The organism is Staphylococcus sp. GDX7P312P (assembly GCF_008385775.1).
GTDB classification, from domain to species: Bacteria; Bacillota; Bacilli; order Staphylococcales; family Staphylococcaceae; genus Staphylococcus; species Staphylococcus haemolyticus.
Genome location: NZ_VUKI01000007.1, coordinates 57,672 through 115,342, shown reverse-complemented (window position 1 = coordinate 115,342; position 57,671 = coordinate 57,672). Strand labels below are relative to the sequence as shown.

At 32.3% G+C, this 57,671-nt stretch carries 65 protein-coding genes, 1 pseudogene, 1 CRISPR repeat array and 1 riboswitch (2 of these 68 cut by a window edge); of the genes and pseudogenes, 47 read left to right on the top strand and 19 right to left on the bottom strand.

Features of this window, described 5'->3' with window-relative positions; all coding sequences use genetic code 11:
• A protein-coding gene (locus tag F1592_RS04090) for a sterile alpha motif-like domain-containing protein (RefSeq protein ID WP_033079647.1) crosses the window boundary here: on the top strand, nucleotides 1–117 show its 3' portion. Its footprint begins 87 nt before the window's first position; only the last 117 of its 204 coding nucleotides appear in the window; its start codon lies off the left edge, out of view; it ends in the stop codon at nucleotides 115–117.
• Here the strand turns inward: F1592_RS04090 and F1592_RS04085 are convergent.
• Nucleotides 109–351 (bottom strand): hypothetical protein, encoded by a 243-nt coding sequence (locus F1592_RS04085; protein ID WP_053017927.1) that lies wholly within the window; start codon nucleotides 349–351, stop codon nucleotides 109–111. The two genes, F1592_RS04090 and F1592_RS04085, sit on opposite strands and share 9 nt — an antisense overlap.
• A 227-nt stretch (nucleotides 352–578) precedes the next feature.
• On the opposite strand from F1592_RS04085, the gene F1592_RS04080 reads away from it, so the two are divergent.
• Nucleotides 579–1,187, top strand: a complete 609-nt coding sequence (locus F1592_RS04080) for a histidine phosphatase family protein (protein ID WP_053017928.1) — start codon at nucleotides 579–581, stop codon at nucleotides 1,185–1,187.
• Nucleotides 1,188–1,374: 187 nt separating this feature from the next.
• Here F1592_RS04080 and F1592_RS04075 read toward each other — a convergent pair whose 3' ends face one another.
• The 3 genes from F1592_RS04075 to F1592_RS04065 form a co-directional block, all read right to left on the bottom strand.
• Nucleotides 1,375–1,992: a LysE/ArgO family amino acid transporter gene (locus F1592_RS04075; RefSeq protein ID WP_053017929.1), complete on the bottom strand. Its 618-nt coding sequence runs from the start codon at nucleotides 1,990–1,992 to the stop codon at nucleotides 1,375–1,377.
• 129 nt (nucleotides 1,993–2,121) lie between these two features.
• Nucleotides 2,122–2,613 carry a GNAT family N-acetyltransferase gene (locus F1592_RS04070; protein ID WP_053017930.1) on the bottom strand — a complete coding sequence of 164 codons (492 nt, stop codon included), beginning with the start codon at nucleotides 2,611–2,613 and terminating at the stop codon, nucleotides 2,122–2,124.
• Between the two features lie 283 nt (nucleotides 2,614–2,896).
• Complete coding sequence (locus F1592_RS04065; RefSeq protein ID WP_053017931.1) at nucleotides 2,897–3,319, bottom strand: organic hydroperoxide resistance protein; 423 nt, start codon at nucleotides 3,317–3,319, stop codon at nucleotides 2,897–2,899.
• A 162-nt stretch (nucleotides 3,320–3,481) separates the two neighbouring features.
• Between F1592_RS04065 and aroD the strand changes: the two genes are divergently transcribed.
• Complete coding sequence (gene aroD / locus F1592_RS04060) at nucleotides 3,482–4,207, top strand: type I 3-dehydroquinate dehydratase (protein WP_053017932.1); 726 nt, start codon at nucleotides 3,482–3,484, stop codon at nucleotides 4,205–4,207.
• Between the two features lie 70 nt (nucleotides 4,208–4,277).
• A complete protein-coding gene (locus tag F1592_RS04055) occupies nucleotides 4,278–4,817 on the top strand; it encodes a nitroreductase family protein (RefSeq protein WP_011276318.1) in 540 nt (179 codons plus the stop codon).
• 169 nt (nucleotides 4,818–4,986) lie between these two features.
• Here the strand turns inward: F1592_RS04055 and F1592_RS04050 are convergent, their stop codons facing one another.
• Nucleotides 4,987–5,310 (bottom strand): thioredoxin family protein, encoded by a 324-nt coding sequence (locus F1592_RS04050; RefSeq protein ID WP_037537245.1) that lies wholly within the window; start codon nucleotides 5,308–5,310, stop codon nucleotides 4,987–4,989.
• Between the two features lie 141 nt (nucleotides 5,311–5,451).
• Here F1592_RS04050 and F1592_RS04045 point away from each other — a divergent pair, with 141 nt between their 5' ends.
• The 7 genes from F1592_RS04045 (at nucleotide 5,452) to F1592_RS04015 (ending at nucleotide 9,964) form a co-directional block, all read left to right on the top strand.
• Entirely contained in the window at nucleotides 5,452–5,805 is a 354-nt protein-coding gene (locus tag F1592_RS04045; protein ID WP_037537244.1) for an arsenate reductase family protein, read from the top strand.
• 115 nt (nucleotides 5,806–5,920) lie between these two features.
• Nucleotides 5,921–6,301, top strand: coding sequence for a glycine cleavage system protein GcvH (gene gcvH / locus F1592_RS04040; protein WP_037537243.1), 381 nt, complete (start codon nucleotides 5,921–5,923; stop codon nucleotides 6,299–6,301).
• 190 nt (nucleotides 6,302–6,491) lie between these two features.
• Nucleotides 6,492–6,878, top strand: a complete 387-nt coding sequence (locus F1592_RS04035; protein ID WP_037537242.1) for a toprim domain-containing protein — start codon at nucleotides 6,492–6,494, stop codon at nucleotides 6,876–6,878.
• Nucleotides 6,871–7,167, top strand: a complete 297-nt coding sequence (locus F1592_RS04030) for a thioredoxin family protein (protein WP_011276313.1) — start codon at nucleotides 6,871–6,873, stop codon at nucleotides 7,165–7,167. Before F1592_RS04035 ends, F1592_RS04030 begins: the two co-directional genes overlap by 8 nt.
• A gap of 57 nt (nucleotides 7,168–7,224) precedes the next feature.
• Nucleotides 7,225–7,330, top strand: a riboswitch (SAM riboswitch).
• Between the two features lie 84 nt (nucleotides 7,331–7,414).
• Nucleotides 7,415–8,440 (top strand): methionine ABC transporter ATP-binding protein, encoded by a 1,026-nt coding sequence (locus tag F1592_RS04025; protein ID WP_037537241.1) that lies wholly within the window; start codon nucleotides 7,415–7,417, stop codon nucleotides 8,438–8,440.
• Nucleotides 8,433–9,128 (top strand): methionine ABC transporter permease, encoded by a 696-nt coding sequence (locus tag F1592_RS04020; RefSeq protein ID WP_011276310.1) that lies wholly within the window; start codon nucleotides 8,433–8,435, stop codon nucleotides 9,126–9,128. Before F1592_RS04025 ends, F1592_RS04020 begins: the two co-directional genes overlap by 8 nt.
• 20 nt (nucleotides 9,129–9,148) lie before the next feature.
• A complete protein-coding gene (locus F1592_RS04015) occupies nucleotides 9,149–9,964 on the top strand; it encodes a MetQ/NlpA family ABC transporter substrate-binding protein (protein WP_053017933.1) in 816 nt (271 codons plus the stop codon).
• A 47-nt stretch (nucleotides 9,965–10,011) separates the two neighbouring features.
• Here the strand turns inward: F1592_RS04015 and F1592_RS13595 are convergent, their stop codons facing one another.
• Nucleotides 10,012–10,176: a hypothetical protein gene (locus F1592_RS13595; protein WP_016931019.1), complete on the bottom strand. Its 165-nt coding sequence runs from the start codon at nucleotides 10,174–10,176 to the stop codon at nucleotides 10,012–10,014.
• A 169-nt stretch (nucleotides 10,177–10,345) separates the two neighbouring features.
• Between F1592_RS13595 and F1592_RS04010 the strand changes: the two genes are divergently transcribed.
• From F1592_RS04010 to F1592_RS03990, 5 genes and pseudogenes are all read left to right on the top strand, one after another.
• The gene (locus F1592_RS04010; RefSeq protein ID WP_037537239.1) at nucleotides 10,346–10,540 is read left to right on the top strand and encodes a CsbD family protein; all 195 of its coding nucleotides are present in this window, start codon (nucleotides 10,346–10,348) and stop codon (nucleotides 10,538–10,540) included.
• Nucleotides 10,541–10,720: 180 nt separating this feature from the next.
• A pseudogene (cas9, locus tag F1592_RS04005) lies at nucleotides 10,721–13,888 on the top strand (type II CRISPR RNA-guided endonuclease Cas9).
• Between the two features lie 3 nt (nucleotides 13,889–13,891).
• Entirely contained in the window at nucleotides 13,892–14,794 is a 903-nt protein-coding gene (gene cas1, locus F1592_RS04000; protein ID WP_053017935.1) for a type II CRISPR-associated endonuclease Cas1, read from the top strand.
• Between the two features lie 20 nt (nucleotides 14,795–14,814).
• Complete coding sequence (gene cas2, locus F1592_RS03995) at nucleotides 14,815–15,108, top strand: CRISPR-associated endonuclease Cas2 (protein WP_233643635.1); 294 nt, start codon at nucleotides 14,815–14,817, stop codon at nucleotides 15,106–15,108.
• Nucleotides 15,105–16,124: a hypothetical protein gene (locus F1592_RS03990; protein WP_223197208.1), complete on the top strand. Its 1,020-nt coding sequence runs from the start codon at nucleotides 15,105–15,107 to the stop codon at nucleotides 16,122–16,124. Before cas2 ends, F1592_RS03990 begins: the two co-directional genes overlap by 4 nt.
• A 118-nt stretch (nucleotides 16,125–16,242) precedes the next feature.
• Nucleotides 16,243–17,138: direct repeats of the CRISPR family, unit length 36 nt; unit sequence GTTTTAGTACTCTGTAATTTTAGGTATAAGTGAGAC.
• A gap of 375 nt (nucleotides 17,139–17,513) precedes the next feature.
• On the opposite strand, the gene popT is transcribed toward F1592_RS03990, so the two are convergent.
• Nucleotides 17,514–18,365, bottom strand: a complete 852-nt coding sequence (popT, locus tag F1592_RS03985) for a polyprenyl-phosphate transporter PopT (protein ID WP_053017938.1) — start codon at nucleotides 18,363–18,365, stop codon at nucleotides 17,514–17,516.
• A 359-nt stretch (nucleotides 18,366–18,724) separates the two neighbouring features.
• Here popT and sufC point away from each other — a divergent pair, with 359 nt between their 5' ends.
• From sufC to F1592_RS03925, 12 genes are all read left to right on the top strand, one after another.
• Nucleotides 18,725–19,486, top strand: coding sequence for a Fe-S cluster assembly ATPase SufC (gene sufC, locus F1592_RS03980; RefSeq protein WP_011276304.1), 762 nt, complete (start codon nucleotides 18,725–18,727; stop codon nucleotides 19,484–19,486).
• Nucleotides 19,487–19,662: 176 nt separating this feature from the next.
• Nucleotides 19,663–20,970, top strand: a complete 1,308-nt coding sequence (gene sufD / locus F1592_RS03975; protein ID WP_053017939.1) for a Fe-S cluster assembly protein SufD — start codon at nucleotides 19,663–19,665, stop codon at nucleotides 20,968–20,970.
• A 39-nt stretch (nucleotides 20,971–21,009) separates the two neighbouring features.
• Complete coding sequence (locus tag F1592_RS03970) at nucleotides 21,010–22,260, top strand: cysteine desulfurase (protein WP_188294675.1); 1,251 nt, start codon at nucleotides 21,010–21,012, stop codon at nucleotides 22,258–22,260.
• Nucleotides 22,250–22,711: a Fe-S cluster assembly sulfur transfer protein SufU gene (gene sufU / locus F1592_RS03965; RefSeq protein WP_037537234.1), complete on the top strand. Its 462-nt coding sequence runs from the start codon at nucleotides 22,250–22,252 to the stop codon at nucleotides 22,709–22,711. Before F1592_RS03970 ends, sufU begins: the two co-directional genes overlap by 11 nt.
• Before the next feature lie 179 nt (nucleotides 22,712–22,890).
• Nucleotides 22,891–24,288: a Fe-S cluster assembly protein SufB gene (gene sufB / locus F1592_RS03960; RefSeq protein ID WP_037537233.1), complete on the top strand. Its 1,398-nt coding sequence runs from the start codon at nucleotides 22,891–22,893 to the stop codon at nucleotides 24,286–24,288.
• A 201-nt stretch (nucleotides 24,289–24,489) separates the two neighbouring features.
• Nucleotides 24,490–25,170: a hypothetical protein gene (locus tag F1592_RS03955; protein ID WP_107609796.1), complete on the top strand. Its 681-nt coding sequence runs from the start codon at nucleotides 24,490–24,492 to the stop codon at nucleotides 25,168–25,170.
• Between the two features lie 292 nt (nucleotides 25,171–25,462).
• Nucleotides 25,463–26,536: an NAD(P)H-dependent flavin oxidoreductase gene (locus F1592_RS03950; RefSeq protein ID WP_037537231.1), complete on the top strand. Its 1,074-nt coding sequence runs from the start codon at nucleotides 25,463–25,465 to the stop codon at nucleotides 26,534–26,536.
• Between the two features lie 125 nt (nucleotides 26,537–26,661).
• A complete protein-coding gene (locus tag F1592_RS03945; protein ID WP_053017942.1) occupies nucleotides 26,662–27,510 on the top strand; it encodes a DUF72 domain-containing protein in 849 nt (282 codons plus the stop codon).
• Between the two features lie 13 nt (nucleotides 27,511–27,523).
• On the top strand, nucleotides 27,524–28,351 hold the full coding sequence (locus tag F1592_RS03940) for a sulfite exporter TauE/SafE family protein (protein ID WP_053017943.1): 828 nt from the start codon (nucleotides 27,524–27,526) through the stop codon (nucleotides 28,349–28,351).
• A gap of 21 nt (nucleotides 28,352–28,372) precedes the next feature.
• Nucleotides 28,373–29,695 (top strand): bifunctional metallophosphatase/5'-nucleotidase, encoded by a 1,323-nt coding sequence (locus F1592_RS03935; protein WP_053017944.1) that lies wholly within the window; start codon nucleotides 28,373–28,375, stop codon nucleotides 29,693–29,695.
• A 133-nt stretch (nucleotides 29,696–29,828) separates the two neighbouring features.
• Nucleotides 29,829–30,749, top strand: a complete 921-nt coding sequence (gene lipA, locus F1592_RS03930; RefSeq protein WP_029376689.1) for a lipoyl synthase — start codon at nucleotides 29,829–29,831, stop codon at nucleotides 30,747–30,749.
• Between the two features lie 108 nt (nucleotides 30,750–30,857).
• The gene (locus F1592_RS03925) at nucleotides 30,858–31,250 is read left to right on the top strand and encodes a YutD family protein (protein ID WP_011276293.1); all 393 of its coding nucleotides are present in this window, start codon (nucleotides 30,858–30,860) and stop codon (nucleotides 31,248–31,250) included.
• 72 nt (nucleotides 31,251–31,322) lie between these two features.
• Here the strand turns inward: F1592_RS03925 and F1592_RS03920 are convergent, their stop codons facing one another.
• Nucleotides 31,323–31,589 carry a DUF3055 domain-containing protein gene (locus F1592_RS03920; RefSeq protein ID WP_037548938.1) on the bottom strand — a complete coding sequence of 89 codons (267 nt, stop codon included), beginning with the start codon at nucleotides 31,587–31,589 and terminating at the stop codon, nucleotides 31,323–31,325.
• Between the two features lie 102 nt (nucleotides 31,590–31,691).
• Between F1592_RS03920 and F1592_RS03915 the strand changes: the two genes are divergently transcribed.
• The 8 genes from F1592_RS03915 (at nucleotide 31,692) to dltD (ending at nucleotide 38,591) form a co-directional block, all read left to right on the top strand.
• A complete protein-coding gene (locus F1592_RS03915; RefSeq protein ID WP_053017578.1) occupies nucleotides 31,692–32,126 on the top strand; it encodes a DUF86 domain-containing protein in 435 nt (144 codons plus the stop codon).
• On the top strand, nucleotides 32,126–32,917 hold the full coding sequence (locus tag F1592_RS03910; protein WP_037537225.1) for a TIGR01457 family HAD-type hydrolase: 792 nt from the start codon (nucleotides 32,126–32,128) through the stop codon (nucleotides 32,915–32,917). Before F1592_RS03915 ends, F1592_RS03910 begins: the two co-directional genes overlap by 1 nt.
• 18 nt (nucleotides 32,918–32,935) lie before the next feature.
• Complete coding sequence (locus F1592_RS03905; protein WP_053017576.1) at nucleotides 32,936–33,901, top strand: 2-hydroxyacid dehydrogenase; 966 nt, start codon at nucleotides 32,936–32,938, stop codon at nucleotides 33,899–33,901.
• A gap of 439 nt (nucleotides 33,902–34,340) precedes the next feature.
• Nucleotides 34,341–34,469 carry a teichoic acid D-Ala incorporation-associated protein DltX gene (locus F1592_RS03900; protein WP_160380485.1) on the top strand — a complete coding sequence of 43 codons (129 nt, stop codon included), beginning with the start codon at nucleotides 34,341–34,343 and terminating at the stop codon, nucleotides 34,467–34,469.
• Between the two features lie 14 nt (nucleotides 34,470–34,483).
• Nucleotides 34,484–35,941 carry a D-alanine--poly(phosphoribitol) ligase subunit DltA gene (dltA, locus tag F1592_RS03895; protein ID WP_053017574.1) on the top strand — a complete coding sequence of 486 codons (1,458 nt, stop codon included), beginning with the start codon at nucleotides 34,484–34,486 and terminating at the stop codon, nucleotides 35,939–35,941.
• A complete protein-coding gene (gene dltB, locus F1592_RS03890) occupies nucleotides 35,938–37,152 on the top strand; it encodes a D-alanyl-lipoteichoic acid biosynthesis protein DltB (RefSeq protein WP_037537222.1) in 1,215 nt (404 codons plus the stop codon). Before dltA ends, dltB begins: the two co-directional genes overlap by 4 nt.
• Before the next feature lie 15 nt (nucleotides 37,153–37,167).
• Nucleotides 37,168–37,404: a D-alanine--poly(phosphoribitol) ligase subunit 2 gene (dltC, locus tag F1592_RS03885; RefSeq protein WP_011276285.1), complete on the top strand. Its 237-nt coding sequence runs from the start codon at nucleotides 37,168–37,170 to the stop codon at nucleotides 37,402–37,404.
• Nucleotides 37,401–38,591 (top strand): D-alanyl-lipoteichoic acid biosynthesis protein DltD, encoded by a 1,191-nt coding sequence (gene dltD / locus F1592_RS03880; RefSeq protein ID WP_149809551.1) that lies wholly within the window; start codon nucleotides 37,401–37,403, stop codon nucleotides 38,589–38,591. Before dltC ends, dltD begins: the two co-directional genes overlap by 4 nt.
• Before the next feature lie 81 nt (nucleotides 38,592–38,672).
• Here the strand turns inward: dltD and F1592_RS03875 are convergent, their stop codons facing one another.
• The gene (locus tag F1592_RS03875) at nucleotides 38,673–38,915 is read right to left on the bottom strand and encodes a NifU family protein (RefSeq protein ID WP_002433501.1); all 243 of its coding nucleotides are present in this window, start codon (nucleotides 38,913–38,915) and stop codon (nucleotides 38,673–38,675) included.
• 103 nt (nucleotides 38,916–39,018) lie between these two features.
• On the opposite strand from F1592_RS03875, the gene F1592_RS03870 reads away from it, so the two are divergent.
• Nucleotides 39,019–39,339: a YuzD family protein gene (locus tag F1592_RS03870; protein WP_053017567.1), complete on the top strand. Its 321-nt coding sequence runs from the start codon at nucleotides 39,019–39,021 to the stop codon at nucleotides 39,337–39,339.
• Between the two features lie 81 nt (nucleotides 39,340–39,420).
• On the opposite strand, the gene F1592_RS03865 is transcribed toward F1592_RS03870, so the two are convergent.
• Entirely contained in the window at nucleotides 39,421–40,485 is a 1,065-nt protein-coding gene (locus tag F1592_RS03865; protein ID WP_048667954.1) for an NAD(P)/FAD-dependent oxidoreductase, read from the bottom strand.
• Between the two features lie 353 nt (nucleotides 40,486–40,838).
• Here F1592_RS03865 and F1592_RS03860 point away from each other — a divergent pair, with 353 nt between their 5' ends.
• The 6 genes from F1592_RS03860 (at nucleotide 40,839) to F1592_RS03835 (ending at nucleotide 46,619) form a co-directional block, all read left to right on the top strand.
• A complete protein-coding gene (locus F1592_RS03860) occupies nucleotides 40,839–41,084 on the top strand; it encodes a YuzB family protein (RefSeq protein ID WP_037538976.1) in 246 nt (81 codons plus the stop codon).
• A 12-nt stretch (nucleotides 41,085–41,096) separates the two neighbouring features.
• Nucleotides 41,097–41,456, top strand: coding sequence for a HesB/IscA family protein (locus F1592_RS03855; protein ID WP_037538972.1), 360 nt, complete (start codon nucleotides 41,097–41,099; stop codon nucleotides 41,454–41,456).
• Nucleotides 41,457–41,821: 365 nt separating this feature from the next.
• Nucleotides 41,822–43,030, top strand: a complete 1,209-nt coding sequence (locus F1592_RS03850) for an NAD(P)/FAD-dependent oxidoreductase (protein ID WP_011276277.1) — start codon at nucleotides 41,822–41,824, stop codon at nucleotides 43,028–43,030.
• 210 nt (nucleotides 43,031–43,240) lie between these two features.
• A complete protein-coding gene (locus tag F1592_RS03845; RefSeq protein ID WP_053017565.1) occupies nucleotides 43,241–44,710 on the top strand; it encodes a M17 family metallopeptidase in 1,470 nt (489 codons plus the stop codon).
• A 189-nt stretch (nucleotides 44,711–44,899) separates the two neighbouring features.
• Nucleotides 44,900–46,219: a Na+/H+ antiporter family protein gene (locus F1592_RS03840; RefSeq protein ID WP_016931157.1), complete on the top strand. Its 1,320-nt coding sequence runs from the start codon at nucleotides 44,900–44,902 to the stop codon at nucleotides 46,217–46,219.
• Between the two features lie 22 nt (nucleotides 46,220–46,241).
• On the top strand, nucleotides 46,242–46,619 hold the full coding sequence (locus tag F1592_RS03835; protein ID WP_037538741.1) for a PaaI family thioesterase: 378 nt from the start codon (nucleotides 46,242–46,244) through the stop codon (nucleotides 46,617–46,619).
• Nucleotides 46,620–46,822: 203 nt separating this feature from the next.
• On the opposite strand, the gene F1592_RS03830 is transcribed toward F1592_RS03835, so the two are convergent.
• The 9 genes from F1592_RS03830 to kapB all read right to left on the bottom strand — a co-directional run bounded on the left by F1592_RS03830 (nucleotide 46,823) and on the right by kapB (nucleotide 54,447).
• Nucleotides 46,823–47,989, bottom strand: a complete 1,167-nt coding sequence (locus F1592_RS03830) for an NAD(P)-binding domain-containing protein (protein WP_053017562.1) — start codon at nucleotides 47,987–47,989, stop codon at nucleotides 46,823–46,825.
• Nucleotides 47,990–48,176: 187 nt separating this feature from the next.
• On the bottom strand, nucleotides 48,177–48,533 hold the full coding sequence (locus tag F1592_RS03825; protein ID WP_037538735.1) for a Na+/H+ antiporter subunit G1: 357 nt from the start codon (nucleotides 48,531–48,533) through the stop codon (nucleotides 48,177–48,179).
• Nucleotides 48,511–48,801, bottom strand: a complete 291-nt coding sequence (locus tag F1592_RS03820) for a Na(+)/H(+) antiporter subunit F1 (RefSeq protein ID WP_037538732.1) — start codon at nucleotides 48,799–48,801, stop codon at nucleotides 48,511–48,513. Before F1592_RS03820 ends, F1592_RS03825 begins: the two co-directional genes overlap by 23 nt.
• Entirely contained in the window at nucleotides 48,801–49,280 is a 480-nt protein-coding gene (locus tag F1592_RS03815; RefSeq protein WP_053017559.1) for a Na+/H+ antiporter subunit E, read from the bottom strand. The genes F1592_RS03820 and F1592_RS03815 overlap by 1 nt, the downstream gene beginning before the upstream one ends.
• The gene (locus F1592_RS03810; protein WP_053017557.1) at nucleotides 49,280–50,779 is read right to left on the bottom strand and encodes a Na+/H+ antiporter subunit D; all 1,500 of its coding nucleotides are present in this window, start codon (nucleotides 50,777–50,779) and stop codon (nucleotides 49,280–49,282) included. Before F1592_RS03810 ends, F1592_RS03815 begins: the two co-directional genes overlap by 1 nt.
• The gene (mnhC1, locus tag F1592_RS03805) at nucleotides 50,772–51,113 is read right to left on the bottom strand and encodes a Na+/H+ antiporter Mnh1 subunit C (protein WP_011276268.1); all 342 of its coding nucleotides are present in this window, start codon (nucleotides 51,111–51,113) and stop codon (nucleotides 50,772–50,774) included. Before mnhC1 ends, F1592_RS03810 begins: the two co-directional genes overlap by 8 nt.
• Nucleotides 51,113–51,541: a Na(+)/H(+) antiporter subunit B gene (locus F1592_RS03800; protein WP_016931159.1), complete on the bottom strand. Its 429-nt coding sequence runs from the start codon at nucleotides 51,539–51,541 to the stop codon at nucleotides 51,113–51,115. The genes mnhC1 and F1592_RS03800 overlap by 1 nt, the downstream gene beginning before the upstream one ends.
• Complete coding sequence (locus tag F1592_RS03795) at nucleotides 51,522–53,933, bottom strand: Na+/H+ antiporter subunit A (RefSeq protein ID WP_053017554.1); 2,412 nt, start codon at nucleotides 53,931–53,933, stop codon at nucleotides 51,522–51,524. The genes F1592_RS03800 and F1592_RS03795 overlap by 20 nt, the downstream gene beginning before the upstream one ends.
• A gap of 133 nt (nucleotides 53,934–54,066) precedes the next feature.
• Entirely contained in the window at nucleotides 54,067–54,447 is a 381-nt protein-coding gene (kapB, locus tag F1592_RS03790; RefSeq protein ID WP_037538722.1) for a sporulation phosphorelay system protein KapB, read from the bottom strand.
• 68 nt (nucleotides 54,448–54,515) lie between these two features.
• Here kapB and F1592_RS03785 point away from each other — a divergent pair, with 68 nt between their 5' ends.
• The 4 genes from F1592_RS03785 to F1592_RS03770 form a co-directional block, all read left to right on the top strand.
• Entirely contained in the window at nucleotides 54,516–55,112 is a 597-nt protein-coding gene (locus F1592_RS03785; RefSeq protein WP_037538720.1) for a peptidylprolyl isomerase, read from the top strand.
• 247 nt (nucleotides 55,113–55,359) lie between these two features.
• On the top strand, nucleotides 55,360–55,740 hold the full coding sequence (ygs, locus tag F1592_RS03780; protein ID WP_011276262.1) for a S1 domain-containing post-transcriptional regulator Ygs: 381 nt from the start codon (nucleotides 55,360–55,362) through the stop codon (nucleotides 55,738–55,740).
• Between the two features lie 175 nt (nucleotides 55,741–55,915).
• Entirely contained in the window at nucleotides 55,916–57,043 is a 1,128-nt protein-coding gene (locus tag F1592_RS03775; RefSeq protein WP_037538717.1) for an NADH-dependent flavin oxidoreductase, read from the top strand.
• A gap of 409 nt (nucleotides 57,044–57,452) precedes the next feature.
• Nucleotides 57,453–57,671 carry the 5' portion of an ornithine--oxo-acid transaminase gene (locus F1592_RS03770; RefSeq protein WP_016931162.1) on the top strand. The gene runs 972 nt beyond the window's last position, so 219 of the gene's 1,191 nt are visible here — the first part of the coding sequence; its start codon is at nucleotides 57,453–57,455; the stop codon falls past the right edge of the window.

Below are 57,671 nucleotides of genomic sequence, written 5' to 3'. Positions count from 1 at the left end.
TTTCCAAAACACGAACGAAATAACAAAGCTATTAGATCGTATGTTATGTCTAACTACGTCGATCATCAACTTATTGAAAGTACTAATAGAGCAATAAGTCTATATAAATTAATTTGAGTGAGCGTAATACCAATTTTGGGTGTTTAGCGCATCCCACACATCTTTAGTTTTAAAGTTAATTTCATTATCTTTTATTGAAAAAGGCTCAATAATATTTCTGTCCATCCAAGAATTAATTAATTCTTTTGGAACACCATCTAATAACATATCTGTTTTACTTATGATTAAACATTCCCAATCTAACGAGAGCTTATTTGGATTAACATAATTATATTGATTATGGTCGCTCATGAAAGACACTCCTTTTAGAATTGTGAATCTTATAATATTTTATACCCACCATGACGGGACTCAAACCACTTTATAAATTTTTTCTATGTTCTTGTTTTTGAAAATTAAAAAATTAATGTATACTATTACTCGAAAATACAATTGTACTTAGGAACGGTTAATAACAAATAAAAGCGTTCAATTAATGTCAGTAATTTGAAACAAAAACTAAGTTTGAGGTGTATACAATGTCAAAAACACTTTATTTAATGAGACATGGACAAACAATGTTTAATTTACGAGGTAAGGTGCAGGGGGCAAGTGACTCTCCTTTAACAAGTTTAGGAATCTCTCAAGCCAAACAAGCTGGTCAATATTTTAACGAACATAATATTTCTTTTGGAAATTTATATTCATCTAGCTCTGAACGCGCATGTGATACATTGGAATGCGTCGCACCAAACCAAGATTATAACCGTTTAAAGGGACTCAAAGAATGGCATTTTGGTATTTTAGAAGGCGAAAGTAATGATTTATTAAACGCAAATTATGATATTACAGATGCTTTCGGGGATCGTTTAGTAGTGTTTGACGGAGAGTCTAAAAATGAAGTGGAAGACCGTTTTATAGGTACTTTAACTGAAATAATGCGCACATCAGATAGTGATTCGAATTTAGTTGTAAGTCATGGAACTACGATTGACGTATTTTTAAGAAAAGTTATTGGAGATACAGAAGCAATTAATTACTTTATTGGCAATTGTCATATTCTAAAATTTGAATATGGAAATAATGAATTTCAGTTTATTGAAAAGATTGATCCAGAAAACGGTGAAATTACTAAACATGAAAATTAAAATATAGCAAATATAGATAGACACAAGTCAAAAAATAAAATATTAACTCAACATTCTCTACAAGGTCAATTACTTGTAGAGATTTTTTGCTTTTTAAATCTTCAAAACAGAAATGGCTAGAACCTAAAAACACTTATGATAAGTTATTTTAAGTTCTAGCCTACTACTATATTAAAGAAAAGCATTTTTAAAATATGAGTTGATAAATTTTTTGAAGTATCATTAATGCAACGATTAAGATAATAATACTTGAAATCTTATTTAGTAAGATTAATAGGCGACCTGATTTATCAAAATGACCTACAGTACGACCAGCAATAGCTAGAAATATAAACCATAGCCATGAAACGCTAATTGTCGCAATAGTAAATGCTATCTTTACAGAGCCATCATAGGCAGAAGCGCTTGTACCTATTACGCCAATGGTATCCATAATTGCATGAGGATTAAGTAATGAAACAGAGAGTGCGAAGCTTATTTGCTTTGCAGGTGAAATGCCACCTTGTTCATCAATATCACTACTTTGTTCATGCCACAATGTCCACGCCATATAAAGTAGAAATACTAATCCTATTATGTAAACAATCATTTGAAGTATTGGAAATGACATAAGTATAAGGGACACGCCAACCACTGCTAGTATGATGAGTAAAGAATCACATAAACCAGCTGTAATAACAGCAGGAAGTGCACGCCTAAATTTCGTTTGATTAGCGCCTTGGTTAAAAACAAATATGTTTTGAGCGCCTAATGGTAGTATTAAGCCTATAGCTAACAATACTCCATGTAAAATAGCTTGTAACAATATAATCCCCCTAGACTTATGAATTTTTAAATTTTATAAAATCTGAAAATTTAGAATATATCAATTATTATAAAGGTCATAAATTAAATGTCTAGAGAAAAATTTTTAAAAGTATAGTTAAAATAGGGGTTAGACAATATCATATAATAGCCAATGAACATCAAAATATTCGTCACCAATTTTTGAAGACTTCGATTCTAGACCCAAAGTTTCAAATCCCATAGATGAGAAAAAGATTTTGCCACTAATGTTATTAGAAGTTACACAAGTCATCAATTTTTCAATGTTGCGAGATTTAGCGTGATCTATAGCAAATTGCATTAAATTTACAATCGTACTTTCATCTTTTTTATCAAGTAAGAATAAATTCTCTATCATAGCTTTGTGAGAACTTCCAACTTGCTTTAATTGACGTAAAGTAACACATGCTACAAGTTTATCATCTTTAAAAGCACCGATAATATTACAAAATTCATCATCATCGGATAGCATTTGTTTAAGATCTTCGTTTGAAAGATTTTCTAAATAAACTTTGTCCCACGAATAAGTGTGCGTGTTGCTGGATAATAATTGAGTATAATGATCTAAATCATCATGCCTTAGTATACGAATATTTGTCATCATGTCCTCCTATACCTGTCATAGAATAACGTTTTTAAAATTTTATTAATTATATAAATAATAGGGTGAACTCAAAAGATTGAACTAAAAATAATTTTATAAAAACTATTTGAGTTTTAATATGTATAAATGATTTATAAAGTTTTTTATTTACTGTATTTATAGAATAACTTAAATTGGCAAAATTCACAAAAAAGAAGACACAAAAATCCCCAAAAGATTTTTGTGTCTAAAATAATGAGTTCATGATTAAAATAATCACATATTTATTTTATAATATAAATTACTCTACTACCTGAACGTTTAAATCAACATCGATGTTACCACGAGTTGCTTTAGAATATGGACAGAATTCGTGTGCATCTTGTAAATATTTTTCAGCGTCTTCTTGAGACAATACATTTTTAACTTTAGCGTCAATCGCTACACTTAATTTTGGACTTTCCGCATCTGGATCATCTTCAAGGCGAACCGTTAAAGTAACTTCTGGTTCAGCGTCACGTACTTTATTTTGTTTTAAGATAAGATCGAACGCACCATTGAAACATGAAGCGTAACCAGCAGCAAATAATTGCTCAGGGTTAGTTGCGTTTCCGTCTGCTTGTTGTGGTGGTAATACATCTACATTTATTGCATTATCGTCAGTGTTTACATGTCCTTTACGTCCACCAACGTTAGTAGCTTTTGTTTCATATTGAACTGCCATTATTATTACCTCCTAAATTCGTATACATTTATTATTTACCCATTTACATAATTTTAAATCATTGATTATTAATTTTATTGAAAAGTATGTTACTCGAGGTTGGAGGGTGACGGTCTTTAGTTTAAAATAAATACAAGTTAAATTGAGGAAGAAGGGATCATTATGACGAATGTTGAAGTGGCTGCCACAGTTGCTCCCAATCAATTACTGGATACATTAACATTAGATAATATCAAAGAATATAGTAATGATATTGACATAATCGAATTACGAATTGACCAATGGGAAGATCGACATCTTGAGTTGCTTAAATCCAATTTGGAACAACTACAAGAATTAAATATAAACGCTAACATCTTGGTAACGTATCGCACGGTCTCACAAGGCGGTAAAGGTGAAATGACACATGAAGCATACATGACATTATTAAAAGAGATTATTAAAAATCATCATTGCCAGATGATTGATATTGAATGGGATAGTGATTTTGATGTTTTCGCGCATCGTGATTTAATTGACCTAGCACATCGATATAATAAACAAGTTGTTGTATCTTATCATAATTTTCAAGAAACACCTGATATAGATATTTTAAAATTCACATATTATAAAATGAATCAATTGAACCCAGATTATGTCAAAATAGCTGTTATGCCACAAGACAAAGAAGACGTAGCTACTTTGCTTGAAGCGGTAGCAACAAGTGCCGACACTCTTGATGCTAAGGTGATTGGTATTTCTATGTCTGGTGCTGGCTTAGTTAGTAGAACAGCTCAAGGTGTGTTTGGAGGCACTGTATCCTATGGATGTTTAGGTGAGCCCCAAGCGCCTGGACAAATACATGTTAAAACTTTAAAACAACAACTATTATTTTATAGTAATCATTAAGATATATTTGAAATTAAGAGGTAAAGGTTTTATAATTGAGAAGAGTTATCAACAATAAGGAGCGATAATTGTGGAATTACAAGAGGCAATTGCTTCAAGAAGAAGTATAAAGAAATTCAAACATGATATGACAATAGATGATGATAAGCTTTATCAAGCGATTGAAAAAGCTGCAGATGCTCCAAACCATGGCATGCGAGAACCATGGAGAATTATCCATATAGCCAAAGATAGATTAGGTGAAATGAGCAGGGATGTAACGCATTTTGCATTTCCAAATCATCCTGAGAAACAAGAAGATCATTATAATAATGTGACTAATCTTGGTGGTATGTTAGTGTTAGTACTTAAAACTGACCCAAGACAACGACAAAATCGTGAAAACTTTTTTGCAATGGGTGCGTATGCTCAAAACTTAATGCTTCTATTACATGAACAAGGGATTGGTACATGTTGGAAGACACCACCTTACATTTTTGAACCAAAAGTTCGTAAGGTATTTGGCGTTCATGGAGATGAAGTCATTGCAGGTTTCCTTTATCTAACAGATTTAGAAGAAGTGCCACCAAAAGCACCGCGTAAAAACAAACATTTAATTTCAAAATACTAGAATTAATAAAGACGGCTGGACAAATAAATGCCTCAGCCGTCTTTATTATTATACGGGCACTAGCAACAGAATTGAGAAAGCACTTATATCAAACTTTACTCAGTTCTAGCCATCTATGCCAGAATAGTATCATCAAATTAATTTTTCGAATTAGATAACTATACTATACCTATTTGTTAAATGTTTCTGATAAGAATGATTCTACTTGTTCAGGTGATTTAGCATTAGCAGAGTGTAAATGTGCAAGTTTATTACCATTTTCAAATACTAATAAGCTAGGAATACCCATAACATCATTATCTGCAGCTACATCTTCGAGTTCATCACGGTTAACAGTATACCAATCATAGTCGTTATATTTTTCGACGATTGGATCAATCCACATGTCCATAGCTTTACAATCAGGACACCAACCAGCTTCAAATTTTACGATAACTGGTTTATCGCTTTCAATTGTTGATTTAAACGCATCAGTTGTATTTATACTTTGCATAACAAACGCTCCTTTAGATAATTACTAAATGTATTATAACGAATAATTTCCTTTAATTGAAAAATTAAGCTTAAAATATTGAGCGTTTACATAGATTATCTGATATATTTAAAATAAGACAGAATAGGAGGTTACATCTGAATGATTAAATTTTATCAATATTCAAATTGCACAACTTGTAAAAAAGCCGCAAAATTTTTAGATACACATGGCGTAAGTTACGAACCAATTGATATCGTACAACACACACCAACTAAAAAAGAGTTTGAAGAAATTATCGATAAAACAGGTGTAGAGGTTAATAAATTATTTAATACCCATGGTGCTAAATATAGAGAACTAGGGTTAAAAGATAAATTAAAAGATTTATCAACTGATGAAAAATTAAATTTATTAGCTTCAGATGGCATGTTAGTTAAACGACCATTAGCTATTTCTGGAGATAATATCACATTAGGATTTAAAGAAGATCAATACAAAGAAATTTGGCTATAGTTTAAAATTACAAATTTTATTTATATAAATTATTGTAACTTTTTGTTTTAATAGTTGAATGAAAACTTACGGTATGGCATCATTAAATTGTAATTAATTTTAGGAGGGGATTCTCGTGGCAGTACCGAGCGAATTAAAATATTCTAAAGAACATGAATGGGTAAAAGTTGATGGCAACACAGTAACAATTGGTATTACTGAATACGCACAAGGTGAATTAGGTGATATCGTATTCGTTGAATTACCAGAAGTTGATGACGAAATCAACGAAGGGGATACTTTTGGTAGTGTAGAATCAGTTAAAACTGTTTCTGAATTATATGCGCCAGTATCTGGTAAAGTTGTTGAATCAAACGAAGAATTAGAAGATAGTCCTGAGTTTGTTAACGAATCACCATATGAGAAAGCATGGATGGTTAAAGTTGAACTTAGCGATGAAAGCCAATTAGATGATTTATTATCAGCTGATCAATACAAAGAAATGATTGGTGAATAATTAATTTAAACTCCTTGATTACGGTCATGGAGTTTTTATTTTGCCTATTTTTCTAAATAATAATCAACAAATTTTAAAATTTATACTTTGTTGATATAAAATGTTAAGTAATCGTAAATAATGTTTAATCTATTAGCGTTCTGTGAAAAAGTAACTGATTGTTTATTATCGACTTAGAAGGTGGATTATCATGGCAATTTTAAATAAAGTTATTATTGTTGAAGGCAAATCTGATAAGAAGAGAGTACAACAAGTCATCGCTGAACCTATAAATATTATTTGTACGCATGGTACAATGAGTATTGATAAATTAGATGACATGATTGAAACATTATATGATAAGCAAGTCTTTGTTCTAGCAGACTCAGATGACGAAGGTGAAAAGATAAGAAAATGGTTTAAACGTCATCTTAGCGAATGTGAACATATCTATGTGGATAAAACATTTTGTGAGGTAGCTAGATGCCCAAAGAATTATCTTGCGCATGTATTGAGTAAACATGGCTTTACAGTTCGTAAAGAGAAACGTCTAATTCCTAATTTAACGACTGAAAGGTTAGTAATCATGCATGAGTAAATCTGTAGAAATAGAAGATATTTGTGAGAATTTTAATAAAGAAAAACATCTAATTTTTGGATATACACCGATGTGTGGTACTTGTAAAATGTCAGAGCGAATGCTAGATATCGCGAATGAAATACTACAATTACCCGTTAAAAAAATCGATTTGAATTACCATCCTAAATATAGTGAGCGTAACAAAATTATGTCAGTTCCTGTTCTAATAGTAATGAATAAAGATATAGAGATAGATAGAATCTACGCTTTTCAATCTGTTCCTTATTTGTTAGAAAAGTTAAAATAATTGTTGACGAAATTATAGTGCAATGGTAGGATATAAATTAATTAAATAGTGCGAAAACTCTTATCAAGAGAGGTGGAGGGATGTGCCCTATGAAGCCCGGCAACCGTCTAGTTATAGAAATGGTGCCAATTCACATAAAGTTGATTACTTTAGAAGATGAGAGAAAGATGAATCAATGCTTTCTCAACTTTTCTAAAGTGAGAAAGCATTTTTTAATTACATAATGATTTTTAAGGAGGCACTAAACGTGATTGAGTTAAATCAAGTTGTAAAACGTTATCACACTAAAGATAAAGATGTACTAGCAGTTGATCACGTTAACTTAAATATAGAAACGGGCTCTATTTTCGGAGTTATCGGATTCTCTGGTGCTGGTAAAAGTACGTTAATCAGAATGTTCAATAATTTAGAAGAACCTACTTCTGGCGATATTATTATAGATGGCGATAATATTAACAAACTTTCAAAAGCAGAATTAAGAAGAAAACGACAAAAAGTAAGTATGGTATTCCAACACTTCAATTTATTATGGTCACGAACAGTACTTCGAAATATCACGTTCCCTTTAGAAATTGCAGGGTATTCTAAAAGCAAAGCAAATGAAAGAGCGAGAGAATTAATTGACCTTGTTGGTTTAAATGGCAGAGAAAATGCTTATCCATCAGAATTATCAGGTGGGCAGAAACAACGTGTGGGAATTGCAAGAGCTTTGGCTAATGAACCTGACGTCCTCTTATGTGACGAAGCTACAAGCGCGTTAGATCCACAAACAACAGATGAGATTTTAGACCTACTGCTAAAAATTAAAGAACGTGAAAACCTTACAATCGTGATTATCACTCATGAAATGCATGTTATCAGACGTGTTTGTGATGAAGTAGCCGTTATGGAAAGTGGACGTGTAATTGAGCAAGGTAAAGTAACGCAAGTATTTGAAAATCCACAACATGAAGTTACAAGACGATTTGTGAAAGATGATTTGGATGATGATTTTGAAGAATCAATCAAACATCTAGAACCATTAGATTCAGATGCGTACATTGTTAGGCTCAACTTCAATGGTGATAATACGACTGAACCAGTTGTATCTTACATAAGTAAAACGCATAACATTGATATAAATATTCTTGAAGCAAACATAAAAAATACCCGTGGTGGTTCTGTCGGGTTCTTGGTGGTTCATATTCCACATATTGCTGAAACAGAGTTTGAGACATTTAAAGAAGATTTACATCAGCAACATGTAAATGTGGAGGTGGTTAAGCATGGATAAATCTTATGGTGATATTTTTAAAGAGATGATTACAATGCCTAACGTCCAATGGCCTGAAGTATGGCAAGCCATTTATGAAACATTATATATGACTGTAGTTTCAACTATTTTTGCATTTATTTTTGGATTGATTTTAGGAGTACTATTATTCTTATCAGCTAAGAGTAATTCTAAAGGTGCTAGAGTCTTTTATAGCATCGTTTCATTTATTGTTAACTTATTCCGAGCGATTCCATTTATCATTTTAATCTTGTTATTAATTCCATTTACAAGTGTGATCCTTGGAACAATAAGTGGTCCAACTGGTGCCTTACCAGCTCTAGTTATTGGTGCAGCACCATTCTATGCAAGATTAGTAGAAATTGCCTTCAAAGAAATAGATAAAGGTGTTATCGAAGCGGCTTGGTCAATGGGAGCTAGTACTTGGACAGTTGTCCGAAAAGTATTACTACCTGAGGCAATGCCAGCACTAGTTTCAGGTATTACTGTAACAGCAATCGCATTAGTTGGCTCTACTGCAATTGCAGGTGTAATTGGTGCAGGTGGTTTAGGTAACTTAGCTTACTTAACAGGTTTCACTCGTAACCAAAACGATGTCATTTTAGTTTCAACTGTATTTATTTTAATTATCGTATTTATAATTCAATTTATTGGGGATTGGATTACAAATAAAATTGACAAACGCTAAAAGAAAAGAGGAATGATTCAATGAAAAAACTTTTAAGCTTATTTTTAGTATTAACATTAACAGTCGTTTTAGCAGCTTGTGGTAATGGTAGTGGGGATAAAGATAAGAAAATCGTTGTAGGCGCATCTCCAGCACCTCACGCTGAAATTCTTGAAAAGGCTAAACCTTTACTTAAAAAGAAAGGCTATGACTTAGAAATTAAAACAATTAATGATTACACTACGCCAAACAAATTATTAGATAAAGGTGAATTGGATGCTAACTATTTCCAACACGTACCTTATTTAAAAACTGAAAGTAAAGAAAAAGGATACAAAATTGAAGACGCAGGTAAAGTTCACTTAGAACCAATGGCTGTTTACTCTAAAAAATATAAAAGTTTAAAAGACCTTCCTAAAGGTGCAACAGTTTATGTATCAAATAACCCAGCTGAACAAGGGCGTTTCTTAAAATTCTTTGTTGATGAAGGATTAATTAAAATTAAAAAAGGTGTAAAAATCGAAGATGCTAAATTCGAAGATATCACTGAAAACAAAAAAGACATCAAATTCAACAGTAAACAATCAGCAGAATATCTTCCAAAAATCTATCAAAATGAAGATGTAGATGCTGCAATCATCAACTCTAATTATGCGATTGATCAAGGCTTAAGCCCTCAAAAAGATTCAATTGCTGTTGAAAAACCAAATAACAACCCTTATGCTAACTTAATCGCAGTTCAAAAAGGACATAAAGATGATGAAAAAATTAAAGCTTTAATTGAAGTGTTACAATCTAAAGAAATCCAAGACTTCATTAAGGACAAATATAAAGGTGCAGTTGTACCAGCGAAATAATAATGAAAGAAACTCCGTAACCATTTTGATTACGGAGTTTCTATTATTTAGAAAGATTTTCTGTCCTTATACAATATACCGACGCCTTGTCCACCAGATCCCATTGTATAATCAAATTTAATAACTTCGATATACGGATTCTCCTCTAAAAAGCGATTTACTTTTTTAGTTAAACCACTTTCAGTCATAGCGGTAAAATTAATAAATTTCATCATATACCTCCTTTAATTTTATTGTTACAGTGTCATTATATAAGAATTATTAAATAGAATGAAAAATATTCTATAATATATAAAATTTATGAATAAGGTGTTTAATGAAAAGACTATAGGGGTATGTAATTATTAAGTAAAGATACAGACAATCAAGGAGGAATTTTAAATGGCTGAAGATAAATTTGAACAAGCAAAAGGTAACTTAAAAGAAACTGTTGGTAACGCAACTGACAATAAAGATTTAGAAAAAGAAGGTCAAAACGATAAAGCTTCTGGTAAAGCCAAAGAAGCAGTTGAAAACGTTAAAAATAAAGCTAACGACCTTATCGATAAAGTAAAAGGTAATAACGATAATAAATAATTTAATGATTATTTGAAGCATGAGTGCAAAGCACTTGTGCTTTTTTTATGTGTAAAAATTAAAAGTATTGGCACAAGTTAATTATTTTTAAAAATTATTAAAAAAATTAGATAAAAAGTGTTACCACGCCTATCAAATTAAATTATAATCAAATTATAAAATAGGGGTGGGTGATTTAAAGTGAAAACAGATTATATTTTAGGATTAGATATAGGTATAACTTCAGTTGGATATGGCATTATCAATTACAATGACAAATCAATCATTGATGCCGGAGTGAGATTGTTCCCTGAAGCTAATGTAGAAAATAATGAAGGCCGTAGAAGTAAGAGAGGCGCTAGAAGATTAAAAAGAAGAAGAATTCATAGATTAGAGCGTGTTAAACAATTATTATTAGATTACAAGTTACTTGATTCTATTGATGTCATTCCTCAATCTACAAACCCTTATGAGATAAGAGTGAGAGGGTTACGAGAAAAATTAACTAAAGATGAATTAGTAATTGCATTACTACATTTAGCTAAAAGACGTGGAATACATAATATAGATGTTATTGATCAAGAAGAGGATGCATCAAACGAACTTTCTACAAAAGAACAATTATCAAAAAATAATCTTTTACTAAGAGATAAATCTATATGTGAAGTTTTACTTGAGAGATACAATGAAGGTAAAGTTAGAGGAGAAAAGAATAGATTTAAAACGTCAGATATTGTTAATGAAATAAGACAAATTTTAGAAACGCAAAAAGAAGTACATCATTTGGATGATAGTTTTATTGATAAATATATTGAATTAGTAGAGACAAGAAGAGAATATTATGAAGGTCCAGGCGAAGGTAGTCCTTATGGATGGGGCGCTGATTTAAAAAAATGGTATGAACATTTAATGGGCCGTTGTACATACTTTCCTGAAGAATTAAGAAGCGTCAAGTATGCATACTCTGCTGATTTATTTAATGCACTCAATGATTTGAATAATTTAGTTATTCAAAGAGATGGACTAAACAAGTTAGAGTATCATGAAAAATACCACATCATTGAGAATGTTTTTAAACAAAAGAAAAAACCTACTTTAAAACAAATTTCTAATGAAATAGGTGTTAATCCAGAAGATATAAAAGGTTATAGAATCACTAAATCAGGGAAGGAAAATTTCACTGAATTTAAACTTTATCATGATTTGAAGAAAATTTTAAAAGATCAAAGTATATTGGAAAATATCCAATTATTAGATTAAATTGCTGAAATAATAACTATCTATCAAGATAAAGAGAGCATTAAAAAAGAATTAGAGCAATTAACTGAACCAATTAACGAAATAGATAAGGAGAGTATTTCTGACTTAGCCGGTTATAACGGTACACACCGACTTTCCTTGAAATGTATAAATTTAGTATTAGAAGAATTATGGCATACTTCTAGAAATCAAATGGAAATATTTGCATATTTAAATATTAAACCTCGCAAAATTGACTTGCAGAAAGCTAATAAAATACCTAAAGATATGATTGATGAGTTTATACTATCACCAGTAGTAAAAAGAACGTTTGGACAAGCAATCAATGTTATTAATAAAGTAATAGAAAAATATGGTGTTCCAAAAGATATTATAATTGAGTTGGCTAGAGAGAATAATACTAAAGATAAACAAAAATTTATTAATGAATTGCAAAAGAAAAATGAAAAAACAAGACAGAGAATAAATGAAATTATCGGAAAAACAGGTAATCAAAATGCTAAGCGATTAGTTGAAAAGATTAGACTTCATGACGAACAAGAGGGTAAATGTCTGTATTCTCTAGAGAGTATACCATTGGAAGACTTATTAAATAATCCTAATCATTATGAAGTTGACCATATTATCCCTAGATCTGTATCATTTGATAATTCATATCAAAATAAAGTTCTCGTTAAGCAAACAGAAAATAGTAAAAAGGGTAACCGTACACCATACCAATACCTGAATTCAGGGGAAGCAAAACTGTCTTATAATCAGTTTAAGCAACATGTTTTAAATCTTAGTAAATCAAAAGATAGAATTTCGAAGAAGAAAAAAGAATATTTACTCGAAGAACGAGATATAAATAAATTTGAGGTACAAAAAGAATTTATTAATCGAAACTTAGTTGATACGCGATATGCTACAAGAGAATTAACAAATTATTTAAAAGCATATTTTAGTGCTAATGACATGGATGTTAAAGTTAAAACAATTAATGGTAGTTTCACTAATCATTTAAGAAAAGTATGGGATTTTAATAAAGAACGTAATCATGGTTATAAACATCACGCGGAAGATGCGCTAATTATCGCTAACGCTGACTTCCTATTTAAAGAAAATAAAAAGTTGAAAGCAGCAAATAAAGTTTTAGAACAACCAGAACGAAAAGAAATAGAAACTAAAATTGAAGTGAATAGTGATGAAAATTACCAAGATTTATTTGTCATTCCGCAGCAAGTAAAAGAAATTAAAGAATTTAGAGATTTTAAATATTCACATAGAGTGGATAAGAAACCAAATAGACAATTGATTAATGATACGCTTTATTCAACAAGAGTAAAAGATGATGACTTATATATTATCTCTCCGATTAAGAATATTTATAGTAAAGATAATACAGATTTAAAAAAACATTTTAATAAGAATCCTGAAAAATTCTTAATGTATCAAAAAGATCCTAAAACGTTTGAAAAATTAGAAGTGATTATGAAGCAATATGCAAATGAGAAAAATCCATTGGCTAAATATCACGAAGAAACAGGAGAATATTTAACCAAGTACAGTAAGACAAATAATGGACCAATTGTTAAATCGATTAAAATGTTTGGTAAAAAGGTTGGAAATCATTTAGATGTAACAAATCAATACAACAATTCGAGAAATAAACTTGTGAAATTATCATTTAAGTCGTATCGTTTTGATGTGTATCTGACTGATAAAGGCTATAAATTTGTTAGCATTACATACTTAGATGTACTTAAAAAAGAAAACTATTATTATATATCTGAAGCCAAATACGATAAATTAAAGTTAAATAAAGGTATTGATGATAAAGCCAAATTTATCGGAAGCTTTTATTATAATGATTTAATTGAATTAGACGGGGAAGTATATACAGTTATTGGTGTTAATAATGATAAAAATAATGTTATAGAGCTCAATCTTCCTGAAATAAGATATAAAGAGTATTGTGAGATTAATAATATTAAAGGTAGCGGAAGATTAAGAATAACAATAGGTAAAAAAGTGAATAGTATTAGAAAATTATCTACTGACGTTTTAGGAAATAGATATTATCAATCTTTCGCTAAAAAGCCTCAATTAGTATTTAAAAAAGGAATTTAAGCTATGAGTTGGAGAATTGTGTATATAACAGAAGTTAATCAAATGTCACTTAATTTAAATAGCTTAAAAATTAAAAAGGGAGATCTTGAAACTAAAATACCTTTAGCTGATATTTTTGCTTTAGTTATTGAAGATTTAACTGTTACGTTAACATCTAGGTTATTAATAGAACTTTCGGATTATAATATATTAGTCATCTTTTGCAATCAAAAGCATTTGCCAGAGTGTACTTTACAACCTATATCAGGTCATTTTAATCAATATACGCAGATGAAAGTACAACTAAAATGGGATGTAGCTCGTAAAAGTGAATTATGGAGAGTTATTGTAAAGCAAAAAATTCAAAATCAAATTGAATGCATGAAGTACATGCATATTGATACTATGCGAATTAAAAAAATGACAGAGTTAAAGCATTCAGTATTGTTATATGATCGGAATAATATTGAGGGTCAAGCTGCGAAATACTATTTTAATAGTTTCTTTGAGGATTTTACGCGAGACAATGATGCACTTATTGAGAATGCGGTTTTAAATTATGGATACACAATTTTAAATTCTGCAATAGCTAGAACGATAGTTGCAAAGGGCTTAATACCGGCAATTGGCATCCACCATATTGGAGGGAGAAATCATTTTAACTTAGCATCAGACTTAATTGAACCATTTAGAGCGCTGGTTGATTTGTTCTTGTTGAAGCATCCGCCTGAAGACTACTTAACAAAAGCGTATCGATTAAAAATAATTAATCTATTGCATGCACGTATTGAAATTGATGGCAAAATGCAGACGGTTATTCGAGCTATTGATATAATGGTGCAATCTATTATTGAGTATTTTAAAGACGGTGACATCAAATCATTAAAGTTTCCTAGTTTGAGTAAATATACATTTTATGAGTTATAGATTTTATGAGAGTTCTATTAATGTTTGATTTACCTGTAGAAACTAAGAAGCAAAGAAGAGTTTATAGTAAGTTCAGAAAGAGACTTATTGAAGATGGATTTTTAATGATGCAATACTCAATTTATATAAAGAGTGTCATAAATAAAGATGCGGCAAACCAAACTATAAAAAAAGTTAATACATTCTTGCCACAAGAAGGGCATGTCAGGGCATTAATGATAACTGAAAAGCAATATCAGCATATGCAAATACTTTTAGGAGAAGAAAATCATAATATAGAACTATTAGGTGATAATAGAACTATTATTTTTTGATAAAAGAAAATATGGAACATATCATATGGCAAATAAAATCTGAAGCGGTACCTACAATCAACTTAAATATTGGTCAATACACTGCTATTTATAATGAATTTGAAACCATTGAAGAGGACATACTTGAGCTTATTGATCAATATTTTAAGAAAAGAAATTCAAATAAGAATGAAGTCTCTATTATAGAATGCTCTAATCATGAACTTATTTCTAATCTTGAGTACGAGAGTTTTATTATTGATAATAATAAGATAGAACTTGAGCATTCATTAGGATCCACTTCTATTTTGAATAAGAAACTTCATAGAGATTTTGCTAATCATATTGAAAGTTCAGGATATTTGAATTCTATTAATCAACTTCTAAATGATTTATTAGAGATGATTAATTATAATGAATTACCTTTAAAAATAAAGTCTTTAGATATTAAATATTTCATTAAGTTATTGAGCTTTGAATATGAAATGAAAAAGGATTATACAAAATTAGTTAATAGAGTAGAGCAAGTGCTACCTTTAATAGTCGATGAATTAAACAGGCTATATAATAATCGTTTATTATTGATATACTTATATCCCGAAGCAAATTTAAGTCCTAAAGAACAAATAAAGTTAAAGAAATTATTGTTAACACTCGATACAAACATAATTGTATTAACAGGATCATTACATTTCCTATCTGAAGAGTGGAAATACAATAACTATATTAGAGATGGGAAACAAAAAAACACATCTGAATTTCTAGAAGAATTAGAGTGGAACGCGCCACTTGATTTTGATAAGAAGGATTTAGAAGAAAGTTTGAACCGATTCATTTTAACTTATCAAGATAAATTAGAATTATATCCCATAATATCAAACTATCAAATAGCACAAATTATGTTATTTAATGCCATAGATATATATGTTGGGATTTCATATATGCAACATTGTAATCATAAATTTAAATTAAAAATCAAAAGTGAATTGCTGCCTAAAAGCATCAATAAATATTTAAATCAACAATTGCTGAATTAATTACTTTACTATAATTAACTTAATAAATTATTATTATCTTAGTGAATGAGTTTAGCTAACTTGTTCACTAAGATACCTTTTTTTGAACTAATTCTTTTAGCGATTAATATTGCTAGAGGTTTTAGTACTCTGTAATTTTAGGTATAAGTGAGACCCTGTATCTTTAAAATCGTTTATCGATTGCCGTTTTAGTACTCTGTAATTTTAGGTATAAGTGAGACACGTAGAAAGTGGGAAGTGTCAGAAACCGAGTTTTAGTACTCTGTAATTTTAGGTATAAGTGAGACATGAACAAGAGTTGAACGGTGATGAACGTAGTTTTAGTACTCTGTAATTTTAGGTATAAGTGAGACATAGTTTCTTCATCTTCTTCATCGTCACCGGTTTTAGTACTCTGTAATTTTAGGTATAAGTGAGACGTTGCACATGCTGATGTAAAGTCTTCAGTTTGTTTTAGTACTCTGTAATTTTAGGTATAAGTGAGACCCATGCCTGATATAACCGAACTTACGATACGTTTTAGTACTCTGTAATTTTAGGTATAAGTGAGACGTGTCGGGTGATTAACATTATCTTTTTCTAGTTTTAGTACTCTGTAATTTTAGGTATAAGTGAGACTTCACGCGTTACACCTAAAAGCATTACCTAGTTTTAGTACTCTGTAATTTTAGGTATAAGTGAGACAAAGTGGTTATCCTGAATGGATTATCCCTAGTTTTAGTACTCTGTAATTTTAGGTATAAGTGAGACATTGAAAAAGAAGTCGATGCATCAGAAATGGTTTTAGTACTCTGTAATTTTAGGTATAAGTGAGACTACTAAACGTATTGCAGAAGCTATTCACGGGTTTTAGTACTCTGTAATTTTAGGTATAAGTGAGACCGACCACTTAATAATAAATAGTAGAGTTGGGTTTTAGTACTCTGTAATTTTAGGTTTAAGTGAGACTAGTATCGGAAGGTTTGTAACCACTATTAGGTTTTAGTACTCTGTAATTTTAGGTATAAGTGAGACCAACTTTGTTTGATCAATCATAGTTTATCGTTTTAGTACTCTGTAACTTTAGGTACAAATATTTAAATTAATGATTACTAAGTGCTGTTACTTGCTACTTTTATTATCATGATCAATCAATTGATCAAAAGTATAGAAATATTTAAATTTAATAAAAATATTAGTTGACTAAGCATCCATGATAGCAATATAATTAATTTATAGAACAAGTTTAGCTAACTTGTACTTATACCTAAAATTACAGAATCTACTAAAACAAGACTTTATGTCGTGTTTATCCCATTAATTTATTAATGGGATTTTTTCTTTTTAATTAGACAAATCGCCAACGATGATGACTATCGTTGGCGATTATTTTTGTTTAATGTCACTTAATTACACATTATCATCAGTAATTTGACCAATCCAATAACTCGCTGCAAATCCAATGATTAAAGTGATGATTGAAAGTGTCCACTCAATACCAGTTTGAGGAAGACCAGGGAATACAGCATATATGGAGCCAATAACGAATCCAGTTATTAATGCGAATGTGGTATAGAAGTGATGATGTAGGAAGTATTTAATAATACGACTTGATAATAAAAATCCTGCCAACACACCTAATCCTACAACAATTAATAATGGTAGGCCATCGAAGTTCAATTTAACTAGATCGGCAACGGCTAACATAATTGTTCCATAAGCACCAAATACTAGTAGCATAAATGATCCAGAAATTCCAGGTAATAACATTGCACTTGAAGCACATGCACCAGCTAAGAAATATTTAATAATAAGACCGAATGATAAATCTAGTGATGTATCAGCACTTTGATTACCTGAATTCATTAATGTAATTACTACTAAAATGATAATGCCTACTACCATAATGCTATAATGTTTTGCTTTAAACGTTTTATTAAATTTCGCAGTTCTTAATAAATAAGGGATGATACCAATGATTAAACCGGTAAAGAAGAACATTGTAATTACTTGGTGATGTTCTAATAAATAATTGATTAGATTACTTAATATACCGATAGCTAAAGCCATACCTATTAAAATAGGAAGTAAAAACTTTAAACTAGGCCAAAATCGTTTTGAGAATAAGCCACTAATTGAAGAAATAAATCCATCATAAATGCCTAATAGTAAGGCGATGGTTCCTCCACTTATTCCAGGAACTAAATCGGTTGTTCCCATACCGAACCCTTTTAATATATTTATCCATTTAAAATTTTGCATGAACGTCTCCTTTCAATTAGGTTAAATAGCATCATAACAGAATTTTGAATAATTATAAAATATTCAGTTTGTAAAATTATAATTTTTATAAAAATCGTGCTAAATTAATAACATTTGTGTCGGAATTATTTCTATTGAGAACAATAAGCCTTTGATTATCAGTTGAGAGAAAAAATTGAGTATCAGATAAAAATTATTTTAGATAGATAATCACTATAATTTAGAGTTTTAATAAGTTTATATTAAGGGCTATTTACGTTATAATGAAGTGTATTAAAATACACAAAGTCTTTTTGACTACAAATTAAAATTATTATAAACTAGTTAAGAAAACTTTATATTTTACGGAGGGAATATAAATGTCATCAACATTAGAAATTAAAGACCTACATGTGTCTATTGAAGATAAAGAAATTTTAAAAGGTGTTAATTTAACTATTAATACAGGTGAAATACATGCAATTATGGGACCAAATGGTACTGGTAAATCAACATTATCATCAGCGATTATGGGGCATCCATCATACGAAGTAACTCAAGGTGAAGTGTTACTAGATGGCGTTAATATTTTAGAATTGGAAGTTGATGAAAGAGCAAAAGCTGGTCTGTTCTTAGCAATGCAATATCCATCAGAAATTACTGGTGTGACAAATGCTGACTTTATGCGTTCAGCTATTAACGCGAAACGTGAAGAAGGACAGGAAATCAACTTAATGCAATTTATCAAAAAATTAGATAAAGAAATGGATTTCCTAGACATCGATAAAGATATGGCACAACGTTACTTAAATGAAGGTTTCTCTGGCGGTGAGAAAAAACGTAATGAAATCTTACAATTAATGATGTTAGAACCAAAATTTGCCATCCTAGATGAAATCGACTCAGGTTTAGACATTGACGCATTAAAAGTTGTATCTAAAGGTATCAACGAAATGCGTGGCGAAGAATTTGGTGCTTTAATGATTACACACTATCAACGTTTATTAAACTACATCACACCAGACAAAGTACATGTTATGTACGGTGGTAAAGTAGTTAAATCAGGAGGCCCTGAACTAGCTAAACGTCTTGAAGAAGAAGGTTATGAATGGGTTAAAGAAGAATTCGGTGCTAAAGAATAATCTAGCAATCGTTTATTTTAAATGATGAAACTAGAAACATGGTGTTAATGTGAAACATTGCATTAATATCAACGATTAAATAAGTGAGACTTAGACATCGTATAAACTTAATCATTTAAGTATACGAAATATCTACAGTCGTTAAATTTTTCATCAAGTAGGAGGAAAAGAGAGTTATGACAACTGAAACTTTAAACATTTCTGAAGAACAACTTGTTGATTATTCTAAAGCGCACAATGAACCTTCTTGGATGACTGAGTTACGTCAAAAAGCGTTGAAATTAACAGAAACTTTAGAAATGCCAAAACCAGATAAAACTAAATTAAGAAAATGGGACTTTGATTCATTTATACAACATGAAGTTGAAGGTCAATCTTTCAATAATTTATCAGAGCTTCCAGAAGCTATTAAAAAAATTATAGACGTTGAAAACACTAAAAATTTAGTTGTTCAACATAATAATGCTTTAGCTTATACTCAAGTATCAGATCAAGCACAAAAAAATGGCGTGATAATTGAAGGATTATCAGAAGCTTTAATTAATCACGGGGAGTTAGTTCAAAAATATTTAATGACAGATGCAGTAAGTGTTGATGAACATCGTTTAACTGCATTGCATACAACTTTAATTAATGGTGGCGTGTTTGTTTATGTGCCTAAAAATGTAGTTGTTGAAGATCCAATTCAATATGTTGTGTTACATGATGATGATAATGCTAGTTTCTATAACCACGTTATCATTGTTACTGAGGAAAGTGCTGAAGTAACGTATGTTGAGAACTATTTATCAACTGCAAGTGGTGAAGGTAACCAATTAAATATTGTTTCAGAAGTTATTGCCGGTGCTAATTCAAATATCACTTATGGCTCAGTTGACTATTTAGATAAAGGATTTACTGGTCATATCATTCGTCGTGGTACTACTGCAGCAGATGCATCAATCAATTGGGCATTAGGTCTAATGAATGAAGGTAGTCAAATCATTGATAATACAACTAATTTAATTGGTGACCGTTCAACAAGCGAACTTAAATCAGTTGTTGTCGGTACAGGTGACCAAAAAATCAACTTAACATCTAAAATTGTTCAATACGGTAAAGAAACTAATGGTTACATCTTAAAACACGGCGTTATGCGTGAAAATGCATCATCTGTATTTAATGGTATTGGATATATTAAACATGGTGGTACAAAATCTATCGCTAACCAAGAGTCACGTGTCTTAATGCTTTCTGAGAATGCGAGAGGCGATGCCAATCCAATCTTATTAATTGATGAAGATGATGTAGAAGCAGGACACGCAGCGTCTGTTGGCCGAGTTGACCCTGAGCAACTTTACTACTTAATGAGTCGTGGTATTTCTCAAAAAGAAGCTGAACGATTAGTAATTCATGGTTTCTTAGATCCTGTAGTACGTGAATTACCAATTGAAGACGTTAAACGTCAATTAAGAGAAGTAATTGAACTTAAAGTAAATAAATAAACAATAAATCTAAAAGAGATTTTTAATATTAGAAAGGTCGTGAAAAAAGTGGCCGAAACTTCATTAAATGTTGAGGAAATCATCAAAGATTTTCCAATATTAGATCAAAAAGTTAATGGAAAAAGATTAGCATACCTTGATTCTACAGCTACCAGTCAAACACCTGTTCAAGTGTTGAACGTATTGGATGATTATTATAAACGTTATAATTCAAATGTACACCGTGGTGTTCATACACTTGGTTCACTTGCTACAGACGGATACGAAGGTGCTCGTGAGACTGTAAGACGTTTCATTAACGCTAAATACTTTGAAGAAGTCATCTTTACTAGAGGAACAACTGCAGCAATCAATATTTTTGCGCGCAGTTACGGAGATGCCAATGTTGAAGAAGGCGACGAAATAGTTGTTACTGAAATGGAACACCATGCCAATATTGTTCCATGGCAACAATTAGCTAAACGTAAAAATGCCTCATTAAAATTCATTCCAATGACAGATGAGGGCGAATTAAGACTTGAGGATGTTAAGGCGACAATAAATGATAATACTAAAATTGTAGCAATAGCACATGTGTCTAATGTGTTAGGTACAATTAATGATGTCAAAGAAATCGCTAAAGTTGCCCATGAGCATGGTGCAATTATTAGTGTTGATGGTGCACAATCAGCACCTCACATGAAAATAGATGTTCAAGATTTAGACGCTGATTTCTTCAGTTTCAGTGGTCATAAAATGTTAGGACCTACTGGCATCGGTGTGTTATATGGTAAACGTGATTTATTAAAAGATATGGAACCAGTTGAATTTGGTGGAGATATGATTGACTTTGTAAGTAAATATGACGCTACATGGGCAGATTTACCTACTAAATTTGAAGCTGGTACACCTATTATCGCTCAAGCAATTGGCTTAGGTGAAGCCATTCGTTACATTGAGAAATTAGGCTTTGATGCTATTCATGAACATGAAAAAGCATTGACAGAATACGCTTATGAACAAATGTCATCTATTGAAGGACTTGAAATTTATGGCCCTCCAAAAGAACGTCGTGCTGGTGTTATCACATTTAATTTGGCTGATATCCATCCACATGATGTTGCTACAGCAGTAGATACAGAAGGTGTTGCTGTAAGAGCTGGACACCATTGTGCACAACCGTTAATGAAATGGTTGAATGTATCATCTACTGCACGTGCAAGCTTCTATGTTTACAATACTAAAGAAGATGTAGACCAACTTGTTGAAGCATTGAAACAAACGAAGGAGTTTTTCTCTTATGAATTTTAATAATTTAGATCAACTTTATCGATCTGTAATTATGGATCATTATAAGAATCCTAGAAATAAAGGCGTTTTGGACAATGGCTCAATGACTGTAGACATGAACAATCCAACTTGCGGTGACCGTATTAGATTAACGTTTGATATTGAAGATGGCATTATTAATGATGCTAAATTCGAAGGAGAAGGTTGTTCTATTTCGATGTCTAGTGCATCTATGATGACTGAAGCTGTAAAAGGTCATTCTCTAGGTGAAGCAATGCAAATGAGTCAAGAATTTACTAAGATGATGCTTGGTGAAGACTATGAAATCACTGAAGAAATGGGAGATATTGAAGCACTACAAGGTGTATCCCAATTTCCAGCGCGCATCAAGTGTGCAACATTAGCCTGGAAAGCACTTGAAAAAGGAACAGTTGAAAAAGAAGGTAAAGCAGAAGGTACGACAGAAGAGTAAACTGTAGTCGTATGTGAAACTTTATAGTGATGATAGATAGCAATTTCTAAAGTCCAACCTTAACTTTTTACACTTTTAACTTTTTATGAAGGTTGCATATTGTTACAATGGCAATAGACAATAATGAATATTAAAAATCTCACGCACGTCGTTTTAAATATATTTAAGGAGTGATTGAAATGGCTAAAAAAGCACCTGATGTTGGAGATTATAAATATGGTTTCCACGATGAGGATGTTTCCATTTTCAGATCAGAACGTGGTTTAACAGAAAATATCGTTAGAGAAATTTCAAAAATGAAGGAAGAGCCTGAATGGATGCTTGACTTCAGATTAAAAGCTTTAAAATTATTCTACAAAATGCCAATGCCTCAATGGGGTGGCGATTTATCAGAATTAAACTTTGATGACATCACATACTACGTTAAACCTTCAGAGCATACTGAACGTTCATGGGACGAGGTGCCTGAAGAAATTAAACGTACATTTGATAAATTAGGTATTCCAGAAGCTGAACAAAAATATTTAGCAGGTGTTTCTGCTCAATATGAATCAGAAGTTGTATATCATAATATGGAAAAAGAATTAGAAGAAAAAGGTATCATCTTTAAGGATACAGATAGTGCTTTACGTGAAAACGAAGACCTATTTAAAGAATACTTTGCTTCTGTTATTCCAGCAGCTGATAACAAATTCGCAGCATTAAACTCAGCAGTATGGTCAGGTGGTTCATTCATCTATGTACCTAAGAATGTTAAATTAGATACACCATTACAAGCATACTTCCGTATTAACTCAGAGAACATGGGTCAATTCGAACGTACATTAATTATTGCTGATGAAGGTGCTTCAGTAAACTACGTTGAAGGTTGTACTGCACCTGTTTATACAACAAGCTCATTACACTCAGCAGTAGTTGAAATCATCGTTCATAAAGATGCACACGTACGTTATACTACAATTCAAAACTGGGCTAACAACGTTTATAACTTAGTTACAAAACGTACGTTTGTTCATGAGAATGGTAACATGGAATGGGTTGACGGTAACTTAGGTTCTAAGTTAACGATGAAATATCCAAACTGTGTTCTTTTAGGTGAAGGTGCGAAAGGTAGTACATTATCTATCGCCTTTGCTGGTAAAGGTCAAGTACAAGATGCTGGTGCTAAAATGATTCATAAAGCACCAAACACATCTTCAACAATCGTATCTAAATCTATTTCTAAAAATGGTGGTAAAGTTATCTATCGTGGTATCGTTCACTTCGGACGTAAAGCGAAAGGTGCACGTTCTAATATTGAATGTGATACTTTAATTTTAGATAACGAATCTACTTCAGATACTATTCCTTATAATGAAGTATTCAATGATAATATTTCATTAGAACATGAAGCGAAAGTTTCTAAAGTATCAGAAGAACAATTATTCTACTTAATGAGCCGTGGTATTTCAGAAGAAGAAGCGACAGAAATGATCGTTATGGGCTTCATTGAACCATTCACTAAAGAATTACCAATGGAATATGCAGTAGAAATGAACCGTTTAATTAAATTCGAAATGGAAGGCTCTATCGGTTAATTTAACCTATATTACCAACTTTTTCTTAATAACAATAATAAGTACCAAAGTGTTCCAACTAAGTGAATGCTTTGGTGCTTTTTTATCTCTAAATAGTTAACACTTATTTATATTAATTGTTTATTTTAATATGATATATTTATATATAATATTAAAAAAGTAATTGATTTAACAAAATACATGTTGTGAGAGGACTTTACAATGTTTGACTTTTATGCGAATTGGTATTCGTTGATTATCATTGTTGAATATCTTGCTATATTTTTAGGTTCAATTGGCTTAATCTTTATAGCAATGGTCAGTTTAAGACAAATTCAAAAGAAAAAGAAGATTTGGTATTTAGGAATATTCTTAATTTATTCATCATTACTTGAATTGTTAATACATTTTACAGGGGAAGATATTCATACTTACAACTTGGTCTTTGTCGTAACACTTCTTCCTTTTTTATTGATGTGTTATTTATCGAGTCATTATTTGGTAAAACGGCCATTCAAAACAAAATTAGAATTTGTGAAAACTGGTCACGGTAAAACTAACAAAGTTACCAAGCAAGAAATGAAAGATATGAAAGACGAATTGCAATCGGCTAATATAATTGCATGGTCTGGTTCAATTGGAGCCGCTTTTCTAATAGTTGCTTGGTCAGCTAAAGTAAGATTTATACATAATAAGGAATGGATGATGGCCCAAGAATTGACCAAAACTACTGATAATTTGTTAGGGTTTGGAGGCTTTATGTTTTTAATCTCGGCCTTGTTAATTGCTATTTATTTCATTATTGACGTAGTGTTATGGAATAAAAGAGGTAAATTTCCTGGTCTAGTATTTCGACCAATGATTTTGTGCTTATGGCAATTTTTGTTTTTGATTTCGATTTAAAAATTAATAATTAGATAAGTATCAAATTTAGAAACTTCCTAATTTTAAATATCTTTTTGACATACATAAATATGTGATGTCTGCATAATTAAATAATTATCTATTTATCAAGTGCACTATTGTCAAATCATCATTTTATAAGTAAGGCTAACTTACATAAGTTCAGGCCTTGCTTTTATTTTTTCAAAAATTAGCAAAGTTTACTGAAAATGGGAGTAGGGAATACTTTGAATAATTATTTAAGTGAAATACGCATAGTAATTACCCTAAATTAAAGAAAAGGTGATTTTAAATGTGGTATAACAATCAACTAACGCAATCTTTAAATATTCAATATCCTATTATTCAAGCAGGTATGGCTGGTAGTACAACTGCGGAACTTGTTGCAACAGTAAGTAATAAAGGTGGTTTAGGCTGTATTGGAGCGGGCTACTTTACTACAGAGAAGTTAGCGCAAGAAATTCAACAAGTGCAAGGACTAACATCACAACCATTTGGTGTGAATTTGTTTGTACCAAGTCATCAATCATACACTAATGAACAAGTCGAACATATGAATGCTTGGCTGAAGCCCTATCGTAAGGCATTAAATCTTGAAGAGCCAGTAGTCAATATTTCTGAAGAACAACAATTTAAAAATGCAATTCAAACTGTGATTAAATATAGAGTACCAGTATGTTGTTTCACCTTTGGTATCCCGTCAAAAGAAATCATTGAACAATTAAAAGGTGCTAAAATTACTTTAATTGGTACAGCTACCACTGTAGATGAGGCAATTGCAAATGAGCATGCAGGTATGGATATTGTAGTTGCTCAAGGCAGTGAAGCAGGTGGACATAGGGGGTCATTTTTAACAACCAACAATCAGCGTGAACCGCTCATAGGAACAATGAGTTTAATACCACAGATAGTTGATCATGTATCGATACCAGTTGTTGCTGCAGGTGGTGTTATGGATGGTCGTGGTATATTAGCGAGTCAGATACTAGGTGCACAAGGTGTACAAATGGGAACAGCTTTCTTAACTACTGAAGAAAGTGGCGCAAATCAATTAGTTAAACAAGCAGTGCTTCATAGTAAAGAGACTGATACAGTAGTCACTGACGTATTTAGTGGTAAATCAGCACGCGGTATCAACAATGAATTTGTAGAGACGATGAAACAATACGAAGGGAACATACCGCCATATCCTGTACAAAATCAATTAACTAATTCTATTAGAAAGACAGCCGCTTCTACAGGGCATCGTGAATGGACACATATGTGGAGTGGTCAATCGCCACGTTTAGCTACGTCACAACATGTCAATCAATTGATGGATCGACTTGTTGAACAAGTAGAAACATTATTGACGGTTATTCAATGATTTTTAGGAAAAATAGAGTGTGCATGAGAATGCAACATTTCTGAAAATAATAAGATAATGTAAAGATGATATAGAACAAGTGATATCATAAAATTGAATATGGTATCATATAGCTGGTGATAAAAATGATAAATATAGGTCTTACTGGATGGGGAGATCACGATTCTTTATATGAGGATTTAGAACGACAATCGGATAAGTTGCAAACATACGCTAGTCACTTTCCAATCGTTGAACTTGATGCATCTTACTACGCCATCCAACCTGAAAGAAATATCATGAAATGGATTAAAGAAACACCTGATCGTTTTGAATTTATAGTGAAGATTCATCAAGCACTTACACTACATGCAGATTATAAAGATTACGCAGAAACAAGAAGTGAATTATTCGAGCAATTCAAACAAATGCTACAACCACTTATAGATCATCACAAACTAGCTATGGTCTTAGTTCAATTTCCACCTTGGTTTGATTGTACAGCACAAAATATCAAGTATATCTTGTATGTTCGTCAACAATTGGCTGATATACCGATTTGCGTCGAGTTTCGACATCAATCATGGTTTAACGATCAATTTAAGGAACAAACGCTGTCATTTTTAACTGAGCATCACATTATCCATTCAGTAGTAGATGAGCCACAAGTGCGTGAAGGCTCAATACCACTAGTTAATCGTATTACTACTGAGACGGCTTTTGTACGCTATCATGGAAGAAACAGACAAGGCTGGACCAAAAAAGACATGACCGACCAAGAGTGGCGTGATGTGAGATACTTATATAACTACAACAAAGAAGAGCTTACCGATTTAGCTAATAAAGTTAGAATTATAGAACAAAAAGCTAAAAAGGTTTATGTCGTATTTAATAATAACTCGGGTGGGCATGCTGCTCAAAACGCTAAAACATATCAGGATATGTTAGATATTGAATACACAGGTTTAGCTCCGCAACAATTAAAATTATTCTAAGAGGCGAAATATAATGTTAGTGACAATTATTTTATTAGTGCTTATTGGCCTTTTCTCTGCTATTTTAGGGTCATTAGTAGGTATTGGTGGTGGGATCATTATTGTTCCAACACTGGTATACTTGGGCGTTACACACGATGTTTTACATGGTATTACACCACAAATAGCGATAGGAACATCATCGGTGATTCTAATCGTCACAGGCTTATCTTCATCATTAGGCTACTTAAAGACGAAGCAGGTAGATATTAAAAATGGCTCTATCTTCTTGTTTGGATTATTACCAGGTTCATTGTTAGGTTCATTTTTAAGTAGATATCTTACTTTAGAGTCTTTCAATTTATATTTCGGTATTTTTATGATTATTGTTTCAATTATTTTAATGGTGAGACATAAAATCAAACCGTTTAAGATTTTTGATAAAGAGAAATATCGTAAAACGTATGTTGATTCTGAAGGGAAGACATATCACTATAGCGTACCACCTTTATTTGCATTTGTTGCGACACTGTTCATTGGTATTTTAACAGGTCTATTCGGAATTGGTGGTGGCGCATTAATGACGCCACTAATGTTGATTGTGTTCAGATTTCCACCACACGTTGCAGTTGGTACAAGCATGATGATGATTTTCTTTTCAAGTGTTATGAGTTCTATAGGTCACATTTTACAAGGACATGTTGCATGGTCATATTCTATAGTTCTTATTATTTCAAGTTATATTGGCGCCCAAATTGGCGTTCGTGTTAACCACTCGATTAAATCTGAAACTGTTGTAACGCTATTACGTACGGTTATGTTGATAATGGGTGTATACTTAATTATTAAATCTTTTCTTTAAATAAATATAGGGGGAATTTAAGTGAAGTTAACCATTTTTCACACGAACGATATTCATAGTCATTTAAACGAATATGCACGTATTACATCTTATATGGCAGAACATAGACCTCAACTTCAACATCCCTCACTCTATTTAGATATAGGCGACCATGTGGATTTATCAGCACCAGTGACTCAAGCAACGATAGGTCGTAAGAATGTCGACTTGCTTAATGAGGCTGAGTGCGATATTGCGACGATAGGTAATAATGAAGGTATGACCATCTCTCATGAAGCATTAAATAATTTATATAATAATGCGACATTTAACGTCATTTGTACAAATGTTATTGATGAGGAAGGGAAGTTACCTCATAACATAGCCTCATCATGTATTAAAGAAATTGAAGGCGTACGTATTTTATTTGTGGCTGCAACAGCACCTTTCACACCATTTTACAGAGCGCTTGATTGGATTGTAACGGATCCTTTAGAAGCGATTAAAGATGAAATCGCTAATAAACAGGGTAATTATGATGTACTTATTGTGATGAGTCATGTAGGCATCTTTTTTGATGAAAAGTTATGCCAAGAGATTCCTGAAATTGATGTGATTCTTGGGAGTCATACACACCATCATTTTGATGAGGGTGAAATGAATAATGGCGTACTTATGGCAGCTGCCGGTAAATATGGTTATTATTTAGGTGAAGTTAATTTAACTATTGAAAATAAAAAGGTTGTTAGTAAAGAAGCGATTATTTATCCGGTTGAAACATTACCTATGGTTGAAACAGATTATGAGTCAGAAGGAAAGGCATTGATGAGTGAACCGGTGATTGATTATCCTATCAACTTAAGTAGTAAAACAGATGTCATTACTAAAACGACTTATTTATTAGCTGAAAGTGTATTTGAATTTACTAATACAGATTGTACTATCATAAATGCTGGTTTAATTGTAAAAGGAATTGAAGCGGATAGACTAACGGAATATGATATTCATAAAATGTTGCCACATCCAATTAATCTAGTGCGCGTACGTTTGACAGGTAGTGAATTGAAAAAAGTAATTGAAAAAAGTCAAAAGCAAGAATATATGCATGAACATGCTCAAGGACTAGGTTTTAGAGGAGATATATTTGGAGGCTATATTTTATATAATTGCGGTTTTATCCAGTCAGAAAATAGATTCTTTGTTAATGGTGAAGAGATAGTTGATGATAAAATATACACTTTAGGAACAGTTGATATGTATACGTTTGGTAGATATTTCCCTATATTGAAAGGGAAGTCAATTGATTATATTATGCCTCAGTTCCTTAGAGATATCTTTAAAGATAAGTTATTGAGACTGCAATAGAATAACACAAATAGATTTATGTATATAATGGAATTAAATACAAGGTTGAAATTTATGGTTTATTACGTTTTAATTTAATGTAAATTTCGTTATAATAGGAAAAGATAGATTATACAGGAGGGTATACGTGGTTATGGCTACTAAAAATGAAGAAATCTTACGTAAACCAGATTGGTTGAAAATTAAGCTTAACACGAACGAAAACTATATTGGCCTCAAGAAGATGATGCGTGAAAAGAACTTACACACTGTTTGCGAAGAAGCAAAGTGTCCAAATATACATGAATGTTGGGGAGCTAGACGAACTGCTACATTTATGATTTTAGGTGCAGTATGTACAAGAGCATGTCGTTTCTGTGCAGTTAAAACTGGCTTACCTAATGAATTAGACTTAAATGAACCAGAACGTGTTGCAGAATCAGTTGAGTTAATGAATTTAAAACACGTTGTTATCACTGCAGTTGCACGTGATGACTTAAGAGATGCAGGTTCTAACGTATATGCAGAAACTGTACGTAAAGTACGTGAACGTAATCCATTCACAACAATTGAAATCTTACCATCAGACATGGGTGGTGACTATGAAGCACTTGAAACATTAATGGCTTCTAAACCTGATATCTTAAACCATAATATCGAAACAGTACGTCGTTTAACTCCAAGAGTTCGTGCACGTGCAACATATGAAAGAACATTAGAGTTCTTACGTCGTTCTAAAGAATTGCAACCAGATATTCCTACTAAATCAAGCTTAATGGTTGGTTTAGGAGAAACGATTGAAGAGATTTATGAAACAATGGATGATCTTCGTGCAAATGATGTAGACATTTTAACAATTGGTCAATATTTACAACCATCACGTAAGCATTTAAAAGTTGAAAAATACTATACACCATTAGAATTTGGTAAATTAAGAAAAGTAGCTATGGACAAAGGTTTCAAACACTGTGAAGCTGGCCCAATGGTACGTAGTTCTTATCATGCCGACGAACAAGTAAATGAAGCGGCTAAAGAAAAACACCGTCTAGGTGAAGAAAAATTACAACAAAATTAATTTGAACAATTAAACGGTTTAGATTAAGTTTTTAGAGACTTAGGTTGCACATTTTAAATTGAATTGTGTAATCTAAGTTTTTATTATACGAGTTAAAGGTGACAAATTATGATAAAGATAGGTCAACAATATTTTGAAATCATTGAAGAATATAGATCATGCTTTGATGAAGAATTATTTGCATCGAGATATTCAGATATATTAGATAAGTATGATTTTATTGTAGGGGATTTTGGATATGATCAGCTACGATTAAAAGGTTTTTATAAGGATACGAATAAAAAAGCTGAAATCTCGAAACGTTTTTCGAGTATTCAAGATTATATATTAGAATATTGCAATTTCGGTTGTCCTTATTTTGTATTACGTCATTTATCTAACAAAGAGGTACAACAATTAAATCATGATGAAGAGGATGTTATTTTGTCTGATTCTGAAGATAAATTACATGATGTTAAAATTAAACCTACCATTCAGGAAGTTAAGCACCAAGATGAGTAACTATAGAATTAATAAAATGAGCTGTGAAGAAATCTAAGAGAAGAGATTTTTTCACAGCTTTTAAAATAGTAATTATTGAATGACTTGATTAAGATATTCAATGATTTCATCACTTTCTTCTTGACTCACACCTAAAATATGCGCGATATATCCTTCTTCTTCAATATCATCTGTCCCGATAATACCGAATTTGTTTGTTTGCATATTTAGCACAAGTGTCTTACCGTAATGACGATCTGTTTGAACGAGCATTAAATCATAACGGCTATGTTCACCTACAAAGCCTACAAACTGTACTTGGCTTTGTTCTTCATCATCATATAAGTACATATCTATCATAAGAGTAGAACTCCTTTTATCTTGTATTTTTAATTAAGTATAACGACAAATGAAGACCTATGCAAAACTGTGATATGATAGACATATTAAGAGGTGAAGGATATGTATTTTGTAGATAAAGATCAGCTTACTTTAAAATTAACTTACTTAAATCAACTAATTAAAGATTATGAATCGAATAAAGGAAATCATTATGCATTTGAACGTATCGCACAAATGTTAATTGAATCATCTGTGGATATAGGTAATATGATTATCGATGGTTTTATCTTGAGAGATCCAGGAAATTATAAAGATGTCATTGATATTCTTGAACTAGAAGGTGTTATTTCGAAATCTACTCAACAATATGTTAATGAAACAGTTGACGTTAGAAAACAGTTCGCACACCATTATACAGAACTTGATAATAGCAAGATTCAGCCATTATTTGACGAGGCTTTGCCTTATTATGAACAGTTTATTCAAGAGGTAACTCAGTTCCTTGAGAAAGAGAATGTTCCAGTTACCGCTTTTGGAAAAGGAGACAATAAGTAATGAAGAATTATAAAGGTTATTTAATCGACTTAGATGGAACTATGTATCTAGGTACAGATGAAATCGATGGTGCAGCACAATTTATTGACTACTTAAACAATCATCAAATCCCGCATTTATATGTTACAAACAACTCTACAAAGACGCCTGAAGAGGTAACGCAAAAATTAAAAGAAATGAATATTGATGCGAAACCTGAGGAAGTTGTAACGTCTGCCTTAGCAACAGCAAATTATATTGCAGATGAGAAAAGTGATGCCACGGTATACATGCTTGGCGGCAGTGGCTTACGCACAGCTTTAACTGAAGCTGGATTAACTGTAAAAGATGATGAAAACGTTGATTATGTTGCGATTGGTTTAGATGAAAACGTTACTTACGAAAAATTAGCTGTGGCAACGCTTGCAGTACGTAAGGGTGCAAGATTTATTTCAACGAACCCTGATGTATCGATTCCTAAAGAACGTGGCTTCTTACCAGGTAATGGTGCGATTACAAGCGTAGTTAGTGTATCTACAGGTCAAGCACCACAATTTATTGGTAAACCGGAGCCAGTCATTATGGATATTGCTTTAGACATCTTGAAATTAGATAAATCAGACGTAGCAATGGTTGGCGATTTGTATGATACCGATATCATGTCTGGTATTAATGTCGGTGTTGACACAATTCATGTACAAACTGGTGTAACGACTTATGAAGAACTAAAAGAAAAAGACCAACAACCAACATATTCATTTAAAGACTTAAATGTAGCAATTTCAGAATTAGAAAGAAATGCCCAAAAATAAAAAGAGGGGTGGCATGACATGGTTAAAATTCTAGTCACACGTCAAATTCCAGATCGTTTCGTAGAGCAATTGGAACAGTTCGGCGACGTTAAAATGTGGAAAGAAGCATTTGAACCTATGCCTAGAGAGCAATTTTTAAAAGAATTAGAAGATGTTGATGCATGTTTCATCACATTAAGTGAAAAGATTGATGCCACATGTCTCGAACATGCTAAAAATGTAAAAATTATTGCAAATATGGCGGTTGGTTTTGACAACATTGATGTTAAGTTAGCTCAAGAAAAAGGTATAGTCGTTACTAATACACCTGAAGTACTTACGGAAACGACAGCCGAGTTAGGGTTTACGTTAATGTTAACTGTGGCACGACGTATTGTTGAAGCGGAAAAATATGTACAAGATGGTGAATGGAAAAGTTGGGGACCATACTTATTATCTGGTAAGGATGTTCATGGTTCAACTGTAGGTATTTATGGTATGGGTGATATTGGAAAGAGTTTTGCACGTCGACTTCAAGGATTTAATACCACTATCTTGTATCATAATCGTTCAAGACATGAAGATGCAGAAACAGAACTAAATGCAAGTTATGTATCCTTTGATACATTATTAGCAGACAGTGATTTTGTCGTTTGTACTGCGCCATTGACACCTGAAACTGAGAATAAGTTTAATAAAGATGCATTTTCAAAAATGAAAAACGATGCAATCTTCATTAATATCGGCCGCGGTGCTATTGTAGACGAGGATGCTCTAATTGATGCATTGGACAATCATGAAATTGGTGGATGTGGTTTAGACGTCTTACGTGAGGAACCTATTAAACTTGAACACCCTCTCTTGAAAATGGAGAATGCAGTCATACTACCGCATATAGGTAGTGCTTCTGTAGCAACTAGAGATCGAATGATTCAATTATGTGTTGATAACATTGCTGCGATATTAAAAGGAGCAAAACCGTTGACTCCGATTACTAATAAATAAATTTTAAGAACTTCTAACGTTCAGGTAAAGATTTAACCATGAACGATAGAGGTTCTTTTATTATAACTAACAGTTTTGTTATACCGTATGTAATTGTTAAGCTAACTATTTGGTACTAATATAATTATTGTCATTTGAATTCATCATTGCCACTAATGCAATGTTGTTGATAGTAACATTAACGCATAAAATCTTATTAATTTTTTAAGTGTTAATTTAGCATCATTAGCACAATAGTTTGAAGTGGAAAAATTAATTTGCTTTAAAATCAAATTTTAATTATAATAAGATGAATGTATAATATATAAAAATTATATTTAATGAATTTTGTTTTGTTTTCGGGAATTCGGTTTTAACTCAGGAGTAGGACGAATACTTCACTCCGATATTTGAAATGATAGTGAGGTGCAATAGTGCATTGAAAGAGAATAATCATAAGATGATGCAATATTATGAGAAAGCTAAACCTTATTTATTAACACTTTTATATTTAGCGATATTTATTGCGCTGTACCTAATTTATGGTTCCGGCGATACACATAATAATTTCATTTACAATGAATTTTAATAAGGAGTCTAATTATGACAGATATCATAAATTTAATAAATGACTTCGGTCAAAGTAATCCTGAACGTGTAGCAGTTAGACATAAAGATGAAGAATTAACATATCAACAATTAATGGATGAATCTAGTAAATTAGCGCATCTATTACAAGATAATCATAAGCCGTTAATCGTTTATGGACATATGTCACCTTACATGTTAGTAGGAATGATAGGTGCTATCAAAGCAGGTTGTGGCTATGTACCTATTGATACTTCAGTACCAAGTGAACGTGTGAATATGATTATAAATAAAGTACAACCGGACATTATATTTAACACAACAGATACACAATTAAATCATTCCAATATACAAGAACTTACAATCCAAAGTATCCAAGATTCTGATAATCCAACACTATTTGACAGTCAAATGGGATTAACGGATGTTGTATATACTATTTTTACATCTGGTTCAACAGGTGAGCCTAAAGGTGTTCAGATCGAATATGCAAGTTTAATAGAATTTGCAGAATGGATGGTATCACTTAATGAATCAGAAGGTTCACAAGAGTGGTTAAATCAAGCACCATTCTCGTTCGATTTATCAGTCATGGCAATTTATCCTTGTTTAACATCAGGTGGCACACTTAATTTAGTAGATAAAGAAATGATCAATAAACCTAAATTACTCAATGAAATGTTAGTAAATACACCAATCAATGCATGGGTATCTACACCATCATTTATGGAAATGTGCCTGCTATTACCTAACCTTAACGAATCAAGTTACCCAAGCTTAAATCATTTCTTCTTCTGTGGAGAAATCTTACCTCATAGAACTGCGAAAGCACTTTTAGATAGATATCCAAGTGCAGTGGTTTATAACACGTATGGACCTACGGAAGCGACAGTAGCTGTTACAGGCATTAAATTGACACCTGAAATTATTGAAGCTTATAACCCGCTACCTGTTGGTGTTTCAAGACCTAACACATCATTGTTTACAACAGACGAAGGTGAACTTGTTATTAAAGGTAATAGTGTTAGTCTTGGGTATTTAGATAACAAAGAAAAAACCGATGCGGTATTTAACTTTGAAGATGGACTTCGTATATATCATACGGGTGATAAAGCCATCGAGAAAGATGGGCAATGGTTCATTCAAGGAAGAATTGATTTCCAAATTAAACTTAACGGTTACCGAATGGAATTGGAAGAAATTGAAACGCAACTTAGACAATCAGAATTTGTTAGAGAAACTGTTGTCGTTCCAGTATATAAAAATAATAAAGTAATACATTTAATCGGTGCTGTCGTTCCGACTGAAGAAGTTAAAGATGATTTAGAAATGACAAGACAAATTAAATCTGAACTAAAATCTCGCTTACCTGAATATATGATTCCGAGAAAATTTGTTTGGATGAAACAGTTACCATTAACGTCAAACGGAAAGCTTGATCGTAAACAAGTCGCAGAGGATATTAACGCATGATTCCATATGGCACGTTTACCTTCTTCTTAGTTGCATTTATAGTACTTTTACCAGTCATCATACTCGGATTTTTAGGTAAGCGAAGCTATATTTATAACGGTTTAAGTACTGCAATTATGATTGTCGTCATCTTTTCATCAGATAAACATAATTTATTCGGTAATAAATATTTAAGTATTCAACTCATTAGTTTTGTAATTTATCTCATATGGCAAGTGTTATTAATCATGGGATATTATAAATCAAGACAGAAGAGTAATACATTTAGCAAATTTGTCATTGTTATGATTTTATCCATTTTGCCATTAGCGATTGTTAAAGTATTACAAAGCTCATGGCTAGGTGGTCAACAAATCCATTTCCATGAACACAAGCTTATAGAATTTGTAGGTTTCCTAGGTATTTCTTATGTAACGTTTAAAAGTGTGCAATTAATTATGGAGATTCGAGATGGATCTATTAAAGAGATCAAAGTTGGGAAATTATTCCAATTCATTTCTTTCTTCCCAACGGTATCTTCAGGGCCAATTGATCGCTATAAACGTTTTGTTAAAGACGATAAAAAGGTTCCTACAAGTGAACAATATAGGGAAATGGTTGCCAAAGCGATACACATGATTATGCTTGGATTTTTATACAAGTATATTATCGCTTATTTAATCAATGTTTATGCAATTCATCCATTATTAATGAATCTAGATGGATTTACTCATAAATGGCTATATATGTATGCTTATAGTTTCTATTTATTCTTTGATTTTGCAGGATATAGCTTGTTTGCTGTAGCAGTAAGTTATTTATACGGTATTAATACACCGCCTAACTTCAAGCAACCTTTCAAAGCTAAAAATATAAAAGACTTCTGGAATAGATGGCATATGTCATTATCATTCTGGTTTAGAGATTGTATTTATATGCGTACATTATTCTATATGTCACGTAAAAAAACATTTAAAAGTCAATTTGCGATGTCTAATTTCGCATTCTTCTTAAACTTCTTTATCATGGGTGTGTGGCATGGTTTAGAGTTATTCTATATCGTTTATGGTATTTACCATGGACTAATGTTTATTGGTTATGGATACTATGAACGTTGGAGAAAGAAACATCCACCACGTTGGCAAAATGGTTTTACTACAGCGTTGAGTATTATCATTACTTTCCATTTTGTAGCATTTGGATTTTTAATCTTTTCAGGAAAATTAATTTAAAAGGAGTCATAAATTATGGAATTTAAAGAACAAGTATTAGATTTATTAGCTGATGTGGCAGAAAATGATGTTGTAAAAGAGAACCCTGATGTTGAAATCTTCGAAGAGGGTATCATCGATTCATTCCAAACGGTAGGTTTATTACTTGAGATTCAAAACAGATTAGGCATTGAAGTATCTATCATGGATTTCGATCGTGATGAGTGGGCAACTCCAAACAAAATTGTTGAAGCATTAGAAGAATTACGATGAAATTAAAACCATTTTTACCAATTATTATTAGCGGCATTTTATTTCTAGCCTTCGTATTAATGCCTGCTAGCTGGTTTACTGGATTAGTTACAAACAAGGCAGTCGCTAATAATAGAATATCTTTAACAGATCAAGTTCTTAAAGGTACGCTCATTCAAAATAAACTATTTAGTAGTGATAAATATTATCCAATATATGGGTCAAGTGAACTAAATAAATTAGATCCATTTAACCCTGCACTTGCTCTAAATCATAGAAAACATACTAAACCAATTTTTCTAATTGGTACGGGTGGTAATACAGATTTAATCAATGCAATTGAATTAGCTGGTCAATATGATCAACTAAAAGGGAAAAAGATGACATTTATTATTTCACCACAATGGTTTAGTACACATGGTGTTAATGATCGTGATTTTGCAGCACGTACAACACCAAATCAAATTAATCAGTTATTTCAACAAAAAGATATGCCTTCAGAATTAAAAGAGAGATACGCCAAACGCTTATTACAATTTAAAAGTGCGTCGAATAAAGAATTCTTGAAAGGCGTCGTAAATAATCACGGTGAAGTAGATGGTAACTATGTTTCTCGCTTTAAAGAGAATCAGTTATTAAAAATTGAAGCGATTAAAACTTACTTCTCATTAGATAAGTCGCCATTATCACATGTGAAACCTGTGACAGAGCCAAATGTATCATGGCAGGAAATGCAAGATAAAGCTGTGACATTAGGTGAGAAACGCTCATCATCAAATAATTATGGAATACGTAATGAATATTGGGAAAAACTTATGCATAAAAAGCCAATGAATCATCGTAAATATGAGTTTAAAATGAACTCTCCAGAATTTAATGATTTATCATTGTTAGTGGATACAATGCATAATGCAGGTGCAGACGTACAATATGTTATTTTACCGGTGAATGGTAAATGGTATGATCACTTAGGTATTGAACGCTCAACAAGAGAACCAGTCTATAAGAAAATACATCAAACTGTAGTAGCACATGGTGGTAAGGTGTATGATATGTCAGATAAAGATTATGAGAAATATGTTCTTAGTGATGTCGTTCACGTAGGTTGGAAAGGTTGGGCTCACATGAACCAACATATTGTTCAACATATGAATGATGACAAAAACCCGCACAACAAAGATCATAATAAACAACATGAACACCAATAATTAACAAAAGCACCAACGCGCAGAGTTTAAGAACTCTGCGCGTTGGTGCTTTATTGGATATATATCATATATGTTAGACGCTTAGAATACTTGTTCAACTTCGATAACGCCCGGAACTTCTTCGTGTAACGCACGTTCAATGCCGGCTTTTAATGTGATTGTTGAGCTAGGACAAGTACCACAAGCTCCGTGTAATTGTAATTTCACGATACCATCTTCTACATCTACTAATGTACAGTCTCCACCATCACGTAATAAAAATGGACGTAAACGTTCAATGACTTCAGCTACTTGATCAAACATTGTTGCATTCTCAGTAGGCATGAGATATGTCTCCTTTCAAGTAAATTACTTCATAAATTCATTATTAATTTATTATAATAGATAAAGAAAGAAAAATCTATAAAACAAAACGGGGGATTTGAGTATGACTAAAGTAAGCGTGGTAGTATATGGCGCTGATGTCGTATGTGCAAGTTGCGTCAATGCACCAACATCTATTAATACATTTGAATGGATTAAGCCTTTATTAGAAAGAAAGTATCCAGACATTCAATTTGAATACACATACATTGATTTTCAAAATCAAACAGATAATTTAAGTGATCATGACCAACAGTATATTGAACAAATTGAGGAAGATGAGTTATTTTATCCTTTAATTACAATGAATGATGAGTATGTAGCAGATGGTTACATTCAAACAAAGCAAATTACAAATTTTGTAGATAAACATTTTGCAAAATAATTTAAAATATAATTCTTGAGAAAAAGAGGTTGGGGTAGGATAGAATTCATGATGAATTCTATCCTACCCCATATTTTAATATTAACCATTATGATATTTATATAACCATAAGACGCCCGATTTAAGTATATGAGCAAGACGTCCGGTAACTGTACGGTCCATAATATAGGCAAAGCCTTTTTTCTCGCCAAGTGAACCAAGGAAACCTTGTACTTTTAATTCAGGCATTTTATCTGGTAATGGTTCATTATTCCATTGTTTCTTAAGTACATCAGCGATTTGATCACCTTGAACTTCGGCTAATTGTGCACTTGGTGCATGAGGTAAATCAGCACAATCTCCGACTATAAATACATTAAGGTATGTTGGAACTTGATGATATTGATTGATGATGACACGTCCACTTCGATTGATATCAATCGGTAAATGTCTTACAACTTCAACCGGTTGAATTCCAGCAGTCCAGACAACTAAATCAACATTTTCTGGTGTACCACTATTATAGATTTTTCCTGGTTCCACTTTATCAATTAAAGAATTAGGCACTACTTTAACATTGTTTTCACGGAACCATTTAGCGATATAATTGCTTAATTTTTCAGGGAAATTCCTTAAAATTCGCTCACCACGGTCATATAGTATGACTTCTAAATCTTCACGACTTTCACGAAGCTCACTTGCTAACTCGATGCCGCTTAAGCCAGCACCAACAATACCTACACTAGCGCCACTAGGTAATTCACTAATACTATGAAATGTTTCGCGCGCTTTGGAGAGTGTTTGAATACTATGCGTGTATTCCTCAGCACCAGGAACATTATGATATTTATCTTCACAACCTAAGCCAATAACTAATTCATCATAATCTACTTTTGTATTACCAACAGATACGATTTGAGCATCTAAATCAATATCATTAATTTCTCCGTAAATTGTATTAACGCGTTCTGAATCAGGAAAATTCATACGAACATCACTATCAGACTTAGTACCCGCAGCTAAAGCATAAAATTCTGGTTTCAAGCCATGGAATGGCATACGATCAATTAACGTTAAAGTATAATTTTCTGGTAATGCATCAGGTAAGATACGCGACATAATACGCATATTACCATAGCCGCCACCAAGTAATACTAAATTTTTCATCTGTTATACCCCTTTATAAAAATTTGTTATTCCGAAATAATTTTGACTAATACCCTTTGAATTAAGCAAACTTTAGTAAATTGCATAAACTTTTATTTAAAAATTTCAAACAATCAAAGTAGTTTATCAACCACATTTATTGCCCCTAACAATAAAGTGTATGATATATGTATATAGTTATTATATCTTTTTTTCAAAATGACTACAATGAAATGTGTGATAGGGAAACTAAGCTAAAGATATAGATGTGTATTGTTGTTCTAAATAATATGAAAATGTTGAGCGAGGACAATGCAGTCCAAGTTAAGATTTGTTATAATAATATAATTAAAAAATGAAGAAGAAGGTGAAGTATGTTTCCATTAGTCGAATTTTGCATTTCAAATATGGCAAAAGGCGGAGACTACGTTTACGATAAACTTGAGAATGATCCTGATGTGGATGTATTAGAATACGGATGTTTAAATAATTGTGGCGTATGTTCATGTGGGTTGTATGCATTGGTAGATGGTGATACTGTTGAAGGTGATACACCAGATGAGTTATTAAATAATATTTATAAACATATAGAAGAGAATGACTTTACTAACTTATTATAGGAGGAATGGTTTATGTCAACTGTAACATTAACTGAAGCAGCAGCTTATGAAGTAAAAGATATGTTGAAAAGTAATGACATGGAAGATGGATATTTAAAGATTAAAGTAAACGGTGGTGGCTGTACAGGTCTAACATATGGCATGTCAGCTGAAGAACAACCAGGAGAAAACGATGAAGTACTTGAATTTTATGGATTAAAAGTATTAGTAGACAAATATGATGTGCCTGTATTAAATGGTACGACTATTGATTTCAAACAATCTTTAATGGGTGGAGGATTCCAAATTGATAACCCTAACGCAATCGCTTCATGTGGTTGTGGTAGTTCATTTAGAACTGCTAAAGTAGCTGGAAATCCGGAAGAATGCTAATATAATTGCAAGTAATTTATCACTAAGGGTAATCCTTTAAGACAGTAATTTTCAGGATAATATGATTATTTTAATAATAGTCTTGTTGTTGCTTGAAAATGAACTATAAAAGCTATAAAATTGAAGATGGATTGAACTTTGTCTTTTTTGTGAACTAAAGTTCATAAAATCGAACTGAAAATGAAAGTGTTGACTAAGACTATAAATGGGGATGAACAATAGGTTAAGTGCAAAGTCTTTTAAATGAATCAGATAAACATATATTAAGGTAAAATATATTGTTACATCTGAACTTTGTTATGTTCTGAAATTTGTAGCCTTTTTCTACATTTAAGAAAATAATTATGAAAGCTTAGGTGAATGAAATGGCACAAGATCGTAAAAAAGTACTTGTTTTAGGTGCAGGTTATGCTGGTTTACAAACAGTAACTAAATTACAAAAAGAACTTTCTGCTGACGAAGCGGATATTACATTAATTAACAAAAATAAATATCACTACGAAGCAACTTGGTTACATGAAGCTTCAGCTGGTACATTAAACTATGAAGATTTAATTTACCCAATTGAAAGTGTAATTAAAGAAGATAAAGTTAAATTTATCAATGCAGAAGTAACTAAAATCGACCGTAACGCTAAAAAAGTAGAAACTAATCACGGTATCTATGATTACGACATTTTAGTAGTAGCATTAGGTTTCGAAAGTGAAACATTTGGTATTAATGGTATGAAAGACTATGCATTCCAAATTGAAAATATTGAAACTGCACGTAAATTATCTCGTCACATCGAAGATAAATTTGCAAACTATGCAGCTTCTAAAGAAAAAGATGATAAAGACTTAGCTATCTTAGTTGGTGGTGCAGGCTTTACAGGTATCGAATTCTTAGGTGAATTAACTGAAAGAATTCCTGAATTATGTAATAAATACGGTGTTGATCAAAACAAAGTTAGAGTAACTTGTGTTGAAGCAGCACCAAAAATGTTACCAATGTTCTCTGATGAATTAGTTAATTACGCAGTTAACTACTTAGAAGATCGTGGTGTTGAATTCAAAATTGCTACACCAATCGTTGCTTGTAACGAAAAAGGTTTCGTAGTTAAAATTAATGATCAAGAACAACAACTAGAAGCTGGCACAGCAATCTGGGCTGCTGGTGTTCGTGGTAGTAAATTAATGGAAGAATCATTCGAAGGTGTTAAACGTGGACGTATCGTGACTAAACAAGATTTAACTATTGAAGGTCATGATGATATCTTTGTTATTGGTGACGTTTCAGCATTCATCCCAGCTGGTGAAGAACGTCCATTACCAACTACAGCACAAATTGCAATGCAACAAGGTGAACACGTTGCGAAAAGCATTAAAAACATCTTAAACGGTCAAGCAGCTACAGACTTTGAATATGTTGATCGTGGTACTGTATGTTCATTAGGTGCACATGATGGTGTTGGTATCGTATACGGTAGAGACATTACTGGTAAAAAAGCTGCATTCATGAAAAAAGTTATCGATACTCGTGCAGTATTCAAAATCGGTGGCGTAGGCTTAGCATTCAAAAAAGGTAAATTCTAAGTTTCTCATATAAATTATCTAATATGATTTTGAAAATAAATATTAATTTAAAGCTACAATGCAAATTCGCAGTAGCTGACTGAACTGAAAAAGCGCATAAATCAAGCTTTTCTCATTTCTAGTCATCCTTATGGGGGTGGAACAACGAATTCATTGTGAATTCTGTTCCACTCCTTCTTTTATATGATATAAAAAGGAAGTGTAGAGGTTATGGTTAATTTCAATATAAGTAATACAGTTTTAAATTCAGAAGTACTTATTATAGGGTTGCCTGATCACATCAATCAACTTGGTTATATTAGTTACAATAATGAAGATATAACAAAACAAATTGATACATACCGTCATCATCATTTAGTTAGTAGTCAATTAGGTAAAATATCTTCAACTTTGTTACCTTTAAAAGACTCATCAAAACGACTTATTACTATTGGATTAGGAAATTTAAAGACGCTTGATTATGGTGCGCTATTGAGAGCTTTCGGCAATTTATTTCAATTTTTAAAAGAAGAACGTGTAACTGAAGCAGATGTATTATTCGATACATTGATTTCAAAGAAAATGGAGCAAACCCAAGTCGCAGAGGTTATGGGACTACAAAGTGAACAGGCAGTTTATAGTTTTGACAACTATAAATCTGATAAATCTGCACCCTATCAATTAGAGTTAAACATAAGTACGAATAAAGAAGACTTGCATCGATATTTTATCAATGGTGCTATAATCGGACAATCGGTTAATGTTGCACGTGACTATAGTAATATGCCACCTAATATACTGACGCCTAATTATTTTGCTGAACAGGTTACGCAACACTTTGATCAAACATCAGTAAAAGTTGATATTAAAGATGGAAAACAATTATTAGATGAAGGATTCGGACTTATTCATGCTGTTGGTAAAGGGTCGGAGAATCCTCCTATTGTAATAACTATGACATATAATGGTGGTGACAGTGAAGACGCACCAATTGCATTAGTAGGAAAAGGGATTACATACGATTCAGGTGGCTATAGCATTAAATCGAAGATAGGTATGCAGACTATGAAATTTGATATGTGTGGCGCAGCTAATGTAGTTGGAATGATTGATGCGATATCACGCTTGCAACTTCCTATCAATATTGTAGGAGTTATTGCTTCTGCTGAAAATATGATAAGCAGTAATGCAATGAAACCTGATGATGTATTGACGGCATTGAGTGGTGAAACAGTTGAAATGTTAAATAGTGATGCGGAAGGGCGTTTAGTACTAGGAGATGCTGTATTCTATGCTAATCAATTTCAACCTAAGATAATTTTAGATTTCGCTACATTAACTGGAGCTGCAGTTGCAGCACTAGGTGAAGATAAAGCAGCTTTATTTAACTCTAATGCAGATAAAGAGATTGAGGAAATACGAGTTAGTGCTAAAGAAATGAATGAATATGCTTTTGAATTACCTATGACTCAAACTGAGCAACGATTAATACGTCAATCTGACGTTGCAGATTTGGTCAATCATACAAACGGTCATGGAAAAGCACTCTTTGCAGCCACATTTATTACTCATTTTAGTGGATCTACACCACATATCCATTTCGATATTGCTGGTCCTGCGACAACTAACAAGACGAGCTATAAAGGTCCAAAAGGCCCAACTGGCAGCATGATTACTACTGTATTAAATTGGTTAAGATAATTAGAAAAGTAGAAATTATTTGGTTAAGGAGTAGAAACATGTGCTGTTGCATGTTTTTACTCCTTATTTAATAAGCATAATCTTATTAACTTAGAATGTAATTCTACATTGACAACGTATTAGCTACTTGGTATGATAAGGAACATATTAAATACTTTAGTTCGGTAGAGAGATAAAGGATGTGTTGTTATGTTTAATGCAGTTGTAATAGCCGTATTATTAATGATTGTTTTATGCTTATGTAGACTAAATGTAGTTATTAGTCTGTTCATTAGTGCATTAGTAGGCGGTCTCATTTCTGGAATGAGTGTTGAAAAGGTAATCAGTGTATTTGGAAAAAATATTGTAGACGGTTCCGAGGTAGCGCTAAGCTATGCATTATTGGGTGGATTTGCAGCATTGATTTCATATAGTGGTATTACAGATTATCTTGTAACTAAGATAATCCGCGCAATTCACTCTGAAAATAGCAGACTATCAAGAATAAAAGTAAAAATCATTATTATCATAGCTTTACTTGCGATGAGTATAATGAGTCAGAACCTTATACCGGTTCACATTGCTTTCATTCCAATAGTTATACCGCCACTATTAAGTCTGTTTAATGATTTAAAAATTGATAGAAGACTTATTGCTCTAGTCATCGGATTTGGTTTATGTTGGCCATATGTCCTATTACCATATGGCTTTGGACAAATTTTCCACCAAATTATTCAAAGCGGTTTCCAAAAAGCACATCATCCTATCGAATTTAATATGATTTGGAAAGCCATGTTGATTCCTTCACTTGGTTATATAGTTGGTTTAATCTTGGGTATGTTTTATTACCGTAAACCACGAGAATATAAAACAGAAACTTATGTGGAAGATGAGAATACAATTAATGAAATTAAACCTTATGTACTCGTAGTTACAATAGTCGCTATATTAGCTACATTCTTAGTTCAAACTTTTACAGATTCAATGATTTTTGGTGCATTAGCAGGTGTACTCGTATTCTTTGTTTCAGGTGTCTACAAATGGAGAGAATTGGATAGTCAATTTGTTGAAGGTATTAAAATCATGTCATTTATAGGTGTTGTTATTCTTTCAGCTAATGGTTTCGCAGGTGTCATGAATGCAACTGGAGATATCGAAAAATTAGTATCAAGTTTGACTGACATTTCAAGTGGTCACAAGTTATTAAGTATTGTCATCATGTACATTATTGGTTTAATTGTAACTTTAGGAATTGGTTCATCATTTGCAACAATTCCTATAATTGCGACATTATTTATTCCACTTGGTGCTTCACTCGGCTTAAGCACTATGGCTCTAATCGCTCTAGTAGGAACTGCGAGTGCTTTAGGTGATTCAGGATCTCCCGCAAGTGATTCTACACTAGGGCCAACAGCTGGGTTAGATGTGGATGGACAGCATGATCATATTCGCGATACATGTATCCCGAATTTCTTATTCTATAATATACCTTTAATGGTATTTGGTACGATTGCAGCTATGATATTATAGGTGTAATGAGGTGAACAATTAAATGACTAACTTATTGGAAACGTTCGAAATGCAGATTGAAGAAACATCAGAGGGTAAAGTAGTAATTTCAATGCCTGTTACTGATAAAGTTAAACAACCATTTGGTTATTTGCATGGTGGTGCAACAATTGCTTTAGGTGAAACAGCGTGTTCATTAGGCGCTGCTAATCTAATCGATACGAATTCGTTCATACCACTAGGTTTAGAAATGAATGCTAACCATATTCATTCGGTTAAAGAAGGTCGTGTTATTGCTACAGCAACGATTATTCATAAAGGAAGTACAACTCAAGTTTGGAATATAGAAATAAAAAGTGAACAAGGCCAATTGATAAGTGTTATGAGAGGAACAATTGGAATTAAACTTTTAAAGCAATAAAATACCAAACGCTGCTTTAGTTCGATTAAGCATCATTTTAAATATCCTAATTGTAAAAGTATTTGTCTAAGAAAGAACGCAGGCGTGGGACGGTGAATTCATAAAGAATTCTGTCCTGCGCCTGCTTTTTTATAAGAAATATACAAGAGATCGTATTAAAAAATAGTTTATAGTTGTTACGTTGACAATTACTTCTAATGAAATTAAGCATGTTTTTGGATAGGTTGAGCCGATAAACGTTTATAGGCCTGCTTAATTCTTTGAGCGGCTTCTCTTCCACCCATGATATTTCTAGCAAAAGGCCCCAGTTCTAAATCTGCTAAACCACCTGACACAAACAATTGAGGTAACCACTCTAATTCAGAACTAATAGAAGGTAATCCACAATGTGTTAAAGGTGCATCTTCATTTTTAATTAATGATTGAATCATAGGCTGTTTTAATAGTGTTGGTTCAAAACCGGTTGCTAATAAAATGAAATCATACGGGACAGCCGCTTGTTCTGTATGAATTTGATGTTGGTCAACTGATAAAATATTCTCTTTATGAATTATAAGTCGTCCAGATTGAATATGTTTCTTAAGTCGTAAATATAACTCTCTAGGCATTGAACCTTTATGTCTTTCGTGTTGAATGATAGACTGCCGTTCTAAAGAGGATTCAATATTTAAAAAGTGATTCATATTTTTAGGACCTAACCAACCTGGATCTGCATCGAAATGTTGGATATCAATGTCTTTATTCATCCATAAATGAATAACTTTATCATGAGATTGATTTATAAGTTTTAAAGTTAAATGGGCAGCAGAAATACCACTTCCTATAACGTGAGAACTAAGTCCATACATAGTTGTATTAAATGATTTATCGAAGATGTGGCACACATCATCAGCATCTTGATAAATATTAGGAATGTAGGGTTTATGCGTACATCCATTTGCTAATATAACGCAATCCGTGTGTATGACTTGATTATCATTTAATTGTATTTGCCATTGCCCATCTTTCTTTGCTAATGCTTCTACATAGCCTTGAATATGATTTTCGTTTAAATCATAATGATGAACTTGTTCGTGAACATGATGCATAAACATATCTGTTTGAGGACGTTGGTATTGACCATAAGTACCGTGCGCATATTGTTGAACTTTAGCGAATTGTTTTAAATGGAATGGGTTAGGGTGGATGTGATGTACAATTGGTGAACGCAAATAGGGCATGCTGATACGATGAGAAAAATCATTAAATTGTTCACATAGTGTGGCATAAGGGTCTATAATTGTTAATTTACCTCTAGATAGCCCTAATTCTCTTAGTTGAATCGCAATTGTTGTACCTTGTAAACCGCCACCGATAATTGTCCAATGCATAATAACACTTCTTTCTTTATAAAACGTAATAATTACGATTTATATTATCATAAATATGTAGACTAGACAATAAAAAAAGGGCGGGGACAGAAATCATTTTGAATTCTGTCCCCGCCCGCAATTGTGACTTGAGCTATATAAAGTTTGCTATAAGAACTTTTTCGATTTAGTCAGTTGCTTGTATTAGTTAAATCATTTTATCTTTAAATTCATTTTTTAGTTCATCGATTTTCGTATCTTTAGTATAAGGTGTTTTATTATTATAAGCTGCTCTCATTATTAAATGACTTGAAAGTGGGCCAGTTACAAGAATAAAAAGAATACCAAAGATTAATTGCATATTAATATATCCATCTGTAGCGATAAAGTATAAGAATGTGCCAAACAATAGAAAAATAGCACCTAAAGTTGCTGATTTGCCTGCAGCATGGCCACGCGAATAAATATCTTTTAATCTTATAATACCAATAGCAGTAACGGCACTTATAATAGCTCCTAAAATGACAAAGATAACTGCTAAACTAATGATGATGTTCGTTATCACGTTCAATCACCTTACCTTTATCCATATATTTTGAGAAGACGGCTGTTCCTAAAAAGGCCAAAATACCAATTAATAAAATAGCAACGAGTAAATATTCTGAACCTATGAATATACTATATAACGCGATACACGCCATTAGTTGTAAACCGATTGCATCAAGCGCTAAAATTCTATCGGCTAATGTGGGACCTTTGATGATACGTACAAACATCGCTAACATTGATATTGCAACAACAATTAAAGCAATAATCATGATGATTTTTACCATCAGTCTTCGCCCACCTCTCTAACTACTCTCTCTAATGAAGATTTTATACCTTCAACTTCTTCTTCTTTAGTACTGAAATCTATAGAGTGAATATATATTTTTCTTCTATCATCACTAATACCTAATACGACTGTTCCTGGCGTCAATGTTATTAAATTAGATAATAAAACGATTTGCCAATCAGTTTTTAAATCAGTGTGATATACGAAGAAACCTGGTTCATTCTTAAGTTTAGGTTGTAGAACAATTTTTAAGACGTCGATATTAGCTTTTAATAATTCTACAAAAAATACAACCGCTAATTTTAATATCTTATAAATTTTTATGAAATAAAATCTTCCTGATAATATTCTACTAAATAAATATACGAATCCGAGTCCTAGTATGAAACCGAGTAAGAGGTTATTTAATGTATAGCTACCACTTAAGAAAATCCAAATAAAAGCTAAGATAAAGTTTAAAATAATTTGAATAGCCATTATGATCTACCTCCTAAGACACTCTCAATATAGATGCTAGGATCGTAAAACGATTGAGCCGCCTCAGAAATTAATGGATATAATAAATCAGCAGATAATCCAAATACGACTGTGATGACGACAGCAATTATTGAAATAGTAGTAGCGTGTTTAACGTTAACACTTTGAGTAGGCTCATAACCTCTAGGTTTCCCGAAAAAGCCTTTTAAGAAAATATGAATGACTGAATATAGCACAACTAAACTTGAAAGTAATACGATAATACCACTTACATAAAACCCTTTTTCAAAGGTTGCTTGTACAATGTAATATTTACCATAAAAACCACTTAGAGGCGGTATACCAGCGAGACTTAGCGCTGCGATGAAGAAAGTCCATCCTAGTACAGGGTAGTGTTTAATTAAACCGCCAAAGTCTTTAAGACTTGTAGATTTCGTAATTTGATACATCACACCTATAAGTAAAAATAGGGCAGTTTTGACTAACATGTCATGAATTGTGTAGTAAATCGCACCTATAATACCTGCTTCATTCATCATTGCTACGCCAACTAAGATAACTCCGACTGCAATCATGATATTATAAATAATTATCTTTTTAGTGTCATCGTATGCAATCGCACCTACCGAACCAAAAATGATTGTTAATAACGCTAAGAATAAAATTGTATAGTGCGAGAAACTCATTGTGTTGTGGAAGAACAAGCTTAAAGTTCTTAAAATCGCATATACGCCTACTTTTGTTAGTAGGGCACCAAAAAATGCAATGATTGCAAATGGTGGCGCATAATATGAACCTGGCAACCATACGTACATAGGGAAAGCACCGGCTTTAGTTGCGAACACGAAGATAAATAAAATAAAGACTATACTTAAGAGTCCGCTATGTGTGTTAGACAATGTAGATAATTTTTCACTAATATCTGCCATGTTTAACGTACCAACGATGGAATATAAAATCGCTACTGCAATTACAAAGAATGTTGAGGTAACTATATTAACTAATAAGTATTTGACAGTTTCGCGTAATTGAATTTGAGTGCCACCTAGTACAAGTAGTGCGTAAGATGACATTAGGAAGACTTCGAAAAATACAAATAAGTTAAATATATCTCCAGTTGTAAATGCACCTATAATTCCTACTAACATAAATGTGATAGAGAAGTGATAATAATAACGTTCTCTATCAATTCCTGCTGTGGTACTTGAAAATGCAGTAATTAAAATGGTGATAATGATACTAGTCACAATCAACATTGCACTAAAACTATCTAGTAAAAAGATAATGCCATAAGGTGCAGGCCAAGAACCCAATTCTACTTTAAGCGGACCATCGACATATACATTTCTTAAATTGATTATTGCCACAATTAGTGTCAGGACTAGACCAGTTAAAGTGACATATCGTTTCGCGCGATAACGTTGTCCTAAAAAGACCAATATAATTGCTGTAAAGATAGGTACGACTAATGAAAGGACGACTAAGTTATTTTCAATCATCATCTAACACTCCTTTCATTCTTTCTACGTTGTCAGTACCTAATTCTTTGTATGTTCTAAATGCTAAGACTAAGAAAAAGGCAGTTGTCGCAAAAGCGATAACGATTGCCGTTAGTATTAATGCATGGGGGATAGGATCGACATATTGACTAATATTTTTTTCATAGATTGGCATTTCGCCATGTTTCAATCCACCCATAGTAATTAAAAATAAATTTGATGCATGTGTAATTAAAGTTGTCCCCATAACAATTCGTATCAAACTTTTAGATAAAACGAGATAGACACTAATTGAAGCGAGGATGCCACATACAAATATCATGATTATTTCCACTATTCGCTCTCTCCAATCGTTATAATAATTGTCATAATCGTTCCAACTACAGCGCAAAGAACTCCGAAATCAAAGAACATCGGTGTGTTCATATGAACAGGTTGAAGTAGGGGCAACGGTATATTAAATTCCGTGTGTGTGAAAAAGTTTTCACCATAGAACCAACTTGCTAATGGAGTACCAACACAGAATAATAAGCCTATTCCAATTAAAATTTTAAAATCCCACGGGAATACCTTTTCCATCGTTTTAATATCAAACGCAATTGCGATGATAGTTAGTGCACATGATAATAGTAAGCCACCTACGAAGCCACCACCAGGTGTATAATGTCCTGCAAAGAATAAAGTGACCCCAAATAAGGCGATTAGAAAGGCGATAATAACAGCAGCATATTGAAACATTAAATTATTGTTCTGTCTGTTCATCACTCTTCACCTCACTTGATTGATGTTTACGACGCAACTTAATCATTGTATACACACCTAAACCGGCAATACCTAATACAGATGATTCAAATAAAGTATCCATACCACGGAAGTCAACAAGTATGACATTTACCATGTTCTTACCGTGAGCTAAATCATAAACATGTGCTTTATAGTATTCTCCAATAGATGTAAAATGTCTGTTTCCGTACGCAATTAAACCTAAGATAATGACAACAAGTCCGACACCAATTGAAATAAGTGCGTTCGTTAATTTAAATGATCGTGTTTCATTATAACGATTTAAATTAGGTAAATGATAGAAACATAATAAGAATAACGCTGTAGAAATCGATTCTACTACGAACTGTGTTAAGGCAAGGTCTGGTGCTTTGAAAAATACAAATAACACAGATACTGAATAACCGACCACACCTAGCATGATAACGCTAAATAAACGTGATTTAGCAATAACAACCATAAATGCTGCGATAATTAATAATATTAAAATCGCTATTTCATAAATATGAATATTATTTATATCTTTAAAATTAAAGTCAAAAGGAACACTTAGTAACGTCACAATCGTAACGACAATAAGCATACCGAATATAATGACTAAGCTATCTCTAACATAACCATTTACATAACTATTCGTCATATTCGCTGAATAATTAGGCAAGTATTTTCCAGTAGAATCGTACCAATGATTTAATGTTAGACGTGTTGGCTGAGCGTGTAATAGCCGGATCCAATAACTAAATGTTAGTAATAAAAGAATACCTAATATCCAAATAATTAATGTTGAAATAAATGCAGGCGTAATACCATGGAATAAATGGAATTCCGCATTAACATTACTCATACCACTGATTGCAGTAGTCGCTGGTTCTACAATAGATTGCGTTAATAATCCTGGGAATAACCCAAAGACAACAACGAGTACTGCTAAAATGATTGGAGATAATAACATTAACATTGAAGCTTCATGTGCTTTTTTAGGTAAAGCATTCGGTTGATGTTTACCAAAGAAAATAAACATAATAAATTTAATTGAATAAACAAACGTAAATATACTACCCACAATAGCTAAAATAGGAAAAACAATACCTAATGTATCTAAACTGAAAACATTAGCGTGAGAAATCTCAATCATGGCTTCAAGAAATTTTTCTTTAGAAAGGAAGCCGTTAAACGGTGGAATACCTGCCATACTTAATGCTGTAATAACTGTAATTGTAAATGAAATAGGCATAATCGTTAGTAAACCACCAAGTTTTTTAACATCTCTTGTGCCTGTACCATGATCTACAGCACCTGTAATCATGAATAACGCACCTTTAAATGTGGCGTGATTCACTAGATGAAACACTGCTGCAGTAAATCCAGCAATGTACAATTGGCTTTGACTTCCCTCGAAATGATAACTTACGGCACCAATACCTAACATCGACATAATCATGCCAAGTTGAGATACTGTTGAGAATGCAAGTATACCTTTCAAATCTTGTTGTTTTGTTGCATTTAAAGATGCCCAGAAAAGTGTGATTAGACCAACTAAAGTAATTGTCCAAATCCATCCTTGTGATATCGCAAAAAGCGGTGTAACACGTGCAACTAAATATAATCCTGCTTTTACCATTGTTGCCGAGTGTAGATATGCACTGACTGGGGTAGGTGCTTCCATAGCGTCAGGCAACCAAATATAAAATGGAACTTGTGCAGATTTAGTAAATGCACCCAGCATAATAAGTACCATTGCGAAGATAAAGAATGGACTATGTTGAATCTCAGATGCATTAGCAATTAGCTCGTGTAAGCTAAGTGAATCACCTGCTAGAGAAATTAAAATGAATCCCCCTAATAAACTTAATCCACCAAATACGGTAATGATTAATGACTTCTGCGCACCATAAATAGATGCCTTTTTTTCTCTCCAGAAAGAGATAAGTAAAAAACTTGAAAACGAAGTCAATTCCCAAAATAGATATAAAATAATTAAATTGTCTGAAAGGACAACGCCTAACATTGCACCCATAAATAGTAATAAATAACAATAAAAATTACCAAGCTGTTCAGATTTACTTAAGTAACCAATGGAATATAAAACCACTAAAGATCCTATACCTGTTATAAGTAAACTGAATAAAATGCTTAAGCCGTCAAGATACAAATCAAAATTCATACCTATATGTGGCATCCAGTTTAATGTTTTTATTACTGTATTACCTGACTGAGTAGTCGAAATAAGAGATAAGAAATAGATAAATAAGACAACAGGAATAGGTAATACAAACCAACCTAAATGAATCTTTTTAAAGAATCGATATAGAATTGGAATAATGAGTGCAAATATTAACGGTAAAATGACCGCAATATGTAACAAACTCACTATGTTATCCTCCTTAAAAAATATTTATGAAATATATTATACATGAATCATATTGTTCTGAAAAACGACGAAAACCCATATGAGTAGTGATTTTTCAGAACTTGTTAAATAAGAAGAAACACGTTCAAATGACTTATAAAAATTTTTGTTTATATTGAATTGAATAGTCATTTTTTAAATTTTCAAGATTGTTTAAGGCTAGTTTTGCAAATTCAGTATTTTGCTGTTTTAAATCATTTTCCATTTTTGTAATAGCTTGTTGAAGTGACGCTTCATAAGTCATTTCCTCAACATTAAACTCACGCAATTGTGAACGCGTTGCATAACGTTTCTCATAATGACTTAGAGCACGTCTTTCATGGAAAAAGACACCTTCAGTTTGTCCTGGATTATGTAAATCACCTTGTTTTGGATGTTTAATCACTTGCTCAACTTGAACTAGAACTTGGTCGTCATTCTCTTCTTTAATTGTAACGCCGTAAGCGCCAGTCTTATGTGAGAATCGGTATAACATGCTATATTACTTCCTTTCAAATGTGTTAAGATGTATCTATATCATCATAACATGAATGGAGAATTGAAATGACTAACTATCCACAACTAAACAAAGAAATACAAGACAATGAAATTAAAGTTGTTATGCATACAAATAAAGGCGATATGACATTTAAGTTGTTCCCAGATATCGCGCCGAAAACTGTTGAAAATTTTGTGACACATGCTAAAAATGGTTATTATGACGGTATTACTTTCCACCGTGTTATTAATGACTTCATGATTCAAGGAGGAGATCCTACAGCAACTGGGATGGGTGGTGAAAGTATTTATGGAGGATCTTTTGAAGATGAATTCTCTTTAGAGGCTTTTAACTTATATGGTGCGCTTTCAATGGCAAATGCAGGACCAAACACAAATGGTTCTCAATTCTTTGTTGTACAAATGAAAGAAGTTCCAGAATCTATGGTTAACCAATTAGTAGATGGTGGCTGGCCTGAACCGATTGCCAAAGCATATGCGGATAATGGTGGCACGCCTTGGTTAGATCAAAAACACACTGTGTTCGGACAACTAATTGAAGGCGAATCAACTTTAGAAGATATTGCAAATACTAAAGTAGGTGCACAAGATAAACCTGTACATGATGTAGTTATTGAATCTATTGATGTAGAAGATAAATAATAATTGATTATGAACAAATCTTTCGAATCGACGGTTGATGTCGATTCGTTTTTTTATGGTTTAAACTTTCAATTCAATTGCAATTTTTAAAACGATAACCTTAAATGCGAACGTTAATTTAGTATTTGTCGGAAGGAATATTATATTTTTGAAAAAATGTGGATTTTTATTGGTTTATAGTTAGTCCAAGTTTGTGATTTATGCTATTATAATTATGTTAAGTAAATCGAAGTAAGGGGTTATCAAGTTGAATAATCACTATAAAGAAGGTCAGCATATTAAAGTGCGTGTGACTGGAATTCAACCGTATGGCGCTTTTGTTGAGACCCCTGACCATACTGAAGGACTTATCCATATTTCTGAAATTATGGATGATTACGTCCACAACTTAAAAAAATTTCTATCAGAAGGACAAATCGTTAAAGCAAAAATTTTATCAATTGATGATGAAGGAAAACTAAATTTGTCTCTTAAAGATAATGATTACTTTAAGAATTATGAACGAAAAAAAGAAAAGCAGTCAGTATTAGATGAAATTAAAGAAACAGAAAAGTATGGGTTTCAAACACTTGAAGAACGCCTACCGGTCTGGATTAAACAGTCTAAACGTGCGATTCGTAATAATTGATTGACTGTTAACACGCTAAGCTAACGTTGTATTTTAATATAGCGTTAGCTTTTTTATGCGTTTGATTATAAAAAAGCGACACAAATATATGCATGTACAGTCAAGCAGAATATTGGAGGAGCTTTAATTCTGCGTGCTATAGTCTAGTCATAATTAAAAAGGAAAGGACTTACCTATGAATAAAAAATATGAAAAATTATTTGAAACCGTAACTTTGCCAAATGGGGTTGAATTAAAAAATCGTTTTGTATTGGCGCCATTAACGCATATTTCATCTAATGATGATGGTACAATTTCTGACGTGGAAATACCGTATATTGAAAAGCGCTCTAAAGATGTTGGTTTAGCTATCAATGCTGCAAGTAATGTTAACGATATTGGTAAAGCTTTTCCGGGACAACCTTCTGTTGCGCATGATTCAGATATAGAAGGACTCAAACGTTTAGCACAAGCTATGAAGAAAAATGGTGCTAAAGCTTTAGTTCAAATTCATCATGGTGGCGCACAAGCATTAGCTAATTTAACACCAAATGGAGATGTTGTTGCACCAAGTCCTATCACTTTAAAAAGCTTCGGACAACAACATGAACATGATGCTAGAGAAATTACGCCTGAAGAAATTGAACAAACAATTAAAGATTTCGGTGAAGCAACGCGTCGAGTAATCGAAGCTGGGTTTGATGGCGTAGAGATTCATGGTGCTAATCACTATTTAATTCACCAATTTGTATCTCCATATTATAATAGAAGAAATGATGAATGGTCTGATCACATGAAGTTTCCAACTGCTGTTATAGATGAAGTATTAAAGGCCAAATCAGAATATGCGAGCGATGATTTCATAGTAGGGTATCGACTTTCTCCTGAAGAAGCTGAATCACCAGGTATTTCAATGGAAATTACCGAACAACTAATTAATACAATTACTGAAAAATCAATTGATTATGTTCATATATCTCTTGGAGATATTCATTCAACTACAAGAGAAGGTAAGTATGCAGGACAAGAGCGATTGAAATTAATTCACCAATGGGTGGATGGTCGTATCCCAGTTATTGGTGTAGGATCTGTATTTACAGCTGATGATGCATTAGACGCTATTGAATCAACAGGTGTTGAACTCGTAGCACTTGGTCGTGAAATATTATTAGACTATAATTTCATCAGCAAAATTCAAGAAGGAAAAGAAGATGAAATTTTATCAGAATTTGACCCTCATCGTGAAGATAAGCATGAATTAACACCTAATTTGTGGAAACAATTTAACCAAGGTTTTTATCCGTTACCTCGTAAAGATAAATAGTATTAATGAGTGAATAAATGTTAAACTTTGCGGTTAGTTTTAATCTAGTTAAAAAGAAGATGTTCAAAATATCTTTATAAATTTAATTTGATAAATGTAGATGAACTTAGAGTTTATAATAGATTATGGCAATCATTCTTGTCATAATCTTTTTTTATGTAAATAACAAAGGAATCTTAATTCATTTTATTTATCGGAAAATTTTTAATATTTTGCTTGTAAAAATATTGATAGGTATGTCATTATATCTGTAAGGGCTTTCATTTAGAAACGAAGGGCATATTTGATGTAACAGTGAGTCATTTAATGCTCTTATTAATTTTGCAAATATACTTCTTTGTATATGACATCGAAAGCCGTAATCGTATGGCCATTAGTTTTAATATAAATTAAGCAAAGGGGAGATATTATGACTAAGTCAGAACAAATCATTGAATTAACAAACCATTATGGAGCTCAAAACTACGTACCACTACCAATCGTTGTTGCAGAAGCGGAAGGTATTTGGGTAACTGATCCAGAAGGTAATAAATATATGGATATGCTTTCAGCTTATTCAGCTGTTAACCAAGGACACCGTCATCCTAAAATTATTCAAGCACTTAAAGATCAAGCTGACAAAGTAACT

Excerpts from the sequence above, each read along its gene's own strand:
- F1592_RS04085 (WP_053017927.1), bottom strand. The coding sequence starts at position 351 with ATGAGCGACCATAATCAATATAATTATGTTAATCCAAATAAGCTCTCG.
- F1592_RS04080 (WP_053017928.1), top strand. The coding sequence starts at position 579 with ATGTCAAAAACACTTTATTTAATGAGACATGGACAAACAATGTTTAAT.
- F1592_RS04070 (WP_053017930.1), bottom strand. The coding sequence starts at position 2,613 with ATGACAAATATTCGTATACTAAGGCATGATGATTTAGATCATTATACT.
- F1592_RS04065 (WP_053017931.1), bottom strand. The coding sequence starts at position 3,319 with ATGGCAGTTCAATATGAAACAAAAGCTACTAACGTTGGTGGACGTAAA.
- aroD (WP_053017932.1), top strand. The coding sequence starts at position 3,482 with ATGACGAATGTTGAAGTGGCTGCCACAGTTGCTCCCAATCAATTACTG.
- F1592_RS04050 (WP_037537245.1), bottom strand. The coding sequence starts at position 5,310 with ATGCAAAGTATAAATACAACTGATGCGTTTAAATCAACAATTGAAAGC.
- F1592_RS04045 (WP_037537244.1), top strand. The coding sequence starts at position 5,452 with ATGATTAAATTTTATCAATATTCAAATTGCACAACTTGTAAAAAAGCC.
- F1592_RS04035 (WP_037537242.1), top strand. The coding sequence starts at position 6,492 with ATGGCAATTTTAAATAAAGTTATTATTGTTGAAGGCAAATCTGATAAG.
- F1592_RS04030 (WP_011276313.1), top strand. The coding sequence starts at position 6,871 with ATGAGTAAATCTGTAGAAATAGAAGATATTTGTGAGAATTTTAATAAA.
- F1592_RS04020 (WP_011276310.1), top strand. The coding sequence starts at position 8,433 with ATGGATAAATCTTATGGTGATATTTTTAAAGAGATGATTACAATGCCT.
- F1592_RS04015 (WP_053017933.1), top strand. The coding sequence starts at position 9,149 with ATGAAAAAACTTTTAAGCTTATTTTTAGTATTAACATTAACAGTCGTT.
- F1592_RS13595 (WP_016931019.1), bottom strand. The coding sequence starts at position 10,176 with ATGAAATTTATTAATTTTACCGCTATGACTGAAAGTGGTTTAACTAAA.
- F1592_RS04010 (WP_037537239.1), top strand. The coding sequence starts at position 10,346 with ATGGCTGAAGATAAATTTGAACAAGCAAAAGGTAACTTAAAAGAAACT.
- cas1 (WP_053017935.1), top strand. The coding sequence starts at position 13,892 with ATGAGTTGGAGAATTGTGTATATAACAGAAGTTAATCAAATGTCACTT.
- cas2 (WP_233643635.1), top strand. The coding sequence starts at position 14,815 with ATGTTTGATTTACCTGTAGAAACTAAGAAGCAAAGAAGAGTTTATAGT.
- popT (WP_053017938.1), bottom strand. The coding sequence starts at position 18,365 with ATGCAAAATTTTAAATGGATAAATATATTAAAAGGGTTCGGTATGGGA.
- sufC (WP_011276304.1), top strand. The coding sequence starts at position 18,725 with ATGTCATCAACATTAGAAATTAAAGACCTACATGTGTCTATTGAAGAT.
- sufD (WP_053017939.1), top strand. The coding sequence starts at position 19,663 with ATGACAACTGAAACTTTAAACATTTCTGAAGAACAACTTGTTGATTAT.
- sufU (WP_037537234.1), top strand. The coding sequence starts at position 22,250 with ATGAATTTTAATAATTTAGATCAACTTTATCGATCTGTAATTATGGAT.
- sufB (WP_037537233.1), top strand. The coding sequence starts at position 22,891 with ATGGCTAAAAAAGCACCTGATGTTGGAGATTATAAATATGGTTTCCAC.
- F1592_RS03955 (WP_107609796.1), top strand. The coding sequence starts at position 24,490 with ATGTTTGACTTTTATGCGAATTGGTATTCGTTGATTATCATTGTTGAA.
- F1592_RS03950 (WP_037537231.1), top strand. The coding sequence starts at position 25,463 with ATGTGGTATAACAATCAACTAACGCAATCTTTAAATATTCAATATCCT.
- F1592_RS03945 (WP_053017942.1), top strand. The coding sequence starts at position 26,662 with ATGATAAATATAGGTCTTACTGGATGGGGAGATCACGATTCTTTATAT.
- F1592_RS03940 (WP_053017943.1), top strand. The coding sequence starts at position 27,524 with ATGTTAGTGACAATTATTTTATTAGTGCTTATTGGCCTTTTCTCTGCT.
- lipA (WP_029376689.1), top strand. The coding sequence starts at position 29,829 with ATGGCTACTAAAAATGAAGAAATCTTACGTAAACCAGATTGGTTGAAA.
- F1592_RS03925 (WP_011276293.1), top strand. The coding sequence starts at position 30,858 with ATGATAAAGATAGGTCAACAATATTTTGAAATCATTGAAGAATATAGA.
- F1592_RS03920 (WP_037548938.1), bottom strand. The coding sequence starts at position 31,589 with ATGATAGATATGTACTTATATGATGATGAAGAACAAAGCCAAGTACAG.
- F1592_RS03915 (WP_053017578.1), top strand. The coding sequence starts at position 31,692 with ATGTATTTTGTAGATAAAGATCAGCTTACTTTAAAATTAACTTACTTA.
- F1592_RS03910 (WP_037537225.1), top strand. The coding sequence starts at position 32,126 with ATGAAGAATTATAAAGGTTATTTAATCGACTTAGATGGAACTATGTAT.
- F1592_RS03905 (WP_053017576.1), top strand. The coding sequence starts at position 32,936 with ATGGTTAAAATTCTAGTCACACGTCAAATTCCAGATCGTTTCGTAGAG.
- F1592_RS03900 (WP_160380485.1), top strand. The coding sequence starts at position 34,341 with ATGATGCAATATTATGAGAAAGCTAAACCTTATTTATTAACACTTTTA.
- dltA (WP_053017574.1), top strand. The coding sequence starts at position 34,484 with ATGACAGATATCATAAATTTAATAAATGACTTCGGTCAAAGTAATCCT.
- dltB (WP_037537222.1), top strand. The coding sequence starts at position 35,938 with ATGATTCCATATGGCACGTTTACCTTCTTCTTAGTTGCATTTATAGTA.
- dltC (WP_011276285.1), top strand. The coding sequence starts at position 37,168 with ATGGAATTTAAAGAACAAGTATTAGATTTATTAGCTGATGTGGCAGAA.
- dltD (WP_149809551.1), top strand. The coding sequence starts at position 37,401 with ATGAAATTAAAACCATTTTTACCAATTATTATTAGCGGCATTTTATTT.
- F1592_RS03875 (WP_002433501.1), bottom strand. The coding sequence starts at position 38,915 with ATGCCTACTGAGAATGCAACAATGTTTGATCAAGTAGCTGAAGTCATT.
- F1592_RS03870 (WP_053017567.1), top strand. The coding sequence starts at position 39,019 with ATGACTAAAGTAAGCGTGGTAGTATATGGCGCTGATGTCGTATGTGCA.
- F1592_RS03865 (WP_048667954.1), bottom strand. The coding sequence starts at position 40,485 with ATGAAAAATTTAGTATTACTTGGTGGCGGCTATGGTAATATGCGTATT.
- F1592_RS03860 (WP_037538976.1), top strand. The coding sequence starts at position 40,839 with ATGTTTCCATTAGTCGAATTTTGCATTTCAAATATGGCAAAAGGCGGA.
- F1592_RS03855 (WP_037538972.1), top strand. The coding sequence starts at position 41,097 with ATGTCAACTGTAACATTAACTGAAGCAGCAGCTTATGAAGTAAAAGAT.
- F1592_RS03850 (WP_011276277.1), top strand. The coding sequence starts at position 41,822 with ATGGCACAAGATCGTAAAAAAGTACTTGTTTTAGGTGCAGGTTATGCT.
- F1592_RS03845 (WP_053017565.1), top strand. The coding sequence starts at position 43,241 with ATGGTTAATTTCAATATAAGTAATACAGTTTTAAATTCAGAAGTACTT.
- F1592_RS03840 (WP_016931157.1), top strand. The coding sequence starts at position 44,900 with ATGTTTAATGCAGTTGTAATAGCCGTATTATTAATGATTGTTTTATGC.
- F1592_RS03835 (WP_037538741.1), top strand. The coding sequence starts at position 46,242 with ATGACTAACTTATTGGAAACGTTCGAAATGCAGATTGAAGAAACATCA.
- F1592_RS03830 (WP_053017562.1), bottom strand. The coding sequence starts at position 47,989 with ATGCATTGGACAATTATCGGTGGCGGTTTACAAGGTACAACAATTGCG.
- F1592_RS03820 (WP_037538732.1), bottom strand. The coding sequence starts at position 48,801 with ATGGTAAAAATCATCATGATTATTGCTTTAATTGTTGTTGCAATATCA.
- F1592_RS03815 (WP_053017559.1), bottom strand. The coding sequence starts at position 49,280 with ATGGCTATTCAAATTATTTTAAACTTTATCTTAGCTTTTATTTGGATT.
- F1592_RS03810 (WP_053017557.1), bottom strand. The coding sequence starts at position 50,779 with ATGATTGAAAATAACTTAGTCGTCCTTTCATTAGTCGTACCTATCTTT.
- F1592_RS03800 (WP_016931159.1), bottom strand. The coding sequence starts at position 51,541 with ATGAACAGACAGAACAATAATTTAATGTTTCAATATGCTGCTGTTATT.
- kapB (WP_037538722.1), bottom strand. The coding sequence starts at position 54,447 with ATGTTATACCGATTCTCACATAAGACTGGCGCTTACGGCGTTACAATT.
- F1592_RS03785 (WP_037538720.1), top strand. The coding sequence starts at position 54,516 with ATGACTAACTATCCACAACTAAACAAAGAAATACAAGACAATGAAATT.
- F1592_RS03775 (WP_037538717.1), top strand. The coding sequence starts at position 55,916 with ATGAATAAAAAATATGAAAAATTATTTGAAACCGTAACTTTGCCAAAT.